The organism is Arcobacter sp. s6 (genome assembly GCF_040884245.1).
Lineage (GTDB): Bacteria > Campylobacterota > Campylobacteria > Campylobacterales > Arcobacteraceae > Aliarcobacter.
The window spans coordinates 1-57,671 of record NZ_JBEVTN010000023.1 but is presented as its reverse complement, the minus strand read 5'-3'; the positions used below and the strand labels follow the sequence as shown (position 1 = coordinate 57,671).

Below are 57,671 nucleotides of genomic sequence, written 5' to 3'. Positions count from 1 at the left end.
TATGGTTATATCTATTTCTATATCTTTATCTTTTATAATTTCTGTGTTATCTTTTCTTATTTCTAATGATTTATCTTTTTTATAAAGTAAAATAGTTTTTTTATATTCATTTTTTATTTTTGAGTAATTTATAGTTATATTTGTTTTTTCAATATCTTCAAATGTAAAAACATTTTTTATAATTAGTTGTTCTATCAGGTAATATAAAGGTTTTTTACTTTTTTTATATCTTTGTAATAAATTAGGGTTATTTTGATATAAATATTTATAAACCAATTCAATTTTTTCTTGTGTTGTATTTCTAAAATTAGAACTAGAAAAGAATTTAACATTATTAAAATATCTTTTATAATAGTTATAAAATTCTTCTCCCTTTTTTGTAGTTTTAAGTAAATATTTACTTACATAAGTAGAACCTTTTGAGGTTTTTAATATTTCAAATTTTGTTTGTTTTAGTTTAAAATAATTTATAGTCATATTATAAACTTCTTCAATTATTTCAATAAATTCACTATCAACATAAAATAAAGAATGTAAATGCCCAGTTAAATTTTTATGAGGTTCTAACATTTTTATAAAATCTATTCTTATTTTGTCTTTATCTTTTATATTATGTTTTTTACAATATCTTTTAATTTTATATTTTAAAGTATTATAAAAATATCTGTGTATCTCTTCATTAAGATACTTTAAACCCTTTAAAATGTTTTCTTCAAACATATCACTACTGTTATAAGTATTTGTTAATTTACCCTCTTTATTATACTTATGAAAAATTATATTTGGTAATGTAAAAGTAATAAATACTTTTTCTTTATCTTGATTTATATATTCTAAATATTTAACTTTTCCAATTTTTTTATAACTATATAATCTATCTTGATTTAATAAAAATTCTCCCTTATTTCTTTCTTCAAAAATAGTTTTTTCTTCTGTTTTTACAAAATCTTTTAAATATTTAAAACAATTATCTTTATATGTATAATCTTTTATTTCTCCTGTTTCTGTATTAAATCTTCTTAAATTGTTTTTTACAAAATATTCTAACATTCTTGAAGATTTAGAATTATAAGAAGTTTCTAATTTCTCGAACATATATTTAAAACTATCAATATAATCAGTTTTATCACTATTATTAAAATCATTTAACATAAAATATAAGTTTTCTAACTTATCATTACTTAACTCTTTATTATGTTTAGATAGTGATTTATTCATTAGTTCAATATAGTTTTTAGATATGTTAAAACTCACTATTTGCCTTTTTAAGATTTATTTAAGTTTATTATAAGATTTTAATTTTCCTTTTTGTTAATTTTCTTATACAATTTATAAATTCTTTTGAGTTTTATAATTTTTTCATTCTGCCATCAGTTGCTTAAAAGTATGTCAAGACGCTTTTTAAGTCCTTTAATACTGTTATTTTTCCTATCTTTTTTTAGGTTGGTTGGGGAGTGTTAAACTTTTATGTTTTCCACTTTCCCCTTTTAAATTAGGGTTATTAGTTTTAGGTTTATATGTAGTGTGATATTGTTTAAATGTTAGTAGTTGATAGTTTAAGATTAAAGTTTTTATTTGTTTTTAATTTAATAAATGGAATTTAGATTTATATATTTTTAATTTATTTTATAAGGTTGATAATGTTTATTCATTTTATAAAGTATAGTTTAATTATGGTAAAGAAGTATGGGACATATTATATATGTAAATTATTACAATTAGAAGAATATATAAGGGAAAGGGTTTTTACTATGTAAAAACAATTGACAAAGTCAATTAAGTGTTAGGTTTAGAGGTTCATAATCTTTATTGATTGTTTTTTCTCTTTTTCTTCAAAAGAAGAACTTTCAAAAGTGATTTTAATTTCATTTTTCTTAAGAATTTAACTGCTTCAAAAAGTAGCAAAAAATTAACTTGTCTAACTGGTGTCATTTTGCTCCAAATAAAGGTTATTGTTTTTAAAACAAAATTAAGGGTTATACTAATAATTAAGGTTTTTTAACATAAGTCTTAAAAAAATGGTTTAAATGTCTAATAAGGGTTATTTTAAAGTTTTCTATTGTTTAAGATTTTTAAAGTTAGAAAAGTAAAAAATGGAGTTAAAAAATAGGGAAAAATTGAATTTCTACCTACTATAATACAGGGTAATGGGTAAGTTATTAAATAGGTATCATTTTGAAGGTTTTTATATTTTTTTGTTCTTTGAGTTCAATCCCACTTTGTGAGATTTAATTAAATTCTAGTGGAGATTACTTTTAATTGACTTTACAACATTTTTACAATACAATAAAAGAAAAAATTAAGGAAAAAATATGGCTTCAAACTTCGATAAGATAGGACTTTTAACAAATTACAGTGGAGTTCCCGCACATCTCCACCAATTTATTAAAAAAACATATGATATTTTTATAATAAGATATTATATTTATATCTCTTAATTCTTATCTTTAGAATATTTCTTTCACCTATGTTATATTTAATTAATCCATCACTTTACATATTTAAATTTTAATGTACGAAAAACCCTTTATAATTAATTTCCGTACTATATTAAAATCCGATAGTATTTTTCATATACTTATTTGATGGGATTTTGTTGATTTTTGAAGTTTTTTAAAGGGTGTCGGAAAATAGATGGTTGTAAGTTGCTTATAGAATTTGGATTTAAAAAAGCTATAACTTATTTTGAATAGGAATTAATGTAACCGGACTGACACGTAATAAAAGTTACTAAGTTATTCTACTTTAAGTATAAATTTAAGTTTCTAATTCAAAATTAGATAAGAAAAATAATTATAATAAATTATTGTCCATACGTATCTTCTTGCCATTCTTGAATACCTTGTTCTTTATCTTTATATCTTTTTGATAGAGATAATCTATAAGCATTTGCTAATTTATCACAAGCTAGTATTTTCTTTATATTTTTTGATTTTCTTTTGCATTGAATGAACATTGATTTATATGCTCAATAGTTATATCAGGATAATCTCTTGAAATCAATTCTAATTCATTACCTATTTGAATATACCCACCTTTTATCACTCTAAAATAAAATCCTGTTTTATGTTCTTTTACAATTAATGCAGTTAAACTTTTTATTCCTAAAACAGAAGATATTTTCCAGCAAGGCTGTCTTGGTTGAGAAACTTCAAATATTACCTCTGCGCATTGGAACTTATCTCCTAAACAAACTTCTGAATCATCCAAGTCTTCGATAGTAAAGTTTTCACCAAATGCACATGCAGAGAGACTTAAATCATATTTATTTTTAAAATAAGGATAATATTTTTGACTATATACACATACAGCTTTATCTATACCACCATGATGTGATTTGTCACTTTGAGTATCTATTGTAAATCCAAATTCATTTACAATTAATATTTCATTTTTAGATACACGTGTTTTTTTATATGATGTTTTATAAGAATTTCTTTTCCCATCATCAATTTTTTGTTCTTTCCCACAAAAAATATTTTTTATTCTTGATTTAATTGCCATCTTTAATCCTTTTTAGAGCAATTTCAATTCTTCTAAATCCCTCTTTTATCTCTTTATTTGTAATTGTTAAAGGGGGTAAAAATCTTAAAACATTTTTTCCTGATTTTAAAACTATTACTCCTTCTTCAAATAAAGTTTTTATTACGCTTTCTAATATATTTTCATTTTTTAAACGTAATCCTTTCATCAAGCCAAATCCAAGTATTTTATCAAAAATATCATCGTAATTATTTAGTATATTAAGTAATGATAAAGAAAAATAATCAGATGTACTCTTCAATACACCAGTATTTTTATGTTTTTCTAAAATCTCACATACTTTTAAACTTACTTGACAACTAAGATAGTTACCTCCAAAAGTACTACCATGATCTCCTGGTTCAAAAATCTCTTTATGTTTACTCATAACTATTCCAATAGGAACTCCACCACCTATGCCTTTTGCAATGGTTATAATATCTGGCTCTATATTATAAAAATTAGAAGCTAAAAATTCCCCTGTTCTATATACACCAGTTTGTACTTCATCAATAATTAGCAAAATGTCTTTATCTTTTAGAAATCTAGATAATTTTTGAACTTCTTCAATTTCAAATGTCATAAGACCACCTTCTCCTTGAATTAGTTCCATCATCACAGCAACTGTTTCATCATCAATACTTTGATATATCTTTTCAATATTTTGATTAAAAGAAAATCCTTCAGGATAAGGTGCAAAATCTTTTTTATGAACTGTTACTTGCCCCGTGGCCTTTGAAGTTGTAATGGTTCGTCCATGAAATGAATTTTCTAATGTTATAACTTTATATCTTTTACCATTATATTTTCTTTGCCCATACTTTCTTGCAATTTTTATTGCTGCTTCATTTGCTTCAGCCCCACTATTTCCAAAAAAACATGCCATGTCATAACCGCTTAATTCAACCACTTTCTTTGCCAATAAACTTTGCGGTTCTATGGCAAAGAGGTTTGAAATATGTGTAATTCTTTGGACTTGTTCATAAATAGTTTTAGCAATGACTTTATTTCCATGACCAACAGAAACAACACCGATTCCACTCCCAAAGTCAATATATTTTTTCATATTTTCATCATAAAGTGTTGCATTCTCACCTTTTACAAAATTAACATAGTTTCTATTATAAGTATTTAATACATATTTTTTATCTAGTTCTTTTAAAGACATTTTATTGTATTCCCCATTTTAAGATTACCACTTAGTAATTTCTTTTATTAATTTTATTTATTTGTTGATTTATTAGTTTTGAATATTTATTCTCAAAATATTTTGTAGTATTTAAACTTAAATTGAAAAGACTTCTAATAATGTAAATGTATATCTTTGTTACATTCATTTAATTTCCTCATATTTTTAATGTATTATACATTTAGCAAAAAAAATATAAATGGTTAATTAGTACAATTTATTGTATAATTTGTACATCAACTGTAAAATAATAAATTTTAAAAAAGATTTAACTTTGACTTCATTGAAGTTTTAAAAGGTTAAAATATAATATGGAAGATAAAGTAAATACATCAAATAATAATAACTCATTTAGTATTAAAAAAATTGTAAAAAATACAGATGGAGTTTCTTTTGATATACGTCAACATTCTCTGTATGAACTTGTTTGCATATCAAAAGGTAATATAAAACTTACTATAGATTTCCAAACATATGATTTAAAAGAAAACACAGTTTATTTAATAAAACCTGGACAAGTACATCAATGGATTAAAGATGAAGTAACTAATACTTGCATAGGATATATTTTCCATTTTTCAAAAGATTTTTTACCCTCATATGATATGGTGAACAAATTATATGAAAAAAATTCTTTTCCTATTATAGAACTATCTTCAAGTGTTTTTAATAATATCAATCAGTTAATATCAATGTTATTAAACGAGAAGCAGTCGAATACTCTTTGTGCATATTTATTTGGTTCAATATTAGAGTATATTTTAAAATATAAAAAAAATACAAATAATTTATATTATAAAGATCAAAGAATCTATTTATTATTAGATCTAATTGAAAAAGAATTTATACATGAAAAATCAGCATTATTTTATGCAAAATCACTTAATTTAACAACAAAAAGATTAAATGAATTAACAAAAAAATATTTAAATAAAACAGTATCTTCTTTAATTTTTGAAAGAATTATTATTGAAATAAAAAGAGAATTAACTTATAGTAACTTAACCATTACAGAAATTTCTGATAATTTAGGATTTAATACCATTTCACATTTTTCTAAATTTTTTAAACACTATAACTCTTGTTCACCTTTAGAGTTTAAAAATTTAAAGAAATATACATAAAGTAAAATAAAAAATATATTGAAAATTTAAATATTATAATACAATCTTATAAAAATATAATTAATTAAATTAACTTATATTTAGATTTAATTATTGTATTTTTCAAAAGTACAAATCAATCCATTATCCAAAAATCTAATAATCTATCATAATAAAAGATATTTATTCAAATTACAGAAAAATCGATATTAATCTTTTCTAATTCTTCAAAAGTTCTAAAATAAAGGATTTAAGGTCTATAAATTTAAAAGTATCATTAAAAAATAAAGCTTTAGTATAAGAAAAGCAATCAATACTTTTTTAAATAATTAAAATAGAAATAGTGCTTAGAAAAGTATTACAAAATGATTAGTCTTATTTAAGGGATCATATACTATTATAATAAATTATAATATATATTACAAAGGATAATTAAATGATGCCTTTTTCAGATGAGGAAATATATAGAGCAACAAAGTATAATTTATCTAAAATAAGTACTTACATTAGCTCTCATGGTGGAGATATTAGATTGTTGGGTGTAAAAAGTGCTATTGTTTATATAGAACTTACCGGTGCATGTCATGGTTGTGCAATGAGTCTGATGACAACAAAAATGGTCGTGCAAGAAGAGTTTAGGAAATTGATTCATCCTGGGATAAAGGTTATTAATGTTGATGGTATGCCAGGGAATGAACTTCCTAAAGATTGTTATAAAGAAGAAGAACCCATAAAAGAAACAAGAGAAAATGGATTGATTCATAAAATTAAAAAGTTTTTTAAATTATAAGGGAAAGATATAAAAAGGGCTCTGTATTAGACTCTATATATATTTAGTTTAATATCTAATCAAAGACAGGACATTATAGTATACAAAAAACAATGATTTATACGAATTCAAATCAAAGAGAAGAGCAGAAAGCTTATTTGGATACTTTGAAATAATTATGTAATACAAGTTTTATCAAAAATTTAATTTATTGTTTCTTGTCAATAAATATTCTAGTTAATTGATATATAATTAATTCAATCTTATAAGATAAAAATAATAATTAGATGAGAAGTAGAATCTTGGCAAAAAAGACAGCTAACACAAAATCAACTACCATACAAAAACAAAAATATCTTAAAACATATTTACATCAAAGAAACTATACATTAAAAGATTTAAAATGTGAAATAGTTTTAATGATATGTGATATGTTAATAGAAAACTATTTATATGTAGAAGATACGGCAAGTGCTGAAGAATTAATTTCAGATTTTACATTTGATGAAAGAACTACAACTTATAATACTATGAAAGATTTAAAAAAAGATATTCAAGAAAATGTATTAACTATAGAAAAAGTATTAACTATAGAAAAAGTTCAAAATATAATGATTCTTCAAAATGAAAATAAAGACACATTAACTAAAGCCAGATTGACAGACAGTACGTACTATTTTTATAATATGTGCATTAACTACTTAGAATTTCTAATTACATCTAACTCAATAAATAAAAATAAAAAGATGTGGATTCCTGATCTAATATGTCTTTATTTGATTCAAGATATGAAGGAAAGTGGATATACATTTAATAAATTTACATTTCTTGATAAATATGATTTTGATAGTATATTTAGGATCTATGAAAAAATTAATATAACTTTTAAAAAAGTAGGAAATTTATCAATGTTTTCAAAAGAAAAAACTAGAATTGATATCATGTCAAATATTTCTTATGAAATAGTTACTAAATTAATTAATACTAAATATAAATAAGCATCATTTTTGCAATATTTATTTGTTTTAATTATTTAATCTATCGAGGTGATTGAAGAATATCATCTATTATCAATAATCACAAGTTTCAATTAGATTTGAAGAAATGCAGGAAAACTTAGAAATATTCTTTTATATGTTAACAGAAAATATGAGATTACTTTACATACATCAAAATATTTAACTAAAGAATATTTCTAATTATATATTAAATACTAAAAGTATCTCTAACTTTTTGCTCAAATGCTTTATCGCTTAACTCTTTTCTTAGTGGTATAAAAGTTTTAGCCTCATCTCCCACAGGAACAAATATTTCTGAGTTTTCATCTTCTATAATATTTTTTACTGCATCAGCTATTGGTTGAGCAGAAGGACCTTCATTTATTGCTTTTGCCACTATTGGAACAAAATGTGCTACCAAATCTTTATAGGGTGAGTTTTCATCTGTTGTTTTTGAATTAACAACTAAACCATTTTTTACAAAGTTTGTTCCAAAAAGTCCTGCTTGGATAGAATGAACTCTTACATTATACGGTAGAGTTTCAAATCTTAAAGAGTCTACTATTCCTTCAACTGCATACTTAGATGCATTGTAATGAGCTAAAAGAGGAAGTCCCATCTTTCCTAAAAATGAGCTAATATTAATTATAACTCCTGCTTTTGCTTCTCTCATATATGGAAGAACTGCTCTTGTAACTTTGAGTAGTCCAAATACATTTACATCAAACTGATTAAACATTTCTTCATCTGTTCCATCTTCTACAGTTGAAAGAAGACCATATCCAGCATTGTTAACAAGAACATCAATTTTGCCCTCATCTTTTATAATCTTTTCAACAGCATTATTTATACTTTCTGTCTTAGTTACATCTATATATATGCTTTTTAATAATCCATCATTACTTATTGTATTTTTATCTCTTGTCCCAGCATAAACAATATATCCATTATTACTAAGTAACTTTGATGTTAACTCACCCATTCCTGATGTTGCACCTGTAATTAGAACTACTTTTGCCATATATAAATCCTTTTTTTTAATCACTATATTATCCTATAGCGAGATAAATAAAATAGATTTATATCAAGAATAGAGGACTTATTATTGAAAATATACTTATTAAAAGTAAACTAAATAAATCTCTTTTTTATAGTTTAATTATTATCAGAATTCCTTTTATTAATGCTAACTAACCAGTAAGAAATTGCTAATGCAACTATCACGATAGCAATTATTAATAATTCTGTCGCTTTTTCTGTTGAAAGGGAATATATTAATACTTTTCTAATCAACGCAGCCATTGCGAGCATAATAAATGCACCAATGGCAAAACCTTTACCTTGTAAATGTTTTATCTCTTCATGTATTAATTCAATTGATGCCCATAGTACTAATAAACTTCCAAGAACTGTCAAAATACCTTTTTCTATTTTTATATCAGTAAAAAATAATAAATAAATATCATAAACAAATAAACCAATAGCAAAAAAAGCAATAATTCCTAATGCTAATGCTAAAAAGTAATTAATAAAAGAATTGAATTTTTTTAGTGAAGATAAGATTCCTTTCTCTGTTCGAGATAATGATAAAAATTTCCCAAGTTCTTCTTCTCTATATGAGCTTGTTAAAACATCCAAATTCATATCAATTATTTTTTCTACTGCATTGATTTCTCTTACATGTTGTTCTTTATTTTCAAAATTCTCTTCTATACTCTTAAGTACAAATGTTCTAACAAAAGTGAAAGCAGAATTTACATAGTGAGTAGGAAGACCAATTTGAACGTGAATTTCACCTATTTTATAAATAGATAAAAAATAAGATATATCATATTTACCAGAAAAAAGATTTATGAACCAAGCTTTAATTTTAATCTTATGTCTACTAATGATTTCATTGTTTTTTAAATATTTTGCTGTTCTACCAAAGCCCCAAATATAATCATAAAATTCATCAATAAATGTATCGGCTAGTTTTTCCATTCTTGGTTGAAGTTTTTTTAAAATAAGAGCTTCTTCTTCAGTAAATTTATAGTGTTCTTTTAACTGGGTATATTCTTTCATTTGTTATCCTATCAAATAATTACAAATATAGATTAATATTAAACTAGTAAACAAACAATAAAAATCTAAATTATTTCTATCAATTATACTTATATATTAAACTAATAAACTTTTTTTCTTCAAGAATTATAATATTATGTTAAAAACTCTTCAAAAGAATTATCAATAACAATATCTTCCTTATGTATTAATTTCTTAATGACCTACAATATCATTAATTTCATTTTCTTTTAATAGGAATAATAGTTTTCATTTAAATTCTTCTTTTCACAATTTTAAGAAAATAATTTAAAAATTATCTTGATTTATATCAAAATATAATTAATTATTTTAGTTATTATTAATTGATTAGAAACTCTTATTTAAAATTAAAAGGAATTTATTATGAATAAATATGTTTGTACTGTTTGTGGATATATATATGATCCAGAAATAGGTGATTTAGATTCAGGTATTGAACCAGGAACTGCATTTGAGGATATTCCTAATGATTGGGAATGTCCTGATTGTGGTGTTAAAAAAGAAGATTTTGAAATAATTAATTGAGGTGGAAAATGGGATTTAATATAAAAAACAACATTTACCTTGTAGGAAATGTAGATTGGGAAATTGAAAGTTACCAAGGATATAAGTATTCAACACATAAAGGTTCATCTTATAATGCATACCTTATTAAAGAACAAAAAAATGTTTTAATTGATACTGTTGATTCAACATTTACAGATATATTTATTAAAAATCTTAAAAATGAAATTAATTTAGATGATATAGATTATATAATTATAAATCATGGTGAAAAAGATCATACGGGTGCACTTCCTGAATTAATGAAACTTATACCTAATACTCCAATTTATTGCACTAATAATTGTGCAAAATCATTAAAAGGACAATATCATCAAGATTGGAATTTTAATATTGTTAAAACGGGAGAAAAACTTAATTTAGGTGATAAAGAATTAATTTTTGTAGAAACTCCAATGTTACACTGGCCTGATAATATGATTTGCTATTTAACACAAGATAATATGCTCTTTAGCAATGATGCCTTTGGACAACATTATGCTACATCAGCTATATACAATGACTTGGTTGATCAAAATGAATTATTTGTTGAATGTTTAAAATACTATTCAAATATATTAACTCCTTATAATTCAAAAGTTATCAAGAAAATTGAAGAAATTTTATCTTTAAATCTTCCTCTTGATATGATTTGTCCTTCACATGGAGTAATTTGGAGAAATAACCCAACACAAATTGTAGAACTGTATTTAAAATGGGCGCAAAACTATCAAGAAAATCAGATAACAATTCTATATGACACAATGTGGGAATCAACAAGAGATATGGCAGAAGCAATAGCCCAAGGAATAAAAGAAGCAGATAGCCAAACAGTTATTAAATTAATACACTTATCTAAAAAAGATAAAAATGATGTTATTACTGAAGTTTTTAAATCAAAAGCCATATTAGTAGGATCACCAACAGTAAATAAAGGTATTTTAACAACTATTGCTTCTTTGTTTGAATTTGTAAAATCTTTAGAATTTAAAAATAAACAAGCAGCAGCTTTTGGTTCATATGGATGGAGTGGAGAGTCGGTTAAACTAATAAATGCAAAATTAACTGATAGTGGATTTGCGTTGGTAAATGAAGGATTAAGGGTTTCTTGGAAACCAGATGAAGAGACTATTAAAGAATGTATTAAATTTGGAAAGGATTTTGTTAAGGATTTAAATAAGTAAATTGATAAATATCATTTTATCTATTATTGTTTAGCAGTATAATCACAAAGTTATGAAGTAAAAGAACGGTATTTAGCATTCATATTTCAGAAATAGAATAAATTCTATTGAAAAGAAAAAAGTTGTTATTCATAAAATATAACAATTATAAATATTATAAATGGAAAAATGAATGAATATATTAGTAATAGAAAATGAGATTTATTTAGCACAAAAAATTGTATCAAGATTAATAAATGATGGACATAATTGTGATCACATCGATTTACCAAACACGGATGCTTTCACAAAAGAGTATGATGTAATTTTATTATCAACTTCTTTCCCTTTTAATTTTTGTAATAATATAATAAAAAAATACAATGAGAATTGTATTATTCTTTTAGTATCTTATATTTCAGATGAAACTGTTACTCTTCATATTAAAAGTGGTGCTAAAGATTATATAATGAAACCATTTATTATGAATGAATTAATAAGAAAAATTCACCATTATAAAGAATGTAAAGATATCAATAAAGAACTTCAAAAATTAAGAAATTATTTTCAATTTACTATGTTAGATATCAATACTACAGATGTTCTATCAGCAACTTCTTTTCCCATATTAATAGAAACTAATGTTCAGAAACATGCAGATAAATTAGTTTATGAACTATCCATTAAAATGGCCTTACCTGTAATATTTATTTCATTAAGTGCTAAAGATTGGCAAAATAAAATAAATGCAATTCGCAGAACATCAATTCTTTATTTAACTAATTATCATACTTTAAGGAAATGTTCTAAAGAAAATCTTTTAAAAATAATCGAAAAAAAGAATTGTATAATTTCTACATTAGAAGAAGAACTTGATTTTCCCTATACAAAGGTTGAAGCTAGGAATGAAAAGGGATTATTAGCTAATTCAAATATTATGACTATTCCTGATTATGTAAAAGCTATGGTAACTTCTTATCAGCATAAATATACAGATACAGAATTATCCAAAAAACTTGGAATTTCTAGAAAATCTCTTTGGGAAAGAAGAAAAAAATTTGATATTGAAAAAAGAGTATTAATAAGTTAAGATGATATTTAATTATTCCTAATATAATACAAATGTATTTAATTTAGGGGTTAATATGCTGCAAAAGTTACGAAATGTTTCTCTTTTCAAAAATGTATGTGACGAAACTCTAAAAGAAATAGCTAAATATACTTCATATTTAAAACTATCAAAAGATAATATTCTTTTTTATGAAGGTGAAGATTCTAATTGTTTATTTCTACTTACAAAAGGTATAGTAAAGTTCTATAAAACTTCATCAAATAACAAAGAAATCATCATAAAATATCATTATAGTAATGAATTCATAGCAGAAGTTGCAAATTTTGAAAATATTCCATATCCTGCAACAGGAAAAGCTTTTACAGAAATAGAAGCACTAAAAATTGATTTTAAGAATTTAAAACACCTTCTTTATTCTGATCCTAACTTAGCTTTAGTTATTCAAACTTCACTTATAAAGAAAATAAGAACTCTTGAAAATATTATACATTTTGATATAGTCCTTACTTCTGAAGAAAGAATTGCAAAGTATATATGCGACAATACAAAAGAATTTTTTAATACAAAAAGAATAATAATTGCTGAATTTTTAAATATCACACCTGAAACATTATCAAGAAGATTAAAATTATTTGAAAATGATGGATGGATTGATTATGAAAAAAAATCAATAGATAAAGAAAAACTAGAAAGCCTTTTTTTATAATCTAGAGAATAATTCTCTAGAAATAAGATAAATCAATCAAATAGCCTATTGGTTCCAAAGTTTTTATTTAAATTACTAAAAAAAATCAAACAAAAGTAGAATCTTTTGAAATAGTAGAAACTACTTTTTTATTCTCAATTTTAAGTATCCTATCACATAAGGGAAGCATGGCTTCATCGTGTGTTACCATAATAACAGCTACATTTTGTTCTATTGCTATTTTTTTAAGCATTTTAACTACACTAATTGAGCGCTCATTATCAAGAGCAGCAGTTGGTTCATCTGCTAATATTATTTTAGGTTTATTTGCCAAGGCACGAGCAATTGCAACTCTTTGATTTTGACCACCTGAAAGTTGAGAAGGCATGGCATGAGCTTTTTCACTAATATCAAAATATTTCAAAAGTTCCATTGCTACTTTTTCTGATTCTTCTTTTGATTGCCCACTAGTTTGAGGTAAAAGAGTTATATTGTCTATAATATTTAGAAAAGGTATAAGATAATGCGCTTGAAAAATAAATCCTATTTTCTCCCTACGAATCTTTCTTGTATCTTTATTTAACCATTTATTATCATATACTTTTTCATCACCAAGCCATATTTGACCACTTGTTGGTTCTTCAACACATCCTATCATCATAAGTAATGTAGTTTTTCCAGCACCACTTGGTGCAATCAATGCTATTAATTCCCCTGTTTCTACACTAAAAGATGCTTTATCTATAACATCGACAAGACTATCACCTTTTCCAAAACTTTTTACTAGATTTTCAACACGAATACTTTGTTTATTCATATTATCCTCCTATTGCAGCTGCTGGATCAGCACTTATAACTTTTTTTACACCTATAAAAGATGATAAAATAGAAACAATTATTACAACTATAAAAAGTAGCCAAGCATCAGAAATTTCTAATACAACTCTTTTGGGAAACTTCTCATATATTAAATGAGAAAAAATATTTCCTGAAATAAAAGCAATAATACCAAGAAGAAGTGTTTCTTGTACAATCATCTTTATAATTACACTATTTGGGATTCCTATAAGTTTCATTATAGATATTTCTTTCATCTTTTCAAGAGTCATAGTGTATATGATAAGAGCTATTATAATTGTTGAAACTAAAATAAGAATACCCGTAAATAAGCCTATTTGTTTCGCTGCTCTTTCAATAAGATTTTTTGCTAAAATATCTTCTTGTTCTTGTTTTGTATAAACACTTTTATGTTTCCACTCTTTTATATTTTTTGCAACTTCATCTATGTTATATCCATCTTTTAGATTTGCTATTATTGCATTTACCATGGAAGTATCCGTTTGGGTTATTCCACGTTCACGATCACTTCTTACTCTGTTATTAGAATATGAGAATTGGTTTTTTTGTGCATCTTTTAAGCTGATATAAACTAATAAATCACCTCCTGAAGATACGGTTTTTTCTGTTACACCAACTACTTCATACTTATCTCTTGCAAGTATTATCTCATCATGGAGTTTAAAACCTGTTTCTTTAGAAACAACAATTTGATAATGATCTTTTGTTAACTTACTTCCTTGGATCAGTCTATTTGGATTTATTGGATTTATATTACCAAAAGGATCATATCCAACAGCCATAACTCGAATAGGCATACTCCCTTGTGGAAGTTGTATATTTTGAAAGGTTATAGCTTCACTATACTTCACTCCATCAATAATACTTATAGAATTTTTCAAGTCTTCATGAACTCTTGATGATTCGGCAAAAGGGCCTAGAGTATCTTCTTGAACTATCCACAAGTCTGCATTTATATCATTAATTAATATCTCTGCATCAACAACCATACCTCGATATACTCCCATCATAATAAGTACTATTCCAAGAAGCATACCTACACCCATTGCCGTTACTAAAAACTTTCCAAGGGAGTGAGATATATCTTTTTTGGCTAGATTAATCATTGATGAATCCTCATTCCTTCACTTAAAGCTTTTTTACTACTATCTGGTATGATTATAATATCTTCTATTTTTATACCACTTGTTATTGCAGCTTCATTATCACCTTTTGCTTGAATATTGAGCTCTTTAAAATAAGCTTTATTATCCACAAAAGTCCAAACCCCTTCTTTCTCATCTTCAACTTTTAATGTATTTAAAGGAATTGTAATTGCATTTGATATTGTTTTTGCATTTATCGTAACTCTTGCTTGTTCATTAATATAAAAAGGAATTGGTAATTCATCGAAGGCTACATTTATTTCTCTTTCTTGAGTTACAGCATCACTTTGTGCAACAATTCGCTTAACAGATCCAGTAAATAGTTTATTACTTTGAGAACGAAGAGTTATTTCTGCTTTTTGTCCAACTTTTATATCACCACTAATCTTTTCATCTATATAAGCTCTTATCCAAAGAGTTTTAGGATCAACGATTTTTAAAATAGTCGTAGCAGAAGCAACATTTTGTGCTACTTCTGCACTTTTGGATATTACATAACCATCAACTGGAGCATAAATTTGAAATCTAGATAATTTTGTTTTTAAAGAATCTGCATTTTTTTGCGTACGTTGAACTTCAATTTTACTTGACTCAATACGAACTAAGGTTGCTTCTAATTGTGCTGTTAAAGCATCTAAATCTGTTTTTGCTTTATCAAATTCAGATTTAGAAACGAAAGATTGTTTAAGTAAATTTTCATATCTTTTATAAGTAATCAAAGCTAATTCTTTTTGAGCATTTAAGCTCTCACTTTCTTTTGTTAGTGCCCTAAGCTCAGATTTTGTCTTTTCAACACTTATAAGCATTTCTTGAACTAATTCAGGCATATCAACTGGATCTATAGTAATTAGTAAATCACCTTTTTTTACCCATTGTCCTTCATCTGTAAGAATTGATATAATTTTTCCTCCTGTTTGAGCTGTAATAGAATATATATCCTTAGCACTTACATTCCCTATTCCAAATACTTTAATATCTAAATTAGCAACTTTGGGTGAAAGAGTTTTATAAGTAGTTTTGACAATATAAACGTTCTTATAAAAAAGAAATCCTCCTACAATAGCAAGTAGTATAATTATTATATATTTAATTTTTTTATTCATTGTATTTTTCCTTTTAAATAATCAACTTGATCTATGGATATACTTTTAGTGTAATATGCTTCAAGTAGGTCTAATTGTGCAGTTAATATTAATGACTCAGCATCAAGTACCTCAATATACGTTGAAAGACCTTCTTTATATCGTCCTTTTAAAACATCATTTGTATCATTAGCCCAACGAAGTTGAGCTTGTTTTGAAGCGATTGTTTTATCATATCTAGCAATATCAATAAGTAAATTAGATAAATTTTCTTTAATAGCCAATATTTTAGATGATTGCTCTTGTTTAGCTATTTGAATATTTATTCTGGCTTTTTGTGTTTCAGCTTCTATTCTTCCTCCACTATAAAGTGGGACAACAACTGTTACACCAATAGTTGAAGTGTTATATTCATTTAAAGTATTAAAATGATTATAAGAAGCAACACCATCGATTGAACCATAATGGGAAGCTTTTGCAGATTTATATAAAAGTTTATTTTTATCAATATTTAATGCATTTATTTTTAGTTGAGAATTATTACTTAAAATTTCATCTTCTACTAAATCTGGTTCAAAAGAATAATTTTTCTTTATAATATCTGATTCAAAAGTAGTATCATCTTTTATTTTTTCTCCAATATATAAAGAAAGAGATTTCTTTGTTTTATCAAATGAAGCTTGTGCAATGGCTAGATTTTCTTCTGAAAAATAAACCGCTGATAAAAAACGACTTGAATCTGCTTTTGTTTTAAACCCTTGAGCAACAAGGGCTTGAGCTTGTTCATAATAAGCTTTTTTAGAATCCAAATCTTTTTTATGAACTTCTATTGCTTCTTTTTGAACAACAATAAGTTTATACAAAGATTTTATTTTGTAAGCCATAAGTGCTTTCATATCTTCTAAAGATAAGCTAGCTATATCTTCATCTATTTTTAAAGAATCTAATTTAGAGGAAGTTTTTTGGAAATCCCATATCTTTTGCTTTAAACTAGCCCCTGAATACCAACCATCTTTTTTTTTAGTATAAAAAGTTCCATTTGCAGAACTTGTATATGTTTGAGAAAAATCATATTCTCCTTGCAGATTTATTTGTGGCAAATTATCAGCAAAAGTTACATCATAATTTTTCTGCGATAATTCAGTTTTTAAAATAAAAGATTGAATATCTGGATTGTTTAAAAGAGTTTTTTCTATGCTTTGTTCTAAACTCAAAGTTTGAGTATAAGCACATGAGAAGAATAAGCTTAATAGTAATAAGCTTTTTTTCATTTGGAATCCTTTATCAAAATAATATGGTTATTGTACTCTTCTCATATTAGCTTAATGTTAGGATAAAGGATTATTTATCAAAGATTAAACTAAAACAATTACTTTCTTCATCTGATGTAACCTCAATTTTTATATTCATAGCATCACATAAACGCTTAACTATATCTAATCCTATTCCGCTACTATTTTGTTCACTATAATTTCGATTAAAAATCTTATTAGTTTCATTAATTTCAGCACCACTATTTCTAATATGCAATATTTTATTTTCTTCATAAACTCGTACATATCCATTGTGACAATTATATTTACAAGCATTAGAAATGATATTGTGTAACACTTCTTTTAAAGCATTGGGATTTGTGTCAATAATCAAAGAATTCTTTGAAATATCAAATGTAATGTTAGGATAACTTGGCTCATGAAGATGAACAACTTCTCGAACAATATCAAATACATTTACAGATATGATTTGAAAAGTTCTTTTTTCAAGTAGAACAGTTAAGTTTTCATGTAACTCTGTAACTGTATTTATACTTTTATTTAATCTCTCAATAGCTTTGATATTCTTTATTTGTGGATCTTTTTCAAGTAATTTAATATTTAATTTCATGGCAGTAATTGGTGTATTTAAATCATGAATTAGATCTTTTGCAAATTTATCTAAAGTTTCAATACTCTCTTTTAGAGGTTTTAAAGAACTTTTTGCCAAATAAAAACTAAGTGTTGCAAAGATAAATAGTAATAAAAGTTGAACAGCTATAACTCTTAATAGTAATTCATAAACTTCATTATTAAAATTTTCATCTGATTTAAAAACTTGAAGATATGGTTCATTATTTGACATGGGAATAAGCTTTGTAAATTCTTTTCCTATTTTCTCAAAGTTCCTAATATCTATATATTTATTATGGGTATCAACAAATTTATGATGATATTCACTAGAATAAGTATTACTACTATCCCCAATTTTAATATAACGAGCGTAGGTAATTAAAGAAAAATCTTCTGCTTTTAAATATCCTTCTTTCATTTGTTGAAAATAAAAAAATCCAGCAATTAAAATAAGTAAGGCAACACTAAAAAAATAAGTAATAAAAAACTTTAAAAAAGCATTCTTTTCATGACGATGCAAAACGGTATCCTATTCCTTTTACTGTTGCAATTGGTAAGCCAATTTTACGTAAATTTGTAATATGTACACGAAGAGCTCCTTCGCTTATATCTTTAAAATCATCTAAAGAATCAATTAGAAAATCTTTAGTCAATGTAGTATTTATATTTTTAAAAAACAATAAAACAAGCTTTAATTCATAAGGAGTTAGAGGAATAAAAATATCTGATTTATAAAGTTCATTTTTTTCTATAAAAAAATGAAAATCATCAAGTGTAAGTTCATTACTATAAGTATGATACTGCTTTTTTAAAATAGCATTTATTCGAATAAGCAACTCATCAAAATCAAAAGGTTTTTTTATATAGTCATCAGCACCTGCATCAAAACCTTTTGATAAAGATGCAATATCAGTAAGTGCAGTAAGAAATATAGCAGGAGTCTTATCACCACTATCTCTTAAACTTTTTAAAAGCTCAAAACCATTAAATAAAGGAACATTAACATCTAGTAGTAATAAATCGAATTTTTGTAAAAATGTTTCATCCAAAGCTTTTTGAGAATTAAGCACATGAACAATATCAAAGTTTTCACTTTCTAAAAGCTCAATAAGAGATTCAGCTAACACTTGATCATCTTCTAGTAATAATAATTTTTTCATAAAGAATAATATCTAAATTAATTTTTATTGAGTTTAGAATTTATAGCTAGATGCAAATATTTTCTTAATAAATATGTTGTGGTAAAGATTTGTTTATTTCTTATAGAAATAGTACTTTAAGTTTGGCGCATGAATTAAAAATAAAATTCTTAATTGAAAAATTTAGGAATTTATAAATCACAAAAAACATTTATATTTTTAATTATCAAAAAAATTTTATAAAGTTAAATAATTATATACGAAAACTACTTTTATGTTTTTCGACATAATGCGAAAAACATATTTCTTAGTTTCCGTACAATTTCTAAAATTTAAAATATGGAAAAATTAATGGGTGTCGGAAAACAGATGTTAAAAAATAATTTCTCACATACTGTTTTTAAATATTTTTATCTTGTCTCTCTCGTGCATACTATTAATATTTAATTAAGTTTTATTAAAATATACTTCTTGTGTATCTCGTGTATATAATTTATTTATTTTTAAGGTTATAAAATGAACCAACTCTCTATAGATATTATAAAATTTCTAAATTCTAATCCAGAAAAGATGTTCTCAAGAAAAGAGATTGAAGATAATTTAGAAAGAGTTTCAAAACGAGCTATTTTAAATGAATTAAAAAAATTAGAAAATTTTAAAAGAATTAAAATCTTTGGTCAAAGTTCTAATACAGCTTATAAAATTTCAAAGATATATTTTGAAGATTTTGAACAAAAACTTTTTATTTATCAAAACCAAATCTTAATTGGCTATCTAGCATATGATTATCAATCTTACTATTTTGCATATGATACAAACTATTTATTAAAATCAAAACATACAGTAAAATTTGAAATGTCTTTTAGTTTTCAAACTTTTTCACAAGAATCTTGTTTTGTTGATTTTGAAGAATGTTTACCAGAAGGAATTGACAGAAAAATATTAATAGATAAAGTTGGAAATGCAACAGAGTTTTTTTTATTAGCTAATAATGACTATAGTAAAAATGATTTAATTTTTTCTCCCAAATTTATTGAAATAGAAAAAGAATTAAAGTTTCAAAGTTATTTATCACAAAAAGAAAAAATACTAGGTAAAAATAAGTTTCCAAATGTTTTAACATACAAAGTTGATATAGATGAAATTTCACTTTTTCCTACCCTTCATATGAAAGAATTAGAAGATATTAAAAATATTAGAACAATGAGTTTATCAGGTTATCAACATAAACTCCAAGTAGTAATTGATGAAGATAGTATAAGAATACCTAGAAATGGAGAAGATGCAAATTATTTCATAAAACCTTATGATCCATTAAAAGCAGATTTTAATAGTGAATATTATTTCCCTCATATTGCAATAAATGAACATCTACATATGAGTTTTGCAAAAAATGAATTAGGTTTTGATGTACCTCTTAGTGGGATATTTAAAAGTTCTGCGGATGAAGAATATCACTATTTCATAAAATATTTTGACAGAATTGGGACATACAAATTCCAAAGAAAAGAATTTTCTACTTTTATGGGCTTAAATAGTGAGAATAAATATAAACCTAGTTCAGAAAAACTTTTTGAAACTTCCGTAAAAGTTTTTCCAAGAGTTGCTGATCGATTAAGAATGCTTGAATATTACTTTTATTCATTTATTATTCGTCATGAAGATATGCATACTAAAAATATTTCAGCAATTTATGATAATGATAAAGTTTTCATTGCACCTTTATATGATATTGCAAGTACAGGGTTTTATAATGGAATTAGAAATTTCGAATCTCACTTAACTATTAATGGAAAGCAAACTAATATAAGATTTAACGATTTTCTAAAATTAGTAAATATAAGCAAAATAGATAAAAATGAATTTAAAATAAGTGCATCAAAGATATTAAAAATATATATTGAGGAAATGCCAAGTTATATTGAAAAAATTTCATCATTAGAAAATATTGATTTTTATGTAAAAGAAAAACCTAATGCTCAAAATAAAAAAATAAAAATAAAAGAAAAAACTACATTAAAAGAAGTTATGCAAAAAAACTTTAAATTAAGATGTGAAACCTTAAAACAAAATGGTTGGTTTGACAAATTAGAAATTTAACTAATTGGAAAATAAATGACTCTTCCAGAACTTCACCAAAAGCTACAACACTTAGAATTTCAGAAAATCAATTTAGATCATGAGATTCTTCAAACAAAAAAAGAAATAGAAAAGTTATCACCTTTTTCAAAAGAGCAAAAAATTGAACTTTTTAAATCTCTTTTTATTGGTAGAAGTGATGTTTTTGCAAAATATTGGATTAGCAAAGATGGATTAAAAAAAGGATATTCTCCCTCTACTTATACTTTTAAAGGTAATGATTATATTCCTATTTCAAATGAGATTATTCAACAACATCTAGAAGGAAAAATTAGACTAGGTACTTATGTTGTAGTAAATCAAACTATGGCAAAGTTTTTAGTAATTGATTTAGATAAAGCAAGTTTTATTGAAGATTCAAGAGCTATAAATAAAATATCACAAAATCTTGGATTAAAACCATTGATAGAGGTCTCAAAATCAGGAAATGGCATCCATATTTGGTACTCTTTTGAATTAGCAATTAAAGCAAAGGATGCCAGAAAGCTAGGTGATATAATCATCACAAAAGCTATGGATACAAGTAGTGGAATTGATATGACAAGCTATGATAGAATGTTTCCGAATCAAGATTTTGTATCACCTGATGCATTAGGAAATTTAATAGCGCTTCCTCTTCATTATGGTTCAAGATGTGAAAATAAAACAGTTTTTATTGATATTGATACAATGCAAGCCTTTCAAAATCAATGGGAAGTATTACAAAATATTTCAAGAATATCATTCTATCAAGTATCAGCAATTTTACGAGAGTATTTATTAAATTCAAACAATGATGAAAATCTAATGCCTTGGGAAATCAAACAAAAAAAACCACTTGTTTTTCCAAAAACAACCAAAGCAATTTTATATGATGCTTTATATATCGAAAAACAAAATCTCTCAAAAGAAGTATTAAATAAACTACAAAGATTATCAAGCTTTTCAAATCCAGAGTTTTTTAAGTTACAGAATTTAAGATTCTCTACTTTTAATACACCAAGAATTATTACATCATTTGATATAAATGAAAAATATATTATTGTTCCAAGAGGACTTATAAATAAAGTTCTTAACCTTTTCAACTCTAATAAAGCAAAACTTTTTTATTGAAGATAAACGATTTGTAAAGTCTATCGAGAAACTAAATTTTAATCTCACTTTAAAAGATGAACAGCAAATAGCTTTAGAAAAAATACTCCTACAAGATTATTCAATTTTGATTGCACCTCCAGGATTTGGTAAAACGGCAGTTGCAGCAGCAGTAATTGAAAAAAGAAAAGTTAATACCTTGATTTTAGTAAACAAAAGCAATTTACTTGATCAATGGGTTGAGCGACTATGTGAATATTTTCAGATTGATATAAAAGCCATTGGAAAACTTGGAAATGGTAAGAAAAAACTAAATTCATATTTAGATATAGCTACTTTACAATCACTAAAAAATAGACCTGAACTGATTGAAGAATATTCACAAATTATTATTGATGAAGTACATCATATTCCAGCAGTTTCATTTGAAATACCTTTAAAAAGATTTAAAGGAAAATTTGTTTTAGGTTTAAGTGCAACACCTGCAAGACAAGATGGGATGCATCCAATTATGTTTATACAATGTGGAGATATTGCATATGAATCAAAAAAAGAGATTAAAAAAATATATACATTAAAAACAATTGTTTCTACATTTGAAGCACTAAGTGATGATTTTTCATTAATTCTAAATGAAATGGTAGAAGATTTTGATAGGAATAATCTCATAATATCTGAAATTGAAAAATTAAAAGATAGAAATATCTTAGTACTTAGTGAAAGAATTGAACATTTAAATATTTTATATCATCTATTAGATGCAAAAAAAATAAGATCAACTCTTATTCATGGTGGATTAAAATCAAAAATGAAAAAAGAGTTTTTAAAAGAAGCTAATAGTTCATCAATTATTTTATCAACTAGCTCTTTTATTGGTGAAGGAATAGATTTTTCTCATCTTGATGCTATTGTTCTTACTATGCCTGTTTCATATTGGGGAAGAATAGTTCAATATCTTGGACGAATAGGAAGAGACGGTCAAGAGTGTATAGCTATAGATTTTTATGATGAAAATACTCCCATGTTACGATCTAGTTTTCAGAAAAGACAAAAAGGTTATAAAAAAATGGGTTATATTTCATTGAATGAAAAGGGATTATTTTAAAAAATAATTTTCTCTAGAGAATATGATTTTATATATAATTTAAGTAACAACCTTCCCTATATACGAAATTAGTTTTATATTTCCCGACACTATATGGAAAACATATTTCTTGGTTTTCGTATATTTTTTAAAGTTGAGAATAACAAAAATTTGATAGGGTGTCGGAAAACAGATGGTTGTAAGTTGCTTATAGAATTTGGATTTTAAAAGCTGTTGCCTATTTATATTATTACTCATATTACTTAATAGATGTATATATACAGATTTAAGAATATAATATATAATTTAAAACATGGTAGGAGTATGTTATAATCTAAGTTAAATGATGGTGATAAAACAATTTTTGCATTAAATCAAATTCAAAATTTATAAAAGAATAACTTAAAATGAACAAATTAGAAAAAATAGCTACAGACTATCTTAATCAGAACAAACAACAATTTTTAAATGAGTACACAAATGAGATACAAGCTACAGATGAAAAAATAGCTATATTTACAGCTGGTATGAGTGGTGTTGGGAAAACTGAGTTAGGGATTTTTTTCAAGGAAAATAATCCAGATATTTTACATATAGATACTGATAATATTAGAGAGTTCTTCAAGCCAGTTGGTTATGATGGTCAGAATTCAGATATTTTCCAAAAAGTTGCCAGTAGAGGATTTAATGAACTTTTTAACTATGCTTTAAAAAAAGGTTATTCTATTATTTTAGACTCTAATCTATCTAATGTTAATTTAGCTATTCAAAATATTGAAAGATTAATAAAAAGAGGCTACAATATTCATATATATTATCTCTATAATTATCCAAAAGTTTGTTTTGAATATGCAACAAGAAGAGAAGTAGTAACACATAGAAAAGTCCCTAAAGAAGTGTTTGTTAAGAGTAATTTCAACTCTTATAACACCGTACTAGAGATAAAATCAATATTTAAAGAAAGTATTAATTTACACTTTATTGATAAAAGAGAGGATACTTTTTATCAAAATGTTGATGATAATTTTATCAAAAATAAAATAGGAGTAGATTTTGAAATTTAATGATCAACTTATGAAAAATGCACTTATTAGAATAAATGAATTACAAGAAGAAATTATACAAAAATCAAAAAATATCAGTGGTGCAGAAGATTTTGTGAAACAAAAATTAGATCTTTATGAAGAAGATGAAAGAATCAGAGCTATGGCTAAAAATATTAATCTTCAAGAAAAGCAAATTACAGATAATTTTTTTAATAAGTGATTCTAAAACAATATTAATAATTCAAACAATTGGAATGGTAACTAAAATTCAAACACTTTTTCCCTATCTCAAGCTCGAGATTTTATTATATATACGAAAACTAACTTTATATTTTCCGACATCAAACGAAAAACATATTTCCTAATTTTCGTATATTTTTTTAAATTAAAAATTCTGAAAAATTGATGGGTGTCGGAAAACAGATGATTAAAAATCTTAATTTAAAAAACTGCAACCAATTAATTTAGATTAATACTACATAAAGATATTTATAATCTCTCATTTGCTTTTTTATAAACTTCCATATCATCTCTTTTTCCAATGGCAATTGTGTAAATTAATAATTCATCATCTTGAATTTCATAAACAATTCTAACTCTCTTTTTTGCTACATATACTTTTTTAAATCCACTTAGGTTCATATTATTCTTATTTCCAAGAGGAAGTACAAGTTCTGGAGAATTTTGAATTTGTTTTAATTTCTTGAATACTTGAATCTGAAGTGCATTATCAAGTTCTTTTAAATCGTCTTCAACTTTTGGATGTAATTTTAGTTCATACATATTATAAAGAACTTGTATCTATGTTGAATTTTTTAGCCATATCATCTAAAGATACATAATCAGATTTAGAAGTATTGATTCTGCTTTGAACTATTTCATATATCTCTTTATGTTCAATATTATTCATTAGCTCTTCAATCTCTTTTAATCTTTCATATTCCTGTGTTGAAATAACAACAGCTTCCAATTTATTGTTTTTTAGAACACCAACTTTTTCTAAACTATGTTCTTTTAAATTTCCAAGAATTTTACTTATTGATTTTGTAAAGTCTGTAATTGATAATAACTCATTTTGTGTATAACTTACCATTTTATTAACTCCTATATTTTATAGTTAATATTATAGCTAATTTGATAGTGAATTTACAACTTTATTAAAAAGAACAGATTTCTGTATGAAAGAAAATTGTAAAATTAATTTCTTCATAGATTTTCTTATTCTGCCACTTTTCCACCGGTTATTGTAACACTCTTAAAATGTATCTTAGAGTTAATATTGTCAATAAATAAAGGATTTGAAATGACTGCAACAACAAATAAAGTTAGAACAAATGTTTATCTTGATGCAACTACAAAAGAGAAAGCTCAAGAAATTTTTAAACAATATGGTTTAGGACTAAGTGAAGCTTTTAATATATTTTTAACACAGTCTGTTTTAGAAAGAGGAATTCCTTTTAAAATAAAAATTCCAAATAATGAAACACTTGAAGCTATTAAAGATGCAAGAGCAAATAAAAATATGACAAAAGTTAGGTTAGAGGATTTAAAAAAGGATTTAGGTGCTTGATTTATCTGTTCATAAAATCTTTACAAAAGATTTAAAAAAGCTCAACTAAATCCTACAAATAGTGCAAAACTATTTTTATATATCTCGTTACTTTTAAAGAATGAAGAATTACCACAAGAAGCCAGAGATCATTTTTTAACAGGAGATGGGAAAGATACAAAAGAATTTCATATAAGTGGTGATTTACTTGTTATTTACATGATAAATGATAATACTTTACAACTTCTTAGAATTGGAACTCATTCTCAACTTTTTAAATAAGTTATCTCCTTAAATGAGATTGAACTCAAAAAAATATTTAATTAATTCATCATTTTGTATATTTAGATTTGAATAAAAACTATTGTAATTTTATCTCTTTTTCAGCAATAGAATAAAGAATCTTTTTAAATGCTTTTTCTAATATCTCTTTTTCTGTTTCATTTAAGACATCATAAAAATATTGATCATTTTTTCCAAATTGTGGCATACATTTTAAAGCTAATTCTCTACCTTTATCTTCAAGATAAATAAGTGAACTTCTTTTGTCTTCCGAGGAATCTTTTCTAGAAATCAGTTTTTTTAACTCAAGCTTTTTTACTACTTTACTAATCCCACCTGAAGAAAAAACCATTCTATCAGAAATTTCAGCTGCTGTTATACCATCATTATGTACATGTAAGGAAATTAACATATCTATTTCTGCTTGAGTTAAACCTTGTTCTTCATAAATATACTTTCCTCTTGAATGTATCATATTATTGATTATAGCCATAGGAATAGTTATTCCTGCAGTTCCTTTTTTACCCTCTTGTTTTTCTTTTTTTTCAAATGCATAAAATGCGTCTAGTATTTTCTTTTTCATAATGTAAGTATAGCAAAAAAAATCTAAACTATTTATAAATAAAGCTTCCTAGGAAAGTATATTTTAAGTAAATAGATGTTAAATTTACAAATATAGTTTCCTAGGAAGCAATTATTAAGGATAAAAAATGATTAAAAAGTTAATTCTAGGATTAAGTTTTCCAGCTTTACTTTTCTGTGAGAGTTTAAATGATCTGATAGAAATGTCATTAAAAAATAAAAATGTAATTTCATCTGAAAAAAGTGTTGAATCAATTCAAGAGGCTTATGAAAGTGCAAAAAAAGGCTATTTACCAATAGTTAGTGTTGGTGGGGGATATACAGATGTGTCGTATAAATCAGGTGAACAAGATAATAACTCTTTAAATGCATATGCAGATGTAACATATAATATATATGATGGTGGGAAAAAAAACTTAACATATAAATCCTATGAATCTCAAATTAAAACTTCAAAAGAGGATTTAATATCTTTGAAAAATGAAGTATCTTTAGAGGTGATTGAACACTATTTTAACTATTTAACTTATGTTTCACAAAAAGATGCAAAGTTAAAAGAGATAGAACAATTAAATGCACAAAATGAAAGATTAAGTAAATTTCTTGATGCTGGGACTGTAACTATTGATGAGATAGATAAAATAGTATCAAATATAGAAAGTGCTAATTTAGAACTTCAAGAATTAGAGTTAGATATACAAACAATTTTACATGAACTAGAGTATATTATTGGAAAAAAAGTATCTATAAATGAAGGTTCTTATATTGAAATTGCTTCTGATGAAGCTGAGCAGAGAAATGATATAAAATCTTTAGAACACTCTATGCAAACTGCGCTTATAAGTGCAAAAACAACAAAAACAACAAACAATCCACAAGTTAGTATTAGTAATACATATAAACATTATAACTACAATTATGAGAATTCTGCATATGAAGATTTAGCACTTGAAGATCAAAATGTTCTTGCAGTAAATCTTACATGGAACATCTTTGATTTTGGCTCAACGCAAAGTGCATACAGTTCTGCTTACAAATCATTTTTAAGTGCAAAATCTAAATATGAATATGAAAAAAACAAAGCTGATGTTGATTTAAGATTAGCAGAAAAATCTTACGATATTGCAAAAATAAAAATCAAATCTGCAAAAGCTGGACTTAATGCTGCAATTAGCACATATAATGTTATAAAAGATAAATTTGAAAATGGTTTAGTCGATAATGTTAGCTATTTAGAAGCCTTAAGTGATATGTCAGATGCAATAAGTTCACTTAGTGCAACAAAGTATGAATTAGAAATAAAAAAGGCTAATTTAGTATATCAAAAAGGTAAAAATGTATGGGAGTACGTAAAATGAAAAAATTATTAATAAGTTTAGTTCTATTATCAAGTGCATTAGTATTTGCAAAAGAACAACCAACACCTGAAGTATCTGTTAATGTATTTGTAGTAAATAATAATACAGTAAATATTACAAAAAGATATCCTGCAACAATTAATGCACAAAAAAGTGTAGATATTATTGCAAAAGTTTCAGGAGATTTAGAAAAAAGATATTTTCTAGAAGGAAGTTTTGTAAAAAAAGGTGAGAATCTATATAAAATTGAGCAAAAAACTTATCAAGCAAATATAGATTCTTCACAAGCTGCTTTAAATAGCGCAAAGGCACTATTAGTAAAAGTTACAAGTGATTGGAATAGATATAAAAAACTTTATGAAAATAAATCTATTAGTGCATCTGTAAAAGATGAATACTATTACAATTATCAAAATGCCATTGCAAATGTAGATAACGCAAAAGCTGCATTAACAAATGCAAAAATTCAGTATGAATATACTCAAATAAAAGCTCCAATTGATGGTATTGTTTCAATAACATCCCTAAATGAAGGTAATTTTGTAAATACAAATACTACACTTACAACTATTACAAAAACCGATTCTGTTTATGCTGAATTTTCTTTACCACAAACTGATATAGGAAAATACTTAAAACATATTAAATCAGCAAATGTAAAATTTTCTATTAATTGTGAAAATAACTGTATTAATGGCGGAGTATTGAAATATGTATCTTCAACTTTAGATTCTGCAACGGATACTTTACTATTAAGAACTCAATTTGATAATAAAGATAATGAAGTAATTATTGGACAATTTACAAATATAAATATTGAAAATATTTTAATGCCAAATGTAATAGCTATTCCAGAAGAAGCAATTATACAAAATGGAACTGATTCTATAGTTTATATAATTGACGAAAATTCAACAGCAAAAAGCAAAGTAGTTCATCTTAGTGGCGAAACTTCTAAAAATGGAGTAATTATTGAAAGTGATTTAAAAATAAATGACAAAATCATAATTAGTAATATTTCAAAAATAAGACCAGGAACAAAAGTTAAAATTATTGAAGGAGAAAAATAAAGTGATTTCATCTTATTTTATTAAAAATCCAGTATTCACTTCAGTAATTTCTATTATTATTTTTCTTGCTGGATTACTTGCAATTAAGAATTTACCAGTTGAATTATATCCTCAAGTATCTCCTCCTCAGGTTACTGTATCCACGACATATCCAGGAGCTAGTGCTCAAACTATCGCTCAAACAGTTGTTGCACCACTTGAAGAGAGTTTAAATGGTGTTACAGATATGATTTATATGGAATCAACAACATCAGATGCGGGATCTGCTTCTATAAATATATATTTTAAAGTAGGAACTAACACACAAGCAGCAAAAGTAAATGTGAATAATAAAGTACAAACAGTACTTTCAACTCTTCCTTCTAGTGTACAAAGTCAAGGACTAAGTGTAGATGAAAAATCACCAAGTATTTTAAAAGTATATTCACTAATTTCTCCTGATAATTCAAAAGATACTCTTTTTTTATCAAATTATGCAAAAAATAATATTGTTGATGAGCTTAAACGTATTAAAGGTGTTGGAGGAGTGAGTATTTTTGGGGAAAAAGAGTATGCATTAAGAGTTTGGCTGGATCCTTCGAAATTATTAAACTATAATTTAACAGCATCTGAAGTAATAACAAAAATACAAGACCAAAATGAACAATACGCAGCAGGTAAATTTGCAGAAGAACCAATTGCTAGTAAACAAATGTTTACATATACTCTACAAACACCAAATAGATTTGAAAATGTTGAACAGTTTTCAAATATTATTTTAAAAGCAGATGTTACTGGTAGAAATGTTTTATTAAAAGATGTATCTACAGTTGAATTAGGAGCCGCTTCATATTCAAGTAAAGCCTTGTACAATGGACAAAATGCTATTCCTTTTGGGATTTTTTTACAATCAGGTGCAAATGCACTTGAGGTATCAAAAGCGATTCAATCAAAAATTGATGAACTTGAAAAAAGTTTTCCTACAGGTGTCGAATATAAAATACCTTATGAAACTGTTTCTTTTATTGAAATATCAATAGAAGAGGTAATAAATACTTTTATTGAAGCTATGATTTTAGTAATGCTTATTATTTATCTTTTTTTACAAAACTTAAGAGCTACAATTATTCCTCTTTTAGCTGTTCCTATTTCGATAGTTGGGGCATTTGCAGGAATGTATCTTTTTGGATTTACTATAAATCTTCTAACTTTGTTTGGATTAGTTTTAGCTATTGGTATTGTTGTTGATGATGCAATTGTAGTTATTGAAAATGTTGAAAAGCATATGAGTGATGGATTGAGCCCAAAAGATGCAACAATGAAAGCTATGCAAGAGGTTTCAAAAGCATTAATAGCTATTGTATTAGTTTTATGTGCTGTATTTGTTCCTGTTGCATTTCTAGGTGGACTAACAGGAGTTATGTATCAACAATTTGCTGTAACAATTGCTATTTCAGTTATTATTTCAGGATTTGTTGCTTTGACTTTAACTCCTGCACTTTGTGCACTTTTATTAAAACCAGTTCATAAAGAACCTATTTTTATTTTTAGATGGTTTAATAAAGCTTTTGATTCTTTAACTAATGCTTATGCAAAAGCAGTAAAATTTGTAATTAAACTATCATTTGTTTTTATAGTAATTTATGCAGGTTTTGTTGCTATAACATATTTTGAATTTGGAAAAATGAGTAGTGAATTAGTACCAACTGAAGATCAAGGAAATGTAATGATTCTTTCATCTAATCCTTCTGGTTCCTCACTTACAAGGACAGAAAAGCTTGCTGATGAAATTTATCAAACTATTTCAAAAGACCCAAATGTAGAACAAATGATGCAAATACCAGGTATGGACTTTGCAACTTTCACACAAAGATCAAATTCTATGATAACTTTTGTTGATATGAAAGATTGGAGCGAAAGAGCAGAAGCTAATCAACAAACACCATTTTTAGCAAACCAATTTACTAGACAATTAATGCAATCAACGAGCGAAGGTTTCAGTTTTGCTATCGTTCCAGGTTCAATTCCAGGTATGTCTTTAACAGGTGGATTTGATATGTATGTTCAATCAAGAAATAGTACAGATATAAATATTTTAAATAAATATGTAAATGAAATAATCAAAAAAGCAAATGAAAATCCAAAACTATCAGGAGTTAGAACAACCCTTGATATAAATACTCCAAAATATAAAATGGAAGTTGATTATCAAAAAGCATTTGCAAAGGGTGTTAGTTCAGATGATATTTTTACAGCACTAAATGCAACATTAGCAAATAAAAATGTAAATGACTTTACTTTAAATGGTAAAAATTATAGTGTTATTATCGAAGCATTACAGGAATATAGAGAAGATCCTAATGGTTTAGATAAAGTATATGTAAGAGGTTCAGATGATGAATTATTACCTGTAACATCATTTGTAACTATTACTAAAACAACAGGAACAGATATTATAAATAGAATGAATATGTTTCAATCTGCTAAAATCTCAGGCTCACCAGCTACTGGAATTAGTTCAACTGATGCCTTAAATGAAATTGAAAAAATTGCAAAAGAGATTTTGCCAAATGATTATTCAATTGCATGGACAGGAACAGCTTACCAAGAAAAAGAGGTAGCTAGTGATAGTTCTACTGCATTTATTGCTGGTATTATTTTTCTTTATTTAGTTCTATGTGCATTGTATGAAAGATGGTTATTACCTATTACAATTTTATTTGCAGTACCATTTGCAGTTTTAGGCTCTATTGAAGCCACTGTATTGCGAGGTTTATCAAATGATATCTATTTCCAAGTTGGACTTTTAGTTCTTATTGGACTTAGTGCCAAAAATGCTATTTTGATTGTGGAGTTTGCAATTGCTAAAAGAAAAGATGGCTTAAGTATTAAAGATGCTGCAATTGAAGCTGCAAAACTTAGACTTCGACCAATTATTATGACTTCATTAGCTTTTACTATTGGAGTTGTTCCATTAGCAATATCTTCAGGTGCTGGAGCTGCAAGTAGACACTCTATTGGGACAGGTGTTATTGGGGGAATGTTAGCTGCAACTTTCATTGCAATTGTGTTTATTCCAATGTTTTATTATGTGGTTGAGACGCTTACAAATAGTGATAAAAAATTAGCTAAAAAAGCTTTAGAAGAGAAATAGAAATTTAAGAGGAAATATCCTCTTAAATATAAGACAAGGAGAGTTTTTATGAGTGCAAATATAAAACTAGAAAGAAAAAATGAAATTATGAAAATAGCTTCTGATTTATTTTATTCAAAAGGAATTGCAGATACAACAATTTCAGAGATTACATATATAGCAAATATAGGCAAAGGAACTTTTTATCAATATTTTAAAAACAAAGAAGATGTAATTGATGAATATATTAAAACATCTTTTCAAAATATGTATACATTAATTGATGAGCAAATAGATAATTTTAAAACAAACAAAGAAAAAATATTTTTTATAGTTAAATCTTTATTTATGTCAAAAGCAACAGATGAAAAGTTTACATATATATTTATTGAGTTTTTAAGACTAACTGCTAGTAAGAAAAAAAAAGAATCAAAAGAACTTTATGAATTTAATCAACAAAATATAAATTTAATAAGCAAATATTTAGAGAAAGGAATAATAGAAGAAGAGTTTATTTCTTGCAATAATCAAGATATTGCATTAGAGATTATTTCATCTATTTTAGGAAATATAATTTTATCTTTAAGTTATGAATTTAAAAAGTGTGATAACTCTACAAAAGATAATGTACAAACTATTTTAAATTCAATTGAGTATAAAAATGATTAATAAACAACTATTAAAAAAGATTTTAGTGATGATGGGAATGATGACTTTAATAGGAGGAATATTTACAGCAATAATGACCTATGTAAATATTGGTTTTTCTGATAACTTCTTTATAAAATGGTCAGAGTCTTTAATTTTTGCAGTCCTTTTTATGATGCCACTTGGTGGAGTTTTTATGTTTTTATCAAATAAATTTATTAAATTTATTTTTCCAAATTTAAGATACATATTACAAAATATTTTAGTAGGTATTTGTATGGCCTTATGTATGGAATCAATAATGGCAATAAGCACCACGATTAATATTATCGGTTATCCTAGCTTTGAGCTATTTTCATCTTTTTGGCTTAAGAGTTATTTAGCTGCATTACCATTTGCTTTAATTTTTTCACCAATCATGACAATAGTTATAAAACCTAAAATAGAAAAATTTTTAGCATAAAAGATTTTTAAATCAATATAAGTGCGCCAAATCTGATAATGTTAAAAAAATTTATTACTTTATCACATTTAAATAGTTATTAATATAGAAAGAGGCTTTAAAATATACTTAAACCTAGTTAATATATGTTAAAATTTTAAAATAACGATATTTACTTTTATTTTAGATATCATAAAGTAGGTGAATTATGAATAAAAATATTTTAATGTTAATATTAATAACTATTTTATTTAATGGTTGTTTTAATCAAAAAAAAGATGACACTATTAAAGTTGGTGTTGTTTTAGGACTTACAGGAAAATACTCAGATTTAAGTTTATATGAGAAAAATGGTATTATTTTTGCATTTGAACAAATAAACTATCAAATAAATAACAAAAAAATTGAATTAATTCTAAAAGACGATAAACAAGATGCACAAATAAATGAACAAGTTGTAAATGAGCTTATAAAAGATAATGTCAAGTATGTAATTGGCAATGCAACAAGCTCTATGACTAGCATATCTTCAAATATAATATCAAAACACAATGATATATTTCAAATCTCACCAACAGCTAGTAGTAGTCAATTTTCTAATAAAGATGATAACTTTTTCAGAGTTCAAACTGCAAATTCTTCTAAACATTTCACAAACTTAATTAATTTATTAAAAGAACGTAATGCTAAGCATATTTATTTAATAGGTGATAAATATAATAAAGAATATTTATATGATTATTTACATCTTTTTGATGATAATCCACAAATGAAATATGTTGAGATAATTGATTCAACTTTACCCTATGAAGAAATTCTAAAAAAAGTAGAAAATGCCGATTTTATAGTACAAGTACAAAATAGTACAGATGCTGCAAGTTTAATTCAATATCTAAGAATTAATAAAAATACAACACCTGTAGTATCCTCAGGTTGGGCAAAAACTGATGAATTTATAGAAAATGCTGGAAATTGGGCAAATGGTATTTATTTTATCTCATCTAATTTTATTAATTATGAGGATAAGGATTATCAGAAATTTGCTAAAGATTTTTATGAAATCTATAAATACCAACCAAATAGATCAAATATTCAAGGGTATCAAGCAGCACAGATAATAATTGAAGCATTACAAAATGGTAAAGAAAAAGTTGATGATATAAAAAAATATATCATAAAAAAAGAGACATTTAATATCGCAGGGGATGAAATATCATTCAATAAATATGGTGATATTAAAACTCCTTATTATATTTTTGAAGTAAAAAATAATAAATTTGAGAAAATAAAATAAATCATGAAAACTCAAGGTAAAATATTTAAAAAAGATTTATATAGAAAATTCTTATTATTTTCCATATTACCATTAGTAATATTAAGCCTTTTTTTTATGTCTTTAATAATAAAAGAAAAATATGATTTAATTTTATCTCAACATATTAATATTATAAAAAATATTCAATACAATATAAATATTTTTAATCAAGATATAAAAGACATTCCTAAACTACTAAAAGATGTAAGTACAAGTGAGCGGAAAAAGCTATTATCTGATATTTTAAAATATAAAAATTCAATTGATACAATTACAATTTTAAATAAAGATGGTCTAATTGAAGAGATTTCTTCAAAAACAGATATCAAGGTATTTGAAGGATATGATTATTCACAAAAACCTATTTTCAAAGAGTATATGGAAAAGAAAAATGATTTTTTAAGTAATATTTATTTTTCAAATTTAGCAGATGCTCCTTTAGTATCTTATGTTTTTGAGTTTCTAGATAAAATTTATATAATAGAGCTAAATCTTAACTTTATGAATAATTTAGTTACTAATCTTAATCCTTCAACAATAAGTGATGTTAGTGTTTCTATAATTGATAAAAATGGTTTATATATCATAGATACTTTTAATAAATTTAATGTGACAAATAGGAATTCATTTTTTACTACAAAATTATATAAAGATTATATATCAACAAATTCAGAAAATAGTCTTATAAAATATTTTAATGATTCAACAAATAAATACAACTATGTTTCATATAAAAAGTTTAATAATTTATCTTGGATGATAATAGTAAAAGAGAATAATAATGACATTTATGAATATATATTTAATCTCTCTTTAGTCATTTTACTACTTATCCTAATAATCACATTTATAATAATTATGACTGCTAAGAAAATTGCAAATAGTATTGTAACTCCCCTTGAATTACTAACATTAAATATCAATAATTTTACAAAAAATCATTCATCTAAAATAGATGATAATATTCGAAGTGAGTACAATATATTTAAAACTTTAATTCAAGATTTTAATCATATGCAAAAATCTATTATTGAAAATGAAGAATCTTTAAAACAGCAGATAATTCAAAATAAGCAAAAAGACAAGATACTTAGTGAACAATCAAAGATGGTAGCAATGGGAGAAATGATAGGTAATATAGCCCACCAATGGAGGCAGCCTCTTTCTGTTATATCCACAGCTGCAACTGGAATTATAATTCAAAAAGAATATGATATATTAGAAAAAGGCAATCTTGTTGAAACATGTAATACTATTAACGACAACGCACAATACTTATCAAGAACAATCGATGATTTTAAAAACTTTATAAAAGGAGATAGAATTAAAAAAGTATTTTCTTTGAAAAAAGGTATTGAGAGTTTTTTACACTTAGTAGAGTCTAGTGTGAAAAACAATCAAATAGAAATAGTATTAGATTTAGAAGAAAATATACAAATAGATGGCTATGAAAATGAATTAACTCAGTGTTTTATAAATATATTTAATAATGCAAAAGATGCATTAAAAGAAAAAGATATTGATAAAAAACTTATATTTATTTCAACTTCTACAAATGAAGATAAAACAATTATAAAAATTAAAGATAATGCAGGTGGAATTCCAGATGATGTGTTACCTCACATTTTTGAAGCATATTTTACAACCAAACATAAATCACAAGGGACAGGTCTTGGACTTAACATGACATATAATCTAATTGTTGATGGAATGAAAGGAATTATTGAAGCTAATAACCTTACTTACGAATATGAAGGTAAGGATTATACTGGAGCAGAATTTATAATTACTTTTTCATAATAAAAGAATATGAGAAGTTTCATATGAATTTCATTATTTTTACTAAAGAAGATGCTATAATAAGCGAATACAAAATTAAAGGTAAGGTATGTTCAAATTTGTCTTTTTATTAATTCTTTTACCTTTATATCTTTTAAGTGAAACAAAAACTTTAATCTTTGCTCCTTTAGCAACAAAGGATATTGAAGATATAAACACACAATTTTTACCAATGATTAAATATTTAGAAAAAAAATTAAATGTTAAAATCCAAATGGATTATAATAATGATTATGATACTTTATTAGAAAAGTTTATGAATGGAAAAATTGATATTGCATATTTAGGACCATTGCCATATTTAACTTTAGAAGAAGAATACCCTGATACCATGCCTTTAGTTAATTTTAAAAATGAAAAAGGAGAAGTTTCTTATACTTGTTCCTTTGTAAGTTTTATTTCAAATGAAGAATCAATTGAAAATATGACTGATACAAAAATAGCATTAACTCAGCCTCTTTCTACTTGTGGATATTTATTTGTTAATGATGTATTAAATCATTCAAATACTAATATTGAAAAGAATAAATATAAATATCTTGGCAAACATGATTCTGTTGCCCTAAGTGTAATTAGAGGCGAGTTTAAATACGGTGGATTAAAAACAGATATAGCTCAAGGATATGCTCATCTAGGATTAAAAGAAATTATGAAATCTAAAGATATACCAAGTTTCATATTAGTGGGTAATTCAAAAACTTTAGATAATAATATGCTTATAAATATCAAAAATAGTATGTTATTTGTAGAAAAAAAAGAGTTATCTACTTGGCATGAAAGTATGAAATTTGGAACAAAAGAAATAAACAGTGCAGATTATGATTATATTCGTAAACTCATAAAATCAACAAAAATTTCCCATGAAAGTAATTTTTGATGAAATATATAATAAATAATATTTATCAATTTTTTATAGTTCTTATTCTTTTTGCAGGGGTTCTTGCATTAGTTTTTATAAATCATTATAAAAAAAGCAATGAAAAAGAATATCTTAATGAAAACATATTAACCCTTGGTATCTCTTATCAATCAAGTATAGATAAGTATCGTTTATTATCAAAATACATTTTTAATGAATCAATTAATAATGAATTAGTACTTTCACTTTTTGAAAAAGGAATTAATTCAAAAGATGATGAAAAGAAATTATATAAAGGTTTGTTATTTAGAGAACTATATCCTTTATACTTAAGATTAAAAGAAGAAGGAATAAGACAATTACATTTTCATACAAAAAATAATGAAAGTTACATAAGATTTCATCAACCTGATAAATATGGAGATGATTTATCCCAAGTAAGAAAAACTGTTAAATTTGTAAATGACGAAAACAAAGCAATAACAAGTTTTGAAGCAGGAAGAGTTATATCAGGATTTAGAAATGTTTTTCCAATAAATTTTAAAAATGAACATTTAGGAAGTGTTGAAATTAGTATTTCAACAAAAATGATGGTTGAGGCTATTTCAAATTTAGATTCAAGAAAAGAATACGCTATTCTTTTAAATAAGGATATTGTATTTGATAAATTATTTAAAAATCAAAATTTTTTATACCAAGAAGCAGTACTTAATTCAGATTTTGTAATTGAAGATATAAATTCTTTATTACCTGATTCCCCAAAAATACTCAGTGATATCGCAAAAAAAATTAATGAAAAACTACATAATGATAAGCAATTAAAAAAAGCAATGGACAAAGGTGAAAAATATGCAGTTTTTGTAAAAATTGATAATAAATATTACGATGTAACCTTAATTCCAATGATGGGAATGGATAAAGAAATTGAAGGTTATTTAGTTGGATATCAAAAAAGTATAAATTTACCAATTATGATGAAACTTGAATTTTATGCATACTTTTTAATAATCCTAGGAATGATTATAACTACATTAATGCTAATGATAATACAAAGAAAAACAAAAGTATTAGATAATGAAAGAAAATGGTTTAAATCAATAACAGATTGTTTAGGAGAAGGATTATATGTTATGGATTCAAATGCTAAAATCAACTACATCAATCCTCATGCTTGTAAAATTTTAGGATATAAAGAAGAAGAAATTTTAGGTAAAAATGCCCACAATCTTTTTCATTCCCATTACTTTAATGATAATATGAAACAAAAAGATTGTCCTATTCTTCATGGGGTAATAAAAGATAAATCTTTTATTTCAAAAAAAGAATATTTTTTAAATTCAAAGGGTAAAGATATTCCTGTTGCTTTAAACAGTAAACTACTTTTAAGTTCTAATGGTGAAATGGAAATAGTTACTTCTTTTTCTGATATAAGTATTCAAAAAGAACTTGAAGATAAAAGTAATCTTCTAATTAAAGCCCTTGAATCAAGTATAAATTGTATTGTTATAACAGATAAAGATGCTTATGTACAATGGGCTAACCCTGCTTTTGAAAAATTAACAGGATTTGAAATAAATGAGATTATGGGGAAGAATCCTAAAGAATTCATCTCTTCAAAAAAACAAACAAAAGAGTTCTATGAACAAATGTGGGGAACAATTTTAGCTAAGAAACCTTGGAGAGGTGAAATTATTAATAAAAAGAAAGATGGAACATTATATGATGAAGAATTAATAATAACTCCTGTTTTGGATGAAAAAGATGAAATAGTTAATTATATTGCAATAAAACAAGATATTACTCATCGTAAACTTCTTGCCTTAGAAAAAGAAGAAAAAGATAAAATATTTTTTCAACAATCAAAACTTGCAGCTATGGGAGAAATGTTAGCAAATATAGCTCACCAATGGAGACAGCCATTATCTTCAATTTCAACTGCTTCAACAGGTGTAAAATTACAAAAAGAGATGAATTGTTTAAGTGATGAAGATTTTAATTATGCAATGAATACAATTAACAATTCTGCACAATATCTTTCTGCTACCATTGATGATTTTAGAAGCTTTTTTGATCCAAATAACAATAAAAAAGAAGAGTTCTTACTTTCTAAAATGATTGATAAAACTTTAAATATCATAAGTTCTCAATTTGTAACTAAAGATATTGAAATAATAAAAAACATAAAAGATATAACTATTTTATCATTTGAAAATGAATTAATACAAGTGCTTTTAAATATATTAAATAATTCAAAAGATGCATTACTTAAGTTAGGAAATGAAAGAAAATTGATTTTTATAAATGCCTATACTCAAGATAAATTTGTAGTAATAGAAATAAAAGATAATGCAAAAGGAATAAAAGAAGAAATCATGGATAAAATTTTTGAACCTTATTTTACCACAAAACATCAATCTCAAGGGACAGGAATGGGATTGTATATGAGTCAAAATATCGTTAAAAACTATTTAAATGGGACTTTAAATGTTTCCAATGAAAATTATGTATATAAAGATGTTTCATATATAGGAGTTAAATCTTCTATCAAAATTTAAATTATTTTTCCATTTCAAAAAATACTACAATTATTCTATAAGCTCAACTCCTTTACTTTTAGCTTTAAATACAAATAAGGTGCTATAATCTTTACAAATAAATAAAACAATTAATCAAGGAATCAAATGGCTACAAAAGCTACTATCTACAAAGCACTTCTAAACATCGCAAATATGGATACAAACTACTACAATGAGCATAATTTAACCCTAGCATTACATCCTAGTGAAACAGAGCAACGATTAATGGCTAGGTTAGTTGCATTTATTTTAAATGCAAATGATGATTTAGTATTTTGTAAAGGTATAGATCAAGATGATGAGCCTGATTTATGGGAAAAATCTTTAGATGGTGATATACAATTATGGATTGAGTTAGGTCAGCCTGATGAAAAACGTATAAAAAAAGCCTGTGGTCGAGCTAAAAAAGTTATAATTTATACCTATCAAGAAAATATGGCGACTCCATGGTTTAGTCAAATAGAAGGTATTCTTTCTAGATTTCAAAATCTTTCAATTATACATTTGAATATTGATGAAGAATTAGAAGAATTAGCAAAAAGAGGAATGAATTTACAATGTAACATTAGTGATACAGAACTTACACTAATTGATAAAGATACGAGTGTTTGCATTACTCAAAGAATATGTAAATAAGGCTAATTTAGCCCTATTTATACTCTATAGTTTTCATTCCTTTATCAATCCAACCATAATTTATTCCACCTTCTAATTCATAAACATTTTCATAACCTAATTGTTTATTTAAAAAGTTTCCTAGCATTTTAGTTCTATTTGCATGGGCACAATATATTACAAATGTTTGATTTTTATCTTTAACATATTTTGAAAATTCATTAAGCCATTTTGTAGTATCGTATTTCCCTTTTTCGTCAAAAAAAGTTATTGGCTTTGCATTTTGGATTATTCCATATTCCTTCCATTCACCTAATGTCCGTATATCAATAACAACCACATTTTTATTTTGCATTTCTGCTAATTGAGAGTTATTAACTACTTTTAAATCTGCAAATAAAGCAGCAAAAAATAGTGATAAAATTAAAAAAATTCTAAGCATTGTTTTTCCTTTGATTTTATATTATTTTATTATATTTTTATTTCAAAATTACTTTTATATCATTCATACTCTTAAAATCAATAAATTCATTTAATATCCCCACTAATTGTATTACTTCATCATTTCTCATTCTTATACAACCTGAGGATTCGTAAGAACCTATTGTTTTTTCATCAAGTGTTCCATGTATTCTAAAAGTATCTTTACCATCAACTCTGTGAGTCAAATTTATTTTTGCTGAACCCATATAATTAAGCTTATGTCCACCTGGAACTACTTTTGGAAGTTCTATTCCTCTTTTTTTGAAACTTTCAATTGTATCTTCAGTTGGATACCAAATAGGATTTAAAGCAATGGAAGTTACATTTCCTTCACCTAAAGGCTTTTTTATATCTTTTTTTGCAGTTGAAACTTTATAAGTTTTTAAAAGTTTAACTACTTTTTTACCTTTTCCAGTAACTGTCATCGTATTATTTTTAGAATTTACTACTATTAAAAGATTATCAAAGTTACTAAAAGGAGACAAAAGATTATCAACTTTTTTTATTGGAGCCAATTCAGGAGTAAATTTTTCTATTAATTGAGAACTTATGATTTTGAGGTCTTCTAAATATTTTACTTCAGAAGCACTTAGTAGTGATTTAAGTAATATTAAAATAAAAAGAAATTTATACATAAAACTCTTACTTAATCACTATATTATTAATTTAAAACAGCAAGTATTTCGTTGTTTTTTCTTGATATTCTATATACTTTGTTGTCAATTCTATAAAGATCTGTATATTTAATATTTTCATATTTATTTGTATTAATCATCGTTCCTTTTTTTAGGAATTCTTTACTTGCAAATTTTTTCTCTGGTTTTTTTGCACTTTTAACAACTTTTTTTTCATTAGTTACTTTTTTTGTCGAAGGAGAAGTTACTTTTTTCTCTTTATAATCTTTATAACTTATCATGTCAGGATCTTGTTGTTTTGCATGTAATGAAGTTCCCATAAAAGCTATAAGTGAAAATGCCATAATCATTTTTTTAATAAACATTATAATTCCTTTTTATTTTTTACAATTTTATCAGAATAAACGCTAGAAAGTAAATTTAATCTTTTTTATTTTTAGAAATAGGTATTTTTATAGAGAATTTTGCTCCTGCATATAATACATCTTTATAAACATAATTTTCATTTATTACACTAATTTGGCCATTCATATGTTTTGTTAAAATTTCTTCAACCATATATAAACCGATTCCAGTACCAATACTTTTATGCTTTGTTGTAAAATATGGTTCAAATATTTTTTCTATTATATTTTCATCAATTCCACCTGCATTATCAAGAATATCTATATTTATATCACTATTTTCTATATAAACATCTATAAATATATATTTTTCTTCAGTTAAAACTTTTTCTAGTAATACATATTTTGCATTATTTAAAATATTCATCATTACTTGCTTAAATTCATTTTCACTTGCAAAAATATTATCAGAATCAACTCTTTTAAAAATTATATTTATTTCTTTATATTTAAAGTCTGAAGATAATAATTTCAAAGTTTTATTAATTGCATTTACACAATCAAAATCTTTATTTTCAATATTATGTGTAAAAAAATTTCTAAAATCATCTATTGTTTCAGATAAATATTGAGTAGAATTATTTATAGAATCAAGAAAATCTATAATTTCTTTTTTCCCATAAGTTCCCTCATATTCATGTCCAAGTTTAACAGCTCCAGCAGCAACGCTAATCACACTTAAAGGCTGTCTCCATTGATGGGCAATATTCCCTAACATTTCTCCCATAGATGCCATTTTTGACTGTTGGAAAAGCATTCTTTCTTTTTCTTTTATTATCTCTTCTTGTTGTTTTTGTTTTGAAATATCTGAAAAGATACCTATATAATTTGTTAATTTGTTTTTCTTATTATAAACTGCGCTAATGGTGAGTTTCTCCACATAAGTAGTTCCATCTTTTCTCTTATTAACTATTTCTCCATCCCAATAATTATTATCTACTAATTCTTTCCACATATTTTTATAGAAATTATTATCATTCTTTTCAGATCTTAAAATACTTGGATTTTGATTTAATACTTCTTCTAATTTATATCCTGTACAATTTATAAAAGAATCATTTACATTTATTATTTTATTTTTATCATCTGTAATCATAATTCCATCATGAGCATTTTTAAATACTTGATATGCTTGTCTTAGTTTTTGTTCATGTTCTTTCTTTTCACTTATATCTTTTCCAAAAAGCACTAATTCTTTTTTATCATCAATAATAATTGAATTAATAGTAATATCAATATATTTTTTTTCAGAATTTAAATTAGTTATTATTAATTCTTTTTCAATTTCAATATTATTATTTTCATGATTTCTTATCGCTTTTTTCAACCAAATTTTACATTCATTATCAAAACAATATAAATCCCAAAGAGGCATATCTATGTAAGTATCTTTTTGATTTCCTAAAAAAGATAATGCTCTATTATTTATCTTATTGATTTTCCCATCTTCGCTTAATATAAAAGATAAAAGGTTTGTTTGTTCAAAAAGTATTTTAAATCTTTTTTGACTCTCTATTTTTGTTTTGTGAGTTTCTATCTCTTTTTCTTTAGTTTTATCATTTTTTATAATAAAAACTAGTATTAATATAATAATAAATACTAAAAGAACAGAAATTATAAATAAGAAATTTAATCTCTTTTCTTCCCAATTTTCAAGGCTTTTTTCATAGTTGAAACGAAGCAATAAAGATAATGGATAATCTTTTATATTTTCAATTGAAATAATATTTTTATTTAGTAAGCTAAATTTTTCAATTCCTAAATAACTATTTGTTTCATTTAAAATATTTAAGATTTCACTATTTAATAACTTTTCTCCTATTTTTATATTCGCATCATTTGAAAATAAAACTTGACCATTAAAGTTTAACACTTCAATATAAGCTAATTCTTTTTCTAAATTTTCATTATACTTATTTAAAAATTGCTCAATATTTAATGCAAATAAAACTATATAATCTTTACTTTCAATATGAATAACTTTAGATATAGGAAGAAATAAAGATTCTTTATTTGAATATTCAAAATTATCTTTTATCTCTTTTCCCTCATAAAAATCTCTTCCTGCAAAAGAGTTCCCAAATCGTAAAATATTTTTCTTAAAAAGAGGTTTAGGATAGAATTCGTCTGTAACTATAAATAAACCTAAATTAGATTTATTTGTACTTTTAGCAATTATATCTTCATCCAAAATATTAATTGATCTAATATATGGATTTTCTCTTAAATATTTTAATAAATAATCATCAATAATTTTTTCATTTTTGTTTTCTGAATATATAACTTCAAGTCCATTTATGAATAGTTCAATATTATGAATATTACTGTTAAGATGTTCAGAAAAGGTTTTATTATAAATATTAGCAATATTTTTATGTGCTTCTTCTGCATCATTTTTTAGTAGATTAGATGTTGTTGAAATTATACTAAGAACAAAAATAAAGAGTATAAACCCTATTAAAATTATCTTTTGTGAAGAATTTAGTTGATTTTTTTTCAAAATTATTACTTTAATTTCACAATTGGCATTAATTCATTTTGCTTTGCAATCTCATATAACCTACCATCAATTTTTATATCTGAAATAAATTTTTCTATTCTATTATAAAATTTGTCATCCCCATAAGCTACCGTCCAAGCATATGAAGTAAGATGATAAGTAGATTTTGGACTAATTAATTTTGCCCAATTTGTTTGGGCTAACATTCTTTTAGCAAAAGGATAATCAGTCATGAAAACATCTGCACGTCCTGATTCTACTTCTTGTTCTCTTGCATGCATACTATTAACTACTAATAATTTAGCATTTTTTAATTTTTCTTTCATTACAGGCTCATGGTATGTGCCCTTAGCAATAGCCACTACTATCCCTTCCTTATCAATATCATCCCAATTTTCTATTTTTTTATTATTTTTTGTAGTGATGGCATAAATATCACTTTCTAAGTGGGGAGTTGTAAATCTAACTTTTGTACGTCTTGATTCTGTGTTACCTATTGCAAACATTGCAATATCACATCTATTTTCAATGATATCAGAAATAAATGTTGGAAATGAGCTTTCTACAAACTCTAGATTAACTTTTAAATCTTTTGCAAGTTCTTTAGCTAAATCTGAGTCTATTCCAATTAGTTTTTGTGTTCTTGGATCAAGATAACTAATACCAAAATATTCAGGCCAAATACATACTTTTAAATTTTTTTCTAATATAATTTTGTCTAATTTACTCTCTTGGGCAAATAAATAAAACGGAGCTAAAAAAATTAAAACAATAAGAAATTTTAAAGTCATAGAGATCAACCTTTTATGATTATAAGTTTTGTTATCGTTATTACAGATATTCTTTTATTATAGCACAGAATCCTATGTTTACACAGTTTTTAATAGTAAATATTCAACTAAAATTAATATTATTTAATTATTATTAATTTATTTTCATTCACTAGTAGCTTCATTTATTGATTTTTTTACAGATTTATATACATCTTTTGAAGTATCTTTTGTTACATTCCAAGCATCATTTGTATCTTTTTTTATTCCCATCCATGTAGCGCATCCTTGAAATGAAATTATAAGAATAATTAATAATATGATTTTATTCATAGCTTATATCTCCTAAAATATTATTTTATTAATATAGTTATAGCATTTTTTAATATCAAATAAAATTAAACATTTTAACTATTGCATTAATATGATTTTAGATACAATTTCTTAAAAATTTTAGGATAATTATGACTGAACAAATAGAAACATCTTTATGCCATATGGCTTCATTTGCACCTTTTGATGATGTAAGTGGGGCATCACATTTCCCTATTTACAATACAGGAACTTTTGATTTAAAAAAACAAAAGGGTGATAAAATCTATGATTATACAAGAAGTGATAATCCTACACGTGAAGTTTTAGAAAATCTTTTCACACATGTGGAAGGTGGAGCTGGATGCGTGTGTACACACACAGGAATCGCTTGTGTATCACTTTTATTTGAAACAGTTTTAAAAGCAAATTCTCATATTTTAGTAGAGGCTGATTGTTATGGTGGAACATTTAGATTATTAAAAATCTTTAAAGAAAAATACAATGTTACTGTTCATTTTGCAGATTTTTTAGATTTTGAAAAACTAGAGCATATTTTATCAGCTAATCCTATTGACTTAGTTTTATGTGAGAGTCCAACAAATCCAGGTCTTAAAATCATAGATTTAAAACAAGTTGCAGATATTTCACATAAATATAATGCCCTATTTGCAGTTGATAATTCTCTTGCTACATTTATAAGTCAAAGACCACTTGATCTTGGAGCTGATTTTTCACTATTTTCAACTACAAAATATATTTCAGGTCATGGAGCTGTGGTTGCAGGAGCTATTGTTGCAAAAACAAAAGAGTTAAGTGATAAAATCCACTACTATGCAAATGCCCATGGAAGAAGTCAAAATCCTATGGATGTCTATTTAATCAGTCTAGGAATTCCAACATTAAAAGTAAGAATGGCTGAACATGAAAAAAACTCTATATTAATCGCTAAGTTTTTAGAAGAGCAAGATTACATATTAAAAGTAACTCATCCAGCTTTAAAATCACATCCTCAATATGACTTAGCAAAAAAACAAATGAAGTTTATTCCAGGTCTATTTTGTGTTGATTTTAATAGTATTGAATTAGCTGAGAGTTTTATTGAAAATACAAAACTTTTTGGAGAAAAATGCTCATTTGGAAGCCCTGATAGCAGAGTTGAAATTCCTGCAAAGATTTCACATGCAAGCTTTTCAAAAGAAGAACTTGCTGCAATTGGAATAAGTGATAGTACAGTTAGATTTTCTATTGGATTAGAAAATGTTGAAGATTTAATCGCTGATATAAAACAAGCTGTAAAAAAGTAGACAAAAGATAAATGAATAAGCCAATTTTTACTCATATTCCTTGTGGACAAACTCTGCCTATAAATAACATCCATGCGGTTTCGGTTTCTATGCCAAATTTGCAAGATGTTATTGATTATGAAGAACAAACACCAGAAATTTTAGAGAAAATAAAAAGTGCATATCCAAGATTTGTAATGCATCCTTATTTGAAACTTTTAGCTTCACACATAAAAGAGAAATACAAAGTTTCAAACTCTTACGAAGTTGTACTTTTAAGCTCTCAAAAAGCTGTTGATGTGGTAAGTAGTAAATATTTCATTCATAATAAAATAGAAATAGATGAGCCTTTTGGAGTAATTTTAGTTCAAAATGGAACAACACAACTACAAAAGGTTCTAAAGTTTATCCAACACGTTGGATATAATTTGTCTTCAAGACTGGCTCAAGATTATCTATTTGAAATTGGATTATTAGATACTATTCACCAAGAAGAACTAGCAGATAAAAACATTGCAAAAAATATTGTGATAGAAGAGTTAGCAAAAGCATATAAGCAGCCAAAACAAAATATCTACTTAGCACCATCTGGAATGAATGCCGTTTATTGTGCACTAAAAGGATTAAAACCAATCCAAGAGCGAAATGGTAAAAATAAACTAATCCAACTGGGATGGTTATATCTTGATACTATGAATATAGTTGAACACTATTTTGATGAAAATAAAATCTTTTATGATATTAATAATCTTGATTTATTAGAAGAGTATCTAAAAATTGAAGGCCACACAATTTCAGCAATCATAACTGAAATTCCAACAAACCCCCTACTTCAAACAGTGGATTTAGTAAGATTAAAAGAGCTTTGTTTAAAATATAATATTGTTTTAGTAATCGATGCTACCTTTGCAACTCCTTATAATCTTGATTTAAAACCCTATGCAGATATTTATATAGAATCTCTTACAAAATTTGCCAGTGGTTATGCAGATGTTTTAATGGGTGCATTAATTTTAAATGAAAACTCAAAAATTTCAATGATATCTCAAGAGTTTTTCAAACACGCAGATGAGCCATATATAAAAGATATTCAAAGACTTGCTTTTCAAATAAAAGATTATGAAAAAAGAATGAAAGTAATATCAAAAAATACAAAACTTCTAGTTGAGTATTTTAAAAAAGCCTCTTTTATAGATGAGATTTTTTACTGTTTAAACCCTAAATATGCCTCAAACTATCAAAAACTAATGATTGATGAGAACTGCCTTACAGGTATTATTTCTGTGACATTTAAAAAAGATTTCAAAGAGGTATATGATAAATTAAACTTTCCAAAGGGACCAAGCTTAGGAACTGAATTTACACTTTTAATGCCTTATACTTATTTGGCTCATTATGATTTGATTATGTCAAAAGAGGGAAATAAATTTTTAGAAAAAATCGGACTTCCTATAAATCTTCTTAGAATTTCTGTTGGCTATGAAAATATAAATGATATTATAGATGAGTTTGAGAGAGTAAATATCTAAAACTGATAAAAATAAAAAGTATCAAAGCATAATTATCATCAGATGATAATTATGCTTTGATTAAATATTCAAATAGCTTATTTAAAACTACTTGAATTTAATAAAAGTAATAATCCTAATATAAACATAAATATAGGTGCTACAATTTCTAAAATATTTATCAGTCTACTTGATTTCCCTGATGATTTATGTAATGAAACTCCAAGAAAAGAAGAAGCAAAAATAACTAGTGCCATTCCAAGACTTATAGCAATACTTGCTAATAATACTGAAAAATATGTTTTTAGTAAAAAAGCATATACAAACAATAAAACAGTCCCAGGGCAAGGAATTATTCCAGCAAATAATACAAAAAGTAGATCTTGTTTTTTACTTCTTTGTGTGTTAATTACTGGTTTATTTGCATTTGTTTTTATAAAATTCATATTTGAAGAGTCAATAGAAAAACTAGTGCTATTTAAATCAATATTACAAGAACAACATGTATGTGATTTTTTATTCAGTTTTCTATATAAAATATATAAAGATAAAAGCATAATAATTACAGCAGAAAATGAAGTAATGTAAGAAACTGAATTTTCCATAAACTTATTTAAAACACTTTGAAGAACAAAAACCGAAATCAAAACTAATATTAAAGCTCCAATTATATGTACAAAGGCTGTTGCTAATGAAATAACGAAAGCTTGAAAATATGAACTTTTTTGAGAAGAAAAATATGAAAAAGCTAGTGCTTTACCATGACCTGGTCCAAGGGCATGTAATACACCATATGAAAAAGAAGCAAATAAAAGAAAAAGTAAAGCCCATTTATCTTCACCTTTTTCAATATTTACTAAATATATTTTCACATTTTGAGTAAATTTATCTAACAAACTCTCTTCTTTTACTTTTTCTTCAAGAACTTGTTGTTTTTCTTCTAACTTAATTTGTTCATCAAGAATTTTATCTTGCGTTACTTGTTTTTGAACTTCAACTTTATTTGAAGCTTCTTCTTTTTCAAAAGTGCTTAAAGTTGGAGCATCTATTGTAAATGTAACATCATTTAAATTTGTTTTTTTAGATATTTTATAAGGAATATTCAACAATTGTTTTGTCTCATCAAATATTATAAAAAAGTAGTTTTCATTATCAAATATATGAATAAATAAAGAGTTTTTATCATAAATTTTATAATCTAAATCAATACTATAATCAAAACTCAAAGCTCCATTTTTGAAAACCATTTTATAGTTTTTTACTTGAAATTTATTTGATTCTTTTTTTAAGTTTTCATTTAAAATAGGTTCTTGCTTTGAAAGTTCAATTTGATTTTTTTCTACTGTAGGTGCATAAGTAATAGTTGTTAAAAAGTTTTTAGGTTCTAAGTATGCTATCAAAGCATCTTCTATTAGTTTTAATTCTTTTGCATTAAATTTTGCATCTAAATCCAAATCATATAATTGCATTAATTCTTTTGTAAACTCTGCTGCAAAACTCCAATTAATATCTAGAGTTTTTATATGTGTTTTGTCTGCTTTTATAGAAGTTGTAACGTGAGTTTTAGGAGTATAAACGGAACATAAAGAGCATCCAAAAAGGATGCCTTTAAGAAAAAGAAATAAAAGTAATAATCTCATCATTTACTATAACTACTTGCTATTTCTTTTGCAGTTAAAATTAAACCTTCAGACCAGTTTTCAACCATTGGATTTATAGTTGCAACTTTTGCATTTATATTTTGAGAAATTGTTTTTGCACTTTTTTGTGAAAATTGAGGTGAAACAAAAACAATTTTTATATCATGTTCTTTTGCATCTTTTATAAGATCAACCAATTCATTTGGTTTTGGTTCTTTACCTTGAAGTTCAATTGGAATTTGCTCTAAATCGTATCTTTTTGCAAAATAACCCCAAGAAGGATGAAATACCATAAAAGCTTTATCTTTAAAAGGTGTTAATATAGTTTTCAAATTTGCATCTAATTCATCTAACTCTTTTAAAAATTGCTCATAATTTTCTTTATAAAAATCACCATTTTGGGCATCTATTTTTAACATAGTCTCATAAATATTTTTCGCTTGAATTTTCACTAAAATTGGATCTAACCAAATATGTGGATCTAAGCCATCTTCATCGTGAGCATCATGATTGTCTTTAGCTTCGTGACCATGTTTGTCGTGGTCATCATGTTTTTCATGTCCTTTGTGATCGTCATGCCCTTCGTGTTCATGTTCTTCAGCCTCATCTTCATGATGTTCATGTTTTCCCATTGCTAATTTTTCAATACCATTTGATAAATCTACAAAAAGTGTATCTTTTGCATTTTTCTTAAATTTATCTAGCCATACATGTTCAAATGAAACTCCTGTTGCAAAATAAACTTTTGAAGCTGCTAAAGCTTTCATTTGTGAAGTTTTTGGCTCATAAGTATGAGGTGAAGCACCTGGTTGAACCATAACATTTACTTCAAACTTATCTTTAGTGATTTTCTCAACAAAATACTTTTGAGGTAAAATGCTAACTGTTATTTGTTGTGTTGAGGCATTTAATATGCCAATTATTGATATAAATAAAAATAATATCTTTTTCAAAAATTTCCTTTTTTAAGCAACTAAGTTGCAATTTCTGCAATTTTAATGCATTATTTCTTTAACGCAACTTAGTTGTAAAACAAAATTTAAAAATAAATAGATATAATAATACTTATGAATAAAATAACAAATTTAACAAATATTTCAAACATAAAATTAACAAATGCTAGAAAATCGATTTTAGAACTGTTAATAGATTCAAAAAAACCCTTATCGTATGAAGATATGAAAGAGAATATATCTATGGACAAAGCAACTTTCTATAGAAATATAACAATATTTGAAGAAGAGTCAATAATAAGCTCTTTTGAGTCAAATGATAAAAAAAGGTATTTTGAAATTTCTAAAACACCTCATGCTCATTTTATATGCTCGTCTTGTTCAAAAATTGAATGCATACACAAAAAAATGCATTTTGAACTACCTGAATATAAAATTGAGAATATTATAATAAAAGGTATTTGTAAAAAATGTTTAAATAAAAAGGATGAAAATGCTTAAAAAATTTTTGATAATTGAAGATTTTATATCAAAAGAAGCCCTAAGTGGGGTTCTATTATTTTTAGCAACCGTAGCTGCTGTTATTGTTGCAAATTCAAGCTGGGGACAAGCATATTATGATTTGTGGCATATGCCACTAGGTATGACACTTGGAGATAAATCAATTTCCATGACTTTGACTTATTGGATTGATGATGGACTTATGGCACTATTTTTCTTAATGGTTGGACTTGAAATAAAAAGAGAAATGGTAATAGGTGAACTTTCAAGTGTTGCTAAAGCATCTTTTCCAATAGTTGCTGCATTTGGAGGGATGGTTATCCCAGCTCTTATTTATGTAGCTTTAAATACAGATAATCCTTTAGGATTTGGTATTCCAATGGCAACAGACATTGCCTTTGCCCTTGGAATTTTAATGCTTTTAGGAACGAGAGTAAATCCAGCACTTAAATTATTTTTAGTAGCTCTTGCTGTTGTTGATGATTTAGGAGCTGTTTTAGTTGTGGCAACTGTATATACAAGTGAAATAAAAGCTGAATATTTTTTACATGCAGGAGTAACTTATGCTCTTATTTGGCTATTAAATTATCTTGGTGTTAAAAAAATATTACCTTATTTAATATTAGGAATATTTTTATGGATATTTATTCATGAAATAGGGATTCATGCTACAATTGCTGGAGTTTTATTAGCTTTTGCAATTCCAATCTCTTCTAAAATAGATGAAGATAAATTTATTAAGAAGACAAAAGATTCTATAGATGATTTTGAAAAAAATAGAGATGAAACACCTATTTTAAATCACCACCAAATAGATGCATTAGAAGATATGGCTCATGGATATGATAAAGTTCAAAACCCACTTGTAAGACTAGAACATGATCTTCATGGTTTATCTGCATTTTTTATTATGCCTTTATTTGCTTTTTCAAATGCCGGTGTAATTATTGATTTTTCTACAATAGACGCAAATATAATGATTGTATTAGGTGTTGTTTTAGGATTAGTAATAGGAAAACCAATTGGTATTTTCGGATTTACTTATCTTGCAACAAAAATAGGTTTAATCAAAAAACCTAATGAAATTTCATGGGGTGATGTAATTGCAGTTGGATTCCTAGGTGGAATTGGGTTTACGATGTCAATCTTTATTACTCATCTTGCATTTGCTGATGAAACAATAATTGCAGCTGTTAAACTAGGAGTATTTGGTGCTTCTTTCTTAGCTGCTATTATTGGAGTTACACTTATTTTATTAAAGAAAAAAGCATAAATGCTTTTTTCTTTAATGTTTAAAAAATAGCAATTTTATTCTATTTTCTATAACAATTATTTCGATATAATTCTCAATGACTAAACTACTTAATAATACTCTTTTTGAAAATGTTAAACATATAAATGAAAATTTTTCTAAACATTACCATGATACATACACAATAGGTATTACTTATGATGGAGTATTAAAAACAAAAAATACTAATAAAAACTTTGATTTTTATAAATATTCAATACGAGTAAATAATCCAAATGAAGTTCATAGCGGGATTTCACAACATTGGTCACACTCAAATTTTTATCCAAATATTGAACTTATTTCTGATTTATATGGACAAATATTTTTAGAAAAGAAAATTCCATATTTTGAAAATCATATTATAAATGATAAATTTTTATTTATAAAACTTCATAACTTTTTTCAATCTTTTTTTAGAAAAGATGAAGACATTATCATAGAGTCAAATTTAATTGATGCTCTTTCATATTTAATTATCAATTTTACAGCTTATAGTAAAACTTATGATGAAATGTTTGATAATAAAATTATCTTAAAAAAATCATTAGAGCTTATCAATGACTGTATCGATGAAAATATAAGCCTTGATACTCTTGCAAATAATTGTAATCTTAGTAAATATCACTTTTTGAGAGTTTTTAAAAAAGAGTTAGGATTAACACCTCATTCGTTTATTATAAATGAAAGATTAAACAGAGCTAATAATCTAATTCAAAAGGGATTGACTATTAGTGAAGCAAGTGTTAAAGTAGGCTTTAATGATCAATCACACTTTACAAGAAACTTCAAAAAATATTTTGGATATACGCCTACACTACTTCAAAAAAATAGCAATATTATTCTATAAATATTTTATTAATTATTCTATTATTGCATATAAAATTTAATAATAAGATTTTTAATGACACAAACAAATAAAAATATATTTTTCTTTTTCATGGTTTTAGCCATGGCAGGATGGGGAGCATCTTGGGTAAATGCAAAAGTTTTAAGCTCATATATAAATGAATATGAAATGATGTTTTTAAGAAACTTCTTTACTATTATCACACTAGCTCCAATATTAGTTGTAACAAGAAAATATTTCTATACAAATAAAAAAAGTCTATTTCTTGCACTTGTGGCAGCTATTGTTATGATTGCTTATTTAAAATATTATTTTCTAGGAGTAAAGTTTGGAACTGCAAGTCTTGGTGGAGCTTTAGTAACTAGTTTGATTCCTATTAATACATTTATTTTAATGGCTTTATTTTTTGGTAAAAAATTACAAAACAAAGATATATTTGCACTTATTCTTGGTATTTTTGGAGTTTTAACAATACTGAGTATTTGGACATATTCATTTGATCAAATATTTACAGAACACAATATCTATTTTTTAGTTGCTTCTATTTTATGGCCTGTATTTACAATTATCTCTTCAAAATCAACTAAAACATCGCCATTGGTTTTTTCATTTTATATGTATGTTTTTATGACTATATTACTTTTAATATTTTTTGTTGAACCTATGAATATGGCATATTCAACTTTTGATACAATATTTTGGTTAAATGTATTATGTGTTGCAGTTATTTCAACAACATTTGCTACTTCTATTTACTTTATTGGTATTGAAAAACTAGGAACAAATGAAGTAAGTTCTTTTATCTTTTTAGTTCCATTTTTTGCTATTTCATTTAGTATTATTTTTCTTAATGAAAAAGTTAGTATTTCAATTATTATTGGTACAATAATGACCTTAATTGCTGTAAAAATACTAAACAATATTAAAATATTTAAAAAGAAAGATAAACTTGCTCCAAAACCATAAAAAACTAAATACTCTAACTCTATCAGGGCTTATAATAGGACCTATATTAGGCTCAGGAGTGATACTACTTCCTTCTATGCTTTACAATATGATAGGAAACTATTCTTTGATAATTTGGGCTTCCATTTTAAGTCTTGGATTTATCTTTGCACTTATTTTTGGAAAACTTGCAATTTTGTATCCAGGAGATGGTGGAGTTTCACTTGCAACTAAAGAGGCTTTAGGAAAAAAGTATCAACTTCTTACTTCTTTTTATTTAATATGTGCTGTATTTTTTGGACCAGTTGCTGTTTTACTAATAGCAGGTCAATTTATAAAACCCTATTTTCCTGATACTTCAGTTGTAGTTTTAGGCTTTTGTATTTATGTGATTACCTATATTTTACTTTTATTAAAAATCGATTTTATAGGTAAATTAATGCTAGTAGTAAGTTCAGCAATTACTTTAATATTTTTCATTTCTAGTATTAATATCTTACTTCAAACTTCTTCATTTAAATTTATAATTCCAAGTATTGAAGTCTCTCAACTTGGATATTCGTTTTTATTAGCCTTTTGGGCAATAGTTGGATGGGAAGTTATAGGAAATTATTCTAATGAAGTAAAAGAGACAAAAACACTTACAAATGCTGTTATATTTTCTGCAATTATAGTATCTTTGGTTTATATTCTTATTTGTTTAGCTATTGTTTTTGGAGATTTTGAACATAAATCTACTGAAAAATTTAAACTACTTTGGCTAATAGAACCTATATTTAAATCATACTCAAATATGATTTTATCAACTGTTTCATTGGTATTGTGTGTTGGGACTTTGATTTTATTTGTAGGGGGAGTTGCAAGGCTTATTTCATCACTGAAACTAACATCTTATACTTCAAAACACTTATCAAATAAAACTCCAATTGGTGCTTTAAATTTATTATCATTGATTTATATTATTACACTTATTTTGGTATATTTTAAGATTTTAACTTTAGATAATCTTGTGGCTTTTGCAGATGGATTTTTTATTGCGAATGCAATTATTGGACTTATTACTGCCATTGTACTTTTTGAAAAAGGTTTTTTAAAAAATTGCTCTATCTTTCTAACTTTGGTATTTTTTATAATACTTTTGTTTTCAAATATTTTTATACTTATTACTATAATATCTTTATTTATTTTTACTTATTTTAAAAAATAATAAACCAATAAAAAATAGCTTTTTACAGCTATTTTTTTATCTTAATTTTTAAAAACTTTCCCATTCATCATCATCTTTTTTATTTGAAGTTATAATTTTTGATTCAGTTTTTATTTTTATTTCTTGTTTTACAGGAGGGTGATTAGACTGTATGTTTTTTTTAGAAGGTACTTTTACAGCTTCTTTAGAACTACTTACGCTCTTAGTTTCATCTTGTTTTTTTGCTTTTACACTATCTTTGCCTATAAAGTTTTTATCATTTGCGTTTTTAACAATAAGATTTGCAATAGTTTGTGTATTATTTGCTATTTGTTGTGTTTGGGTTGCTATATTTGCATTTTGTTGTGTTTGTTGATCTAATTGATTTATTGCACTATTAATTTGCTCAATTCCTGATAATTGCTCTTTTGAAGAGTGTTCGATATCTTTTATTAATTCTAAAGTTTTTGAAATATTTTCATTAAGATTATTATATCCTGATATCATTTTATCAGCAATTGTTTTACCATCATTTGCCTTTGTTTTTGCATTTTCAACTAAATGTTTAATCTCTTTTGCAGCTTCTGCACTTCTTGAAGCAAGGTTTCTCACTTCTGCTGCAACTACAGCAAATCCACGTCCTGCTTCTCCAGCAGTTGCAGCTTCAACAGCTGCATTTAGTGAAAGAATATTTGTTTGAAAAGCAATTTGATCAATAATAGTAATTGCTTCTGTTATCGCATTTACTTGTGTATTAATTTCATCCATTGAAACAGTTGTTTGTGAGGCTAATTTTTGTCCATCTGTTGAAGATGAAGTTAAATCATTTGCATAATTCGACATTTGAACTATTTTTTTATTGTCATTTGTAATATTTGATGTAATTTCTTCAAGAGCTGCTGCTGTTTCTTCTAAAGAAGCTGCTGCTTGAGTTGATGATGAACTTAATGTTTCAACATTTGACATTAAAATATCTGAGCTATGTTGTAATGTTAATCCATTTGATTTATTTTCAACTAACATTTCATTTATAAGTTTTGTAACATTATTTAAAGCCATTGGAATTTTATTGTTATCATCTTTTATTGAATCTGTAAAATCTAATTTTGAGAAAGATTCTAAAATAGTTAAAATTTTATTTGTATCCTTACCTACTACTTCATTTAAGTGTTCAAGCATATTATTTATATTAATTCTAAGTTTTTCTAGATTATCTGATTCAACTTTTGATGTTAATCTTTTTGTCAATATTCCTCTATTTACTTCATCTACAATTTTTGATACCTCCAGTAAAAAAGTATTATCACTTTCTAATATTAATTTTGTTTTATCAATATTTTTATTTATAAGAGCAGACATTTTTCCAAACTCATCATTTGATGAACTATCTAGAACATTAACTATATTTGACTCTTTGTTCAAATATGAAAAGAAAGATAACAAACCTTCTTGAAAAGAGTTTATTGAAAAAGAAATTCTTTTTGTTAAAAAAGTGAAAATAAAAATCTCAACTTTCGCACATAAAACCTAATTGTTTTTTAGTGTAAACTCTGAGCATATGAATGATTTGTTCTAAATCTT

General features: G+C 25.3%; 55 protein-coding genes (1 of these 55 running past the window's edge). 31 read left to right on the top strand and 24 right to left on the bottom strand.

The window, feature by feature from the left end; all coding sequences use genetic code 11:
• From ABVS04_RS14100 to ABVS04_RS14085, 4 genes are all read right to left on the bottom strand, one after another.
• A protein-coding gene (locus ABVS04_RS14100; protein WP_368031406.1) for a hypothetical protein crosses the window boundary here: on the bottom strand, positions 1 to 1,254 show its 5' portion. 258 nt of this gene lie to the left of the window's left edge; the window shows 1,254 of its 1,512 coding nt (coding positions 1-1,254); the start codon lies at positions 1,252 to 1,254; its stop codon lies off the left edge, out of view.
• A gap of 1,549 nt (positions 1,255 to 2,803) precedes the next feature.
• A complete protein-coding gene (locus tag ABVS04_RS14095) occupies positions 2,804 to 2,956 on the bottom strand; it encodes a hypothetical protein (protein ID WP_368031405.1) in 153 nt (50 codons plus the stop codon).
• Positions 2,920 to 3,504, bottom strand: a complete 585-nt coding sequence (locus ABVS04_RS14090) for an MOSC domain-containing protein (RefSeq protein ID WP_368031404.1) — start codon at positions 3,502 to 3,504, stop codon at positions 2,920 to 2,922. The genes ABVS04_RS14095 and ABVS04_RS14090 overlap by 37 nt, the downstream gene beginning before the upstream one ends.
• Positions 3,494 to 4,690 carry an acetylornithine transaminase gene (locus tag ABVS04_RS14085; RefSeq protein ID WP_368031403.1) on the bottom strand — a complete coding sequence of 399 codons (1,197 nt, stop codon included), beginning with the start codon at positions 4,688 to 4,690 and terminating at the stop codon, positions 3,494 to 3,496. Before ABVS04_RS14085 ends, ABVS04_RS14090 begins: the two co-directional genes overlap by 11 nt.
• A 332-nt stretch (positions 4,691 to 5,022) precedes the next feature.
• Here ABVS04_RS14085 and ABVS04_RS14080 point away from each other — a divergent pair, with 332 nt between their 5' ends.
• The 3 genes from ABVS04_RS14080 (at position 5,023) to ABVS04_RS14070 (ending at position 7,581) form a co-directional block, all read left to right on the top strand.
• On the top strand, positions 5,023 to 5,835 hold the full coding sequence (locus tag ABVS04_RS14080; protein ID WP_368031402.1) for an AraC family transcriptional regulator: 813 nt from the start codon (positions 5,023 to 5,025) through the stop codon (positions 5,833 to 5,835).
• Between the two features lie 415 nt (positions 5,836 to 6,250).
• Positions 6,251 to 6,604, top strand: a complete 354-nt coding sequence (locus ABVS04_RS14075) for a NifU family protein (protein ID WP_368031401.1) — start codon at positions 6,251 to 6,253, stop codon at positions 6,602 to 6,604.
• Between the two features lie 281 nt (positions 6,605 to 6,885).
• Positions 6,886 to 7,581, top strand: coding sequence for a hypothetical protein (locus ABVS04_RS14070; protein ID WP_368031400.1), 696 nt, complete (start codon positions 6,886 to 6,888; stop codon positions 7,579 to 7,581).
• 208 nt (positions 7,582 to 7,789) lie between these two features.
• On the opposite strand, the gene ABVS04_RS14065 is transcribed toward ABVS04_RS14070, so the two are convergent.
• Together ABVS04_RS14065 and ABVS04_RS14060 are read right to left on the bottom strand one after the other, a co-directional pair.
• A complete protein-coding gene (locus ABVS04_RS14065) occupies positions 7,790 to 8,602 on the bottom strand; it encodes an SDR family oxidoreductase (protein ID WP_368031399.1) in 813 nt (270 codons plus the stop codon).
• A 134-nt stretch (positions 8,603 to 8,736) separates the two neighbouring features.
• Positions 8,737 to 9,645, bottom strand: a complete 909-nt coding sequence (locus tag ABVS04_RS14060; protein WP_368031398.1) for a protoglobin domain-containing protein — start codon at positions 9,643 to 9,645, stop codon at positions 8,737 to 8,739.
• A gap of 384 nt (positions 9,646 to 10,029) precedes the next feature.
• On the opposite strand from ABVS04_RS14060, the gene rd reads away from it, so the two are divergent.
• From rd to ABVS04_RS14040, 4 genes are all read left to right on the top strand, one after another.
• Entirely contained in the window at positions 10,030 to 10,191 is a 162-nt protein-coding gene (rd, locus tag ABVS04_RS14055; RefSeq protein WP_368031397.1) for a rubredoxin, read from the top strand.
• A gap of 8 nt (positions 10,192 to 10,199) precedes the next feature.
• Entirely contained in the window at positions 10,200 to 11,393 is a 1,194-nt protein-coding gene (locus ABVS04_RS14050) for an anaerobic nitric oxide reductase flavorubredoxin (protein WP_368031396.1), read from the top strand.
• A gap of 172 nt (positions 11,394 to 11,565) precedes the next feature.
• Positions 11,566 to 12,462, top strand: coding sequence for a DNA-binding response regulator (locus tag ABVS04_RS14045; protein WP_368031395.1), 897 nt, complete (start codon positions 11,566 to 11,568; stop codon positions 12,460 to 12,462).
• A gap of 55 nt (positions 12,463 to 12,517) precedes the next feature.
• Entirely contained in the window at positions 12,518 to 13,150 is a 633-nt protein-coding gene (locus tag ABVS04_RS14040; RefSeq protein ID WP_368031394.1) for a Crp/Fnr family transcriptional regulator, read from the top strand.
• Between the two features lie 85 nt (positions 13,151 to 13,235).
• Here the strand turns inward: ABVS04_RS14040 and ABVS04_RS14035 are convergent, their stop codons facing one another.
• The 6 genes from ABVS04_RS14035 to ABVS04_RS14010 all read right to left on the bottom strand — a co-directional run bounded on the left by ABVS04_RS14035 (position 13,236) and on the right by ABVS04_RS14010 (position 19,260).
• Positions 13,236 to 13,946: an ABC transporter ATP-binding protein gene (locus tag ABVS04_RS14035; protein WP_368031393.1), complete on the bottom strand. Its 711-nt coding sequence runs from the start codon at positions 13,944 to 13,946 to the stop codon at positions 13,236 to 13,238.
• A 1-nt stretch (position 13,947) separates the two neighbouring features.
• The gene (locus ABVS04_RS14030; protein WP_368031392.1) at positions 13,948 to 15,093 is read right to left on the bottom strand and encodes an ABC transporter permease; all 1,146 of its coding nucleotides are present in this window, start codon (positions 15,091 to 15,093) and stop codon (positions 13,948 to 13,950) included.
• Positions 15,090 to 16,235, bottom strand: a complete 1,146-nt coding sequence (locus ABVS04_RS14025) for an efflux RND transporter periplasmic adaptor subunit (protein WP_368031391.1) — start codon at positions 16,233 to 16,235, stop codon at positions 15,090 to 15,092. Before ABVS04_RS14025 ends, ABVS04_RS14030 begins: the two co-directional genes overlap by 4 nt.
• Positions 16,232 to 17,485 (bottom strand): TolC family protein, encoded by a 1,254-nt coding sequence (locus ABVS04_RS14020; RefSeq protein ID WP_368031390.1) that lies wholly within the window; start codon positions 17,483 to 17,485, stop codon positions 16,232 to 16,234. Before ABVS04_RS14020 ends, ABVS04_RS14025 begins: the two co-directional genes overlap by 4 nt.
• 70 nt (positions 17,486 to 17,555) lie before the next feature.
• On the bottom strand, positions 17,556 to 18,620 hold the full coding sequence (locus tag ABVS04_RS14015) for a sensor histidine kinase (RefSeq protein ID WP_368031389.1): 1,065 nt from the start codon (positions 18,618 to 18,620) through the stop codon (positions 17,556 to 17,558).
• On the bottom strand, positions 18,607 to 19,260 hold the full coding sequence (locus ABVS04_RS14010; protein ID WP_368031388.1) for a response regulator transcription factor: 654 nt from the start codon (positions 19,258 to 19,260) through the stop codon (positions 18,607 to 18,609). The genes ABVS04_RS14015 and ABVS04_RS14010 overlap by 14 nt, the downstream gene beginning before the upstream one ends.
• A gap of 495 nt (positions 19,261 to 19,755) precedes the next feature.
• On the opposite strand from ABVS04_RS14010, the gene ABVS04_RS14005 reads away from it, so the two are divergent.
• The 5 genes from ABVS04_RS14005 (at position 19,756) to ABVS04_RS13985 (ending at position 24,799) form a co-directional block, all read left to right on the top strand.
• Positions 19,756 to 21,339, top strand: coding sequence for a HipA domain-containing protein (locus ABVS04_RS14005; protein ID WP_368031387.1), 1,584 nt, complete (start codon positions 19,756 to 19,758; stop codon positions 21,337 to 21,339).
• Positions 21,340 to 21,354: 15 nt separating this feature from the next.
• Positions 21,355 to 22,470 (top strand): hypothetical protein, encoded by a 1,116-nt coding sequence (locus ABVS04_RS14000; RefSeq protein WP_368031386.1) that lies wholly within the window; start codon positions 21,355 to 21,357, stop codon positions 22,468 to 22,470.
• The gene (locus ABVS04_RS13995; protein ID WP_368031409.1) at positions 22,421 to 23,554 is read left to right on the top strand and encodes a DEAD/DEAH box helicase; all 1,134 of its coding nucleotides are present in this window, start codon (positions 22,421 to 22,423) and stop codon (positions 23,552 to 23,554) included. Before ABVS04_RS14000 ends, ABVS04_RS13995 begins: the two co-directional genes overlap by 50 nt.
• 386 nt (positions 23,555 to 23,940) lie before the next feature.
• Positions 23,941 to 24,597 (top strand): zeta toxin family protein, encoded by a 657-nt coding sequence (locus ABVS04_RS13990; RefSeq protein WP_368031385.1) that lies wholly within the window; start codon positions 23,941 to 23,943, stop codon positions 24,595 to 24,597.
• Positions 24,587 to 24,799 carry a hypothetical protein gene (locus tag ABVS04_RS13985; RefSeq protein WP_368031384.1) on the top strand — a complete coding sequence of 71 codons (213 nt, stop codon included), beginning with the start codon at positions 24,587 to 24,589 and terminating at the stop codon, positions 24,797 to 24,799. Before ABVS04_RS13990 ends, ABVS04_RS13985 begins: the two co-directional genes overlap by 11 nt.
• A 269-nt stretch (positions 24,800 to 25,068) precedes the next feature.
• Here ABVS04_RS13985 and ABVS04_RS13980 read toward each other — a convergent pair whose 3' ends face one another.
• On the bottom strand, positions 25,069 to 25,362 hold the full coding sequence (locus tag ABVS04_RS13980; protein ID WP_368031383.1) for a type II toxin-antitoxin system RelE/ParE family toxin: 294 nt from the start codon (positions 25,360 to 25,362) through the stop codon (positions 25,069 to 25,071).
• 1 nt (position 25,363) lies between these two features.
• Entirely contained in the window at positions 25,364 to 25,672 is a 309-nt protein-coding gene (locus tag ABVS04_RS13975; protein WP_368031382.1) for a hypothetical protein, read from the bottom strand.
• A gap of 210 nt (positions 25,673 to 25,882) precedes the next feature.
• On the opposite strand from ABVS04_RS13975, the gene ABVS04_RS13970 reads away from it, so the two are divergent.
• Together ABVS04_RS13970 and ABVS04_RS13965 are read left to right on the top strand one after the other, a co-directional pair.
• On the top strand, positions 25,883 to 26,149 hold the full coding sequence (locus tag ABVS04_RS13970) for a type II toxin-antitoxin system RelB/DinJ family antitoxin (protein WP_368031381.1): 267 nt from the start codon (positions 25,883 to 25,885) through the stop codon (positions 26,147 to 26,149).
• A gap of 81 nt (positions 26,150 to 26,230) precedes the next feature.
• On the top strand, positions 26,231 to 26,410 hold the full coding sequence (locus ABVS04_RS13965; protein WP_368031408.1) for a type II toxin-antitoxin system YafQ family toxin: 180 nt from the start codon (positions 26,231 to 26,233) through the stop codon (positions 26,408 to 26,410).
• A 79-nt stretch (positions 26,411 to 26,489) separates the two neighbouring features.
• Here the strand turns inward: ABVS04_RS13965 and ABVS04_RS13960 are convergent, their stop codons facing one another.
• Positions 26,490 to 26,993 carry a MarR family winged helix-turn-helix transcriptional regulator gene (locus ABVS04_RS13960; RefSeq protein ID WP_368031380.1) on the bottom strand — a complete coding sequence of 168 codons (504 nt, stop codon included), beginning with the start codon at positions 26,991 to 26,993 and terminating at the stop codon, positions 26,490 to 26,492.
• Between the two features lie 127 nt (positions 26,994 to 27,120).
• Here ABVS04_RS13960 and ABVS04_RS13955 point away from each other — a divergent pair, with 127 nt between their 5' ends.
• The 10 genes from ABVS04_RS13955 (at position 27,121) to ABVS04_RS13910 (ending at position 40,847) form a co-directional block, all read left to right on the top strand.
• Positions 27,121 to 28,350, top strand: a complete 1,230-nt coding sequence (locus tag ABVS04_RS13955; protein ID WP_368031379.1) for a TolC family protein — start codon at positions 27,121 to 27,123, stop codon at positions 28,348 to 28,350.
• Positions 28,347 to 29,420, top strand: a complete 1,074-nt coding sequence (locus tag ABVS04_RS13950; protein ID WP_368031378.1) for an efflux RND transporter periplasmic adaptor subunit — start codon at positions 28,347 to 28,349, stop codon at positions 29,418 to 29,420. The genes ABVS04_RS13955 and ABVS04_RS13950 overlap by 4 nt, the downstream gene beginning before the upstream one ends.
• A gap of 1 nt (position 29,421) precedes the next feature.
• On the top strand, positions 29,422 to 32,553 hold the full coding sequence (locus ABVS04_RS13945) for an efflux RND transporter permease subunit (protein ID WP_368031377.1): 3,132 nt from the start codon (positions 29,422 to 29,424) through the stop codon (positions 32,551 to 32,553).
• Positions 32,554 to 32,601: 48 nt separating this feature from the next.
• Positions 32,602 to 33,201, top strand: coding sequence for a TetR/AcrR family transcriptional regulator (locus ABVS04_RS13940; RefSeq protein WP_368031376.1), 600 nt, complete (start codon positions 32,602 to 32,604; stop codon positions 33,199 to 33,201).
• Positions 33,194 to 33,643 carry a DUF2798 domain-containing protein gene (locus ABVS04_RS13935; protein ID WP_368031375.1) on the top strand — a complete coding sequence of 150 codons (450 nt, stop codon included), beginning with the start codon at positions 33,194 to 33,196 and terminating at the stop codon, positions 33,641 to 33,643. The genes ABVS04_RS13940 and ABVS04_RS13935 overlap by 8 nt, the downstream gene beginning before the upstream one ends.
• 187 nt (positions 33,644 to 33,830) lie before the next feature.
• On the top strand, positions 33,831 to 34,916 hold the full coding sequence (locus ABVS04_RS13930) for an ABC transporter substrate-binding protein (RefSeq protein WP_368031374.1): 1,086 nt from the start codon (positions 33,831 to 33,833) through the stop codon (positions 34,914 to 34,916).
• A gap of 96 nt (positions 34,917 to 35,012) precedes the next feature.
• A complete protein-coding gene (locus ABVS04_RS13925) occupies positions 35,013 to 36,737 on the top strand; it encodes an ATP-binding protein (protein WP_368031373.1) in 1,725 nt (574 codons plus the stop codon).
• An 88-nt stretch (positions 36,738 to 36,825) separates the two neighbouring features.
• Complete coding sequence (locus tag ABVS04_RS13920) at positions 36,826 to 37,653, top strand: PhnD/SsuA/transferrin family substrate-binding protein (RefSeq protein ID WP_368031372.1); 828 nt, start codon at positions 36,826 to 36,828, stop codon at positions 37,651 to 37,653.
• Positions 37,653 to 40,190, top strand: a complete 2,538-nt coding sequence (locus ABVS04_RS13915) for a PAS domain S-box protein (protein WP_368031371.1) — start codon at positions 37,653 to 37,655, stop codon at positions 40,188 to 40,190. The genes ABVS04_RS13920 and ABVS04_RS13915 overlap by 1 nt, the downstream gene beginning before the upstream one ends.
• 126 nt (positions 40,191 to 40,316) lie before the next feature.
• On the top strand, positions 40,317 to 40,847 hold the full coding sequence (locus ABVS04_RS13910; RefSeq protein WP_368031370.1) for a YaeQ family protein: 531 nt from the start codon (positions 40,317 to 40,319) through the stop codon (positions 40,845 to 40,847).
• Positions 40,848 to 40,860: 13 nt separating this feature from the next.
• Here ABVS04_RS13910 and ABVS04_RS13905 read toward each other — a convergent pair whose 3' ends face one another.
• The 6 genes from ABVS04_RS13905 to ABVS04_RS13880 form a co-directional block, all read right to left on the bottom strand.
• On the bottom strand, positions 40,861 to 41,268 hold the full coding sequence (locus ABVS04_RS13905) for a rhodanese-like domain-containing protein (RefSeq protein ID WP_368031369.1): 408 nt from the start codon (positions 41,266 to 41,268) through the stop codon (positions 40,861 to 40,863).
• A gap of 37 nt (positions 41,269 to 41,305) precedes the next feature.
• Positions 41,306 to 41,944 (bottom strand): L,D-transpeptidase, encoded by a 639-nt coding sequence (locus tag ABVS04_RS13900; protein WP_368031368.1) that lies wholly within the window; start codon positions 41,942 to 41,944, stop codon positions 41,306 to 41,308.
• Between the two features lie 26 nt (positions 41,945 to 41,970).
• Positions 41,971 to 42,309, bottom strand: coding sequence for a hypothetical protein (locus ABVS04_RS13895; protein ID WP_368031367.1), 339 nt, complete (start codon positions 42,307 to 42,309; stop codon positions 41,971 to 41,973).
• A 55-nt stretch (positions 42,310 to 42,364) separates the two neighbouring features.
• Entirely contained in the window at positions 42,365 to 44,848 is a 2,484-nt protein-coding gene (locus ABVS04_RS13890; RefSeq protein ID WP_368031366.1) for a PAS domain S-box protein, read from the bottom strand.
• Between the two features lie 5 nt (positions 44,849 to 44,853).
• Positions 44,854 to 45,639, bottom strand: coding sequence for a substrate-binding periplasmic protein (locus ABVS04_RS13885; RefSeq protein ID WP_368031365.1), 786 nt, complete (start codon positions 45,637 to 45,639; stop codon positions 44,854 to 44,856).
• A 144-nt stretch (positions 45,640 to 45,783) separates the two neighbouring features.
• Positions 45,784 to 45,951, bottom strand: coding sequence for an entericidin EcnAB (locus tag ABVS04_RS13880; RefSeq protein ID WP_368031364.1), 168 nt, complete (start codon positions 45,949 to 45,951; stop codon positions 45,784 to 45,786).
• Positions 45,952 to 46,082: 131 nt separating this feature from the next.
• On the opposite strand from ABVS04_RS13880, the gene ABVS04_RS13875 reads away from it, so the two are divergent.
• The gene (locus tag ABVS04_RS13875; RefSeq protein WP_368031363.1) at positions 46,083 to 47,237 is read left to right on the top strand and encodes a PLP-dependent aspartate aminotransferase family protein; all 1,155 of its coding nucleotides are present in this window, start codon (positions 46,083 to 46,085) and stop codon (positions 47,235 to 47,237) included.
• An 11-nt stretch (positions 47,238 to 47,248) separates the two neighbouring features.
• Entirely contained in the window at positions 47,249 to 48,745 is a 1,497-nt protein-coding gene (locus tag ABVS04_RS13870; protein ID WP_368031361.1) for a PLP-dependent transferase, read from the top strand.
• Between the two features lie 77 nt (positions 48,746 to 48,822).
• Here the strand turns inward: ABVS04_RS13870 and ABVS04_RS13865 are convergent, their stop codons facing one another.
• Together ABVS04_RS13865 and ABVS04_RS13860 are read right to left on the bottom strand one after the other, a co-directional pair.
• Positions 48,823 to 50,367, bottom strand: a complete 1,545-nt coding sequence (locus ABVS04_RS13865) for a nickel/cobalt transporter (protein ID WP_368031359.1) — start codon at positions 50,365 to 50,367, stop codon at positions 48,823 to 48,825.
• The gene (locus ABVS04_RS13860) at positions 50,364 to 51,317 is read right to left on the bottom strand and encodes a zinc ABC transporter substrate-binding protein (protein WP_368031358.1); all 954 of its coding nucleotides are present in this window, start codon (positions 51,315 to 51,317) and stop codon (positions 50,364 to 50,366) included. Before ABVS04_RS13860 ends, ABVS04_RS13865 begins: the two co-directional genes overlap by 4 nt.
• 114 nt (positions 51,318 to 51,431) lie before the next feature.
• On the opposite strand from ABVS04_RS13860, the gene ABVS04_RS13855 reads away from it, so the two are divergent.
• The 5 genes from ABVS04_RS13855 (at position 51,432) to ABVS04_RS13835 (ending at position 56,111) form a co-directional block, all read left to right on the top strand.
• Positions 51,432 to 51,818: a Fur family transcriptional regulator gene (locus tag ABVS04_RS13855; RefSeq protein ID WP_368031357.1), complete on the top strand. Its 387-nt coding sequence runs from the start codon at positions 51,432 to 51,434 to the stop codon at positions 51,816 to 51,818.
• The gene (gene nhaA / locus ABVS04_RS13850; protein WP_368031356.1) at positions 51,811 to 53,091 is read left to right on the top strand and encodes a Na+/H+ antiporter NhaA; all 1,281 of its coding nucleotides are present in this window, start codon (positions 51,811 to 51,813) and stop codon (positions 53,089 to 53,091) included. The genes ABVS04_RS13855 and nhaA overlap by 8 nt, the downstream gene beginning before the upstream one ends.
• A 76-nt stretch (positions 53,092 to 53,167) precedes the next feature.
• Positions 53,168 to 53,959, top strand: a complete 792-nt coding sequence (locus ABVS04_RS13845; protein ID WP_368031355.1) for an AraC family transcriptional regulator — start codon at positions 53,168 to 53,170, stop codon at positions 53,957 to 53,959.
• Between the two features lie 54 nt (positions 53,960 to 54,013).
• The gene (locus ABVS04_RS13840; protein ID WP_368031354.1) at positions 54,014 to 54,925 is read left to right on the top strand and encodes a DMT family transporter; all 912 of its coding nucleotides are present in this window, start codon (positions 54,014 to 54,016) and stop codon (positions 54,923 to 54,925) included.
• Positions 54,909 to 56,111, top strand: a complete 1,203-nt coding sequence (locus ABVS04_RS13835; RefSeq protein WP_368031353.1) for an APC family permease — start codon at positions 54,909 to 54,911, stop codon at positions 56,109 to 56,111. Before ABVS04_RS13840 ends, ABVS04_RS13835 begins: the two co-directional genes overlap by 17 nt.
• 48 nt (positions 56,112 to 56,159) lie before the next feature.
• Here ABVS04_RS13835 and ABVS04_RS13830 read toward each other — a convergent pair whose 3' ends face one another.
• Positions 56,160 to 57,533 carry a methyl-accepting chemotaxis protein gene (locus ABVS04_RS13830; RefSeq protein ID WP_368031352.1) on the bottom strand — a complete coding sequence of 458 codons (1,374 nt, stop codon included), beginning with the start codon at positions 57,531 to 57,533 and terminating at the stop codon, positions 56,160 to 56,162.
• Positions 57,534 to 57,671 lie beyond the last annotated feature (138 nt).

Excerpts from the sequence above, each read along its gene's own strand:
- ABVS04_RS14095 (WP_368031405.1), bottom strand. The coding sequence starts at position 2,956 with ATGTTCATTCAATGCAAAAGAAAATCAAAAAATATAAAGAAAATACTA.
- ABVS04_RS14090 (WP_368031404.1), bottom strand. The coding sequence starts at position 3,504 with ATGGCAATTAAATCAAGAATAAAAAATATTTTTTGTGGGAAAGAACAA.
- ABVS04_RS14085 (WP_368031403.1), bottom strand. The coding sequence starts at position 4,690 with ATGTCTTTAAAAGAACTAGATAAAAAATATGTATTAAATACTTATAAT.
- ABVS04_RS14080 (WP_368031402.1), top strand. The coding sequence starts at position 5,023 with ATGGAAGATAAAGTAAATACATCAAATAATAATAACTCATTTAGTATT.
- ABVS04_RS14075 (WP_368031401.1), top strand. The coding sequence starts at position 6,251 with ATGATGCCTTTTTCAGATGAGGAAATATATAGAGCAACAAAGTATAAT.
- ABVS04_RS14065 (WP_368031399.1), bottom strand. The coding sequence starts at position 8,602 with ATGGCAAAAGTAGTTCTAATTACAGGTGCAACATCAGGAATGGGTGAG.
- ABVS04_RS14060 (WP_368031398.1), bottom strand. The coding sequence starts at position 9,645 with ATGAAAGAATATACCCAGTTAAAAGAACACTATAAATTTACTGAAGAA.
- rd (WP_368031397.1), top strand. The coding sequence starts at position 10,030 with ATGAATAAATATGTTTGTACTGTTTGTGGATATATATATGATCCAGAA.
- ABVS04_RS14050 (WP_368031396.1), top strand. The coding sequence starts at position 10,200 with ATGGGATTTAATATAAAAAACAACATTTACCTTGTAGGAAATGTAGAT.
- ABVS04_RS14045 (WP_368031395.1), top strand. The coding sequence starts at position 11,566 with ATGAATATATTAGTAATAGAAAATGAGATTTATTTAGCACAAAAAATT.
- ABVS04_RS14040 (WP_368031394.1), top strand. The coding sequence starts at position 12,518 with ATGCTGCAAAAGTTACGAAATGTTTCTCTTTTCAAAAATGTATGTGAC.
- ABVS04_RS14035 (WP_368031393.1), bottom strand. The coding sequence starts at position 13,946 with ATGAATAAACAAAGTATTCGTGTTGAAAATCTAGTAAAAAGTTTTGGA.
- ABVS04_RS14030 (WP_368031392.1), bottom strand. The coding sequence starts at position 15,093 with ATGATTAATCTAGCCAAAAAAGATATATCTCACTCCCTTGGAAAGTTT.
- ABVS04_RS14025 (WP_368031391.1), bottom strand. The coding sequence starts at position 16,235 with ATGAATAAAAAAATTAAATATATAATAATTATACTACTTGCTATTGTA.
- ABVS04_RS14020 (WP_368031390.1), bottom strand. The coding sequence starts at position 17,485 with ATGAAAAAAAGCTTATTACTATTAAGCTTATTCTTCTCATGTGCTTAT.
- ABVS04_RS14010 (WP_368031388.1), bottom strand. The coding sequence starts at position 19,260 with ATGAAAAAATTATTATTACTAGAAGATGATCAAGTGTTAGCTGAATCT.
- ABVS04_RS14005 (WP_368031387.1), top strand. The coding sequence starts at position 19,756 with ATGAACCAACTCTCTATAGATATTATAAAATTTCTAAATTCTAATCCA.
- ABVS04_RS14000 (WP_368031386.1), top strand. The coding sequence starts at position 21,355 with ATGACTCTTCCAGAACTTCACCAAAAGCTACAACACTTAGAATTTCAG.
- ABVS04_RS13990 (WP_368031385.1), top strand. The coding sequence starts at position 23,941 with ATGAACAAATTAGAAAAAATAGCTACAGACTATCTTAATCAGAACAAA.
- ABVS04_RS13980 (WP_368031383.1), bottom strand. The coding sequence starts at position 25,362 with ATGTATGAACTAAAATTACATCCAAAAGTTGAAGACGATTTAAAAGAA.
- ABVS04_RS13975 (WP_368031382.1), bottom strand. The coding sequence starts at position 25,672 with ATGGTAAGTTATACACAAAATGAGTTATTATCAATTACAGACTTTACA.
- ABVS04_RS13970 (WP_368031381.1), top strand. The coding sequence starts at position 25,883 with ATGACTGCAACAACAAATAAAGTTAGAACAAATGTTTATCTTGATGCA.
- ABVS04_RS13960 (WP_368031380.1), bottom strand. The coding sequence starts at position 26,993 with ATGAAAAAGAAAATACTAGACGCATTTTATGCATTTGAAAAAAAAGAA.
- ABVS04_RS13955 (WP_368031379.1), top strand. The coding sequence starts at position 27,121 with ATGATTAAAAAGTTAATTCTAGGATTAAGTTTTCCAGCTTTACTTTTC.
- ABVS04_RS13950 (WP_368031378.1), top strand. The coding sequence starts at position 28,347 with ATGAAAAAATTATTAATAAGTTTAGTTCTATTATCAAGTGCATTAGTA.
- ABVS04_RS13940 (WP_368031376.1), top strand. The coding sequence starts at position 32,602 with ATGAGTGCAAATATAAAACTAGAAAGAAAAAATGAAATTATGAAAATA.
- ABVS04_RS13935 (WP_368031375.1), top strand. The coding sequence starts at position 33,194 with ATGATTAATAAACAACTATTAAAAAAGATTTTAGTGATGATGGGAATG.
- ABVS04_RS13930 (WP_368031374.1), top strand. The coding sequence starts at position 33,831 with ATGAATAAAAATATTTTAATGTTAATATTAATAACTATTTTATTTAAT.
- ABVS04_RS13925 (WP_368031373.1), top strand. The coding sequence starts at position 35,013 with ATGTCTTTAATAATAAAAGAAAAATATGATTTAATTTTATCTCAACAT.
- ABVS04_RS13920 (WP_368031372.1), top strand. The coding sequence starts at position 36,826 with ATGTTCAAATTTGTCTTTTTATTAATTCTTTTACCTTTATATCTTTTA.
- ABVS04_RS13915 (WP_368031371.1), top strand. The coding sequence starts at position 37,653 with ATGAAATATATAATAAATAATATTTATCAATTTTTTATAGTTCTTATT.
- ABVS04_RS13910 (WP_368031370.1), top strand. The coding sequence starts at position 40,317 with ATGGCTACAAAAGCTACTATCTACAAAGCACTTCTAAACATCGCAAAT.
- ABVS04_RS13905 (WP_368031369.1), bottom strand. The coding sequence starts at position 41,268 with ATGCTTAGAATTTTTTTAATTTTATCACTATTTTTTGCTGCTTTATTT.
- ABVS04_RS13900 (WP_368031368.1), bottom strand. The coding sequence starts at position 41,944 with ATGTATAAATTTCTTTTTATTTTAATATTACTTAAATCACTACTAAGT.
- ABVS04_RS13895 (WP_368031367.1), bottom strand. The coding sequence starts at position 42,309 with ATGTTTATTAAAAAAATGATTATGGCATTTTCACTTATAGCTTTTATG.
- ABVS04_RS13885 (WP_368031365.1), bottom strand. The coding sequence starts at position 45,639 with ATGACTTTAAAATTTCTTATTGTTTTAATTTTTTTAGCTCCGTTTTAT.
- ABVS04_RS13880 (WP_368031364.1), bottom strand. The coding sequence starts at position 45,951 with ATGAATAAAATCATATTATTAATTATTCTTATAATTTCATTTCAAGGA.
- ABVS04_RS13875 (WP_368031363.1), top strand. The coding sequence starts at position 46,083 with ATGACTGAACAAATAGAAACATCTTTATGCCATATGGCTTCATTTGCA.
- ABVS04_RS13870 (WP_368031361.1), top strand. The coding sequence starts at position 47,249 with ATGAATAAGCCAATTTTTACTCATATTCCTTGTGGACAAACTCTGCCT.
- ABVS04_RS13865 (WP_368031359.1), bottom strand. The coding sequence starts at position 50,367 with ATGATGAGATTATTACTTTTATTTCTTTTTCTTAAAGGCATCCTTTTT.
- ABVS04_RS13855 (WP_368031357.1), top strand. The coding sequence starts at position 51,432 with ATGAATAAAATAACAAATTTAACAAATATTTCAAACATAAAATTAACA.
- nhaA (WP_368031356.1), top strand. The coding sequence starts at position 51,811 with ATGCTTAAAAAATTTTTGATAATTGAAGATTTTATATCAAAAGAAGCC.
- ABVS04_RS13845 (WP_368031355.1), top strand. The coding sequence starts at position 53,168 with ATGACTAAACTACTTAATAATACTCTTTTTGAAAATGTTAAACATATA.
- ABVS04_RS13840 (WP_368031354.1), top strand. The coding sequence starts at position 54,014 with ATGACACAAACAAATAAAAATATATTTTTCTTTTTCATGGTTTTAGCC.